The sequence below is a fragment of the Pseudomonas sp. MF6747 genome (genome assembly GCF_963890955.1).
Classification (GTDB): Bacteria; Pseudomonadota; Gammaproteobacteria; order Pseudomonadales; family Pseudomonadaceae; genus Aquipseudomonas.
The window spans coordinates 229,361-287,031 of sequence record NZ_CAWPSZ010000004.1; the positions used below are offsets into that span (position 1 = coordinate 229,361).

General features: G+C 61.3%; 40 protein-coding genes and 1 pseudogene (1 of these 41 cut by a window edge). 17 read left to right on the top strand and 24 right to left on the bottom strand.

Translation table 11 applies throughout. The features are described from left to right. Positions 1-1,167: 1,167 nt before the first annotated feature. Entirely contained in the window at positions 1,168-7,437 is a 6,270-nt protein-coding gene (locus AACW30_RS06100; protein ID WP_200624487.1) for a non-ribosomal peptide synthetase, read from the bottom strand. Between the two features lie 490 nt (positions 7,438-7,927). Between AACW30_RS06100 and AACW30_RS06105 the strand changes: the two genes are divergently transcribed. Then, a complete protein-coding gene (locus tag AACW30_RS06105) occupies positions 7,928-8,722 on the top strand; it encodes a helix-turn-helix transcriptional regulator (RefSeq protein ID WP_106578919.1) in 795 nt (264 codons plus the stop codon). Then, positions 8,722-10,146: an efflux transporter outer membrane subunit gene (locus AACW30_RS06110; protein ID WP_119742839.1), complete on the top strand. Its 1,425-nt coding sequence runs from the start codon at positions 8,722-8,724 to the stop codon at positions 10,144-10,146. Before AACW30_RS06105 ends, AACW30_RS06110 begins: the two co-directional genes overlap by 1 nt. Positions 10,147-10,188: 42 nt before the next feature. Here the strand turns inward: AACW30_RS06110 and AACW30_RS06115 are convergent, their stop codons facing one another. The 6 genes from AACW30_RS06115 to AACW30_RS06140 all read right to left on the bottom strand — a co-directional run bounded on the left by AACW30_RS06115 (position 10,189) and on the right by AACW30_RS06140 (position 16,140). Further along, positions 10,189-11,529, bottom strand: a complete 1,341-nt coding sequence (locus tag AACW30_RS06115) for a PQQ-dependent sugar dehydrogenase (protein ID WP_200624488.1) — start codon at positions 11,527-11,529, stop codon at positions 10,189-10,191. Positions 11,530-11,682: 153 nt separating this feature from the next. Beyond that, positions 11,683-12,618 carry a pyridoxamine 5'-phosphate oxidase family protein gene (locus tag AACW30_RS06120; RefSeq protein ID WP_200624489.1) on the bottom strand — a complete coding sequence of 312 codons (936 nt, stop codon included), beginning with the start codon at positions 12,616-12,618 and terminating at the stop codon, positions 11,683-11,685. Between the two features lie 79 nt (positions 12,619-12,697). Further along, complete coding sequence (locus AACW30_RS06125) at positions 12,698-13,582, bottom strand: LysR family transcriptional regulator (protein ID WP_200624490.1); 885 nt, start codon at positions 13,580-13,582, stop codon at positions 12,698-12,700. Next, the gene (locus tag AACW30_RS06130; protein ID WP_200624491.1) at positions 13,582-14,502 is read right to left on the bottom strand and encodes a LysR family transcriptional regulator; all 921 of its coding nucleotides are present in this window, start codon (positions 14,500-14,502) and stop codon (positions 13,582-13,584) included. The genes AACW30_RS06125 and AACW30_RS06130 overlap by 1 nt, the downstream gene beginning before the upstream one ends. 29 nt (positions 14,503-14,531) lie before the next feature. Beyond that, a complete protein-coding gene (locus AACW30_RS06135; RefSeq protein WP_200624492.1) occupies positions 14,532-15,164 on the bottom strand; it encodes a glutathione S-transferase family protein in 633 nt (210 codons plus the stop codon). Positions 15,165-15,267: 103 nt separating this feature from the next. Next, positions 15,268-16,140 (bottom strand): LysR family transcriptional regulator, encoded by an 873-nt coding sequence (locus AACW30_RS06140; RefSeq protein WP_179677079.1) that lies wholly within the window; start codon positions 16,138-16,140, stop codon positions 15,268-15,270. A gap of 141 nt (positions 16,141-16,281) precedes the next feature. Here AACW30_RS06140 and AACW30_RS06145 point away from each other — a divergent pair, with 141 nt between their 5' ends. From AACW30_RS06145 to AACW30_RS06155, 3 genes are read left to right on the top strand one after another with little or no spacing between them, the layout of a single operon-like run. Further along, entirely contained in the window at positions 16,282-17,634 is a 1,353-nt protein-coding gene (locus AACW30_RS06145; RefSeq protein ID WP_200624493.1) for a GntP family permease, read from the top strand. Positions 17,635-17,654: 20 nt separating this feature from the next. Beyond that, positions 17,655-18,428 (top strand): glucose 1-dehydrogenase, encoded by a 774-nt coding sequence (locus tag AACW30_RS06150; protein WP_200624494.1) that lies wholly within the window; start codon positions 17,655-17,657, stop codon positions 18,426-18,428. 14 nt (positions 18,429-18,442) lie between these two features. Further along, positions 18,443-19,495: an L-idonate 5-dehydrogenase gene (locus AACW30_RS06155; protein WP_200624495.1), complete on the top strand. Its 1,053-nt coding sequence runs from the start codon at positions 18,443-18,445 to the stop codon at positions 19,493-19,495. 256 nt (positions 19,496-19,751) lie between these two features. Here the strand turns inward: AACW30_RS06155 and AACW30_RS06160 are convergent, their stop codons facing one another. Next, positions 19,752-20,546 (bottom strand): ABC transporter permease, encoded by a 795-nt coding sequence (locus AACW30_RS06160; protein WP_179609009.1) that lies wholly within the window; start codon positions 20,544-20,546, stop codon positions 19,752-19,754. Beyond that, positions 20,543-21,220 (bottom strand): ABC transporter ATP-binding protein, encoded by a 678-nt coding sequence (locus AACW30_RS06165; protein WP_200624496.1) that lies wholly within the window; start codon positions 21,218-21,220, stop codon positions 20,543-20,545. The genes AACW30_RS06160 and AACW30_RS06165 overlap by 4 nt, the downstream gene beginning before the upstream one ends. Positions 21,221-21,352: 132 nt before the next feature. Here AACW30_RS06165 and AACW30_RS06170 point away from each other — a divergent pair, with 132 nt between their 5' ends. Both AACW30_RS06170 and AACW30_RS06175 read left to right on the top strand, forming a co-directional pair. Next, positions 21,353-22,429, top strand: a complete 1,077-nt coding sequence (locus AACW30_RS06170) for an aldo/keto reductase (RefSeq protein ID WP_119742743.1) — start codon at positions 21,353-21,355, stop codon at positions 22,427-22,429. A gap of 266 nt (positions 22,430-22,695) precedes the next feature. Then, entirely contained in the window at positions 22,696-23,901 is a 1,206-nt protein-coding gene (locus AACW30_RS06175) for a DUF1835 domain-containing protein (RefSeq protein ID WP_200624497.1), read from the top strand. Here AACW30_RS06175 and AACW30_RS06180 read toward each other — a convergent pair. Further along, positions 23,887-25,002 carry a catalase family protein gene (locus tag AACW30_RS06180; RefSeq protein WP_442793515.1) on the bottom strand — a complete coding sequence of 372 codons (1,116 nt, stop codon included), beginning with the start codon at positions 25,000-25,002 and terminating at the stop codon, positions 23,887-23,889. The genes AACW30_RS06175 and AACW30_RS06180 overlap by 15 nt on opposite strands. A 234-nt stretch (positions 25,003-25,236) precedes the next feature. Here AACW30_RS06180 and AACW30_RS06185 point away from each other — a divergent pair, with 234 nt between their 5' ends. Further along, on the top strand, positions 25,237-27,555 hold the full coding sequence (locus AACW30_RS06185) for an FdhF/YdeP family oxidoreductase (RefSeq protein WP_200624499.1): 2,319 nt from the start codon (positions 25,237-25,239) through the stop codon (positions 27,553-27,555). 199 nt (positions 27,556-27,754) lie between these two features. On the opposite strand, the gene AACW30_RS06190 is transcribed toward AACW30_RS06185, so the two are convergent. From AACW30_RS06190 to AACW30_RS06210, 5 genes are all read right to left on the bottom strand, one after another. Further along, complete coding sequence (locus tag AACW30_RS06190) at positions 27,755-28,519, bottom strand: fimbrial biogenesis chaperone (protein WP_200624500.1); 765 nt, start codon at positions 28,517-28,519, stop codon at positions 27,755-27,757. Further along, positions 28,516-29,829 (bottom strand): fimbrial protein, encoded by a 1,314-nt coding sequence (locus tag AACW30_RS06195; RefSeq protein ID WP_234452606.1) that lies wholly within the window; start codon positions 29,827-29,829, stop codon positions 28,516-28,518. The genes AACW30_RS06190 and AACW30_RS06195 overlap by 4 nt, the downstream gene beginning before the upstream one ends. 23 nt (positions 29,830-29,852) lie before the next feature. Next, positions 29,853-32,450, bottom strand: coding sequence for a fimbria/pilus outer membrane usher protein (locus AACW30_RS06200; protein WP_234452607.1), 2,598 nt, complete (start codon positions 32,448-32,450; stop codon positions 29,853-29,855). 61 nt (positions 32,451-32,511) lie between these two features. After that, the gene (locus AACW30_RS06205) at positions 32,512-33,237 is read right to left on the bottom strand and encodes a fimbrial biogenesis chaperone (protein WP_200624502.1); all 726 of its coding nucleotides are present in this window, start codon (positions 33,235-33,237) and stop codon (positions 32,512-32,514) included. An 89-nt stretch (positions 33,238-33,326) separates the two neighbouring features. Then, a complete protein-coding gene (locus tag AACW30_RS06210) occupies positions 33,327-33,854 on the bottom strand; it encodes a fimbrial protein (RefSeq protein WP_200624503.1) in 528 nt (175 codons plus the stop codon). A 247-nt stretch (positions 33,855-34,101) separates the two neighbouring features. On the opposite strand from AACW30_RS06210, the gene AACW30_RS06215 reads away from it, so the two are divergent. The 7 genes and pseudogenes from AACW30_RS06215 to AACW30_RS06245 all read left to right on the top strand — a co-directional run bounded on the left by AACW30_RS06215 (position 34,102) and on the right by AACW30_RS06245 (position 43,999). Then, positions 34,102-36,909: an ATP-binding protein gene (locus AACW30_RS06215; protein WP_200624504.1), complete on the top strand. Its 2,808-nt coding sequence runs from the start codon at positions 34,102-34,104 to the stop codon at positions 36,907-36,909. Next, positions 36,906-38,102, top strand: coding sequence for an EAL domain-containing response regulator (locus AACW30_RS06220; RefSeq protein ID WP_200624505.1), 1,197 nt, complete (start codon positions 36,906-36,908; stop codon positions 38,100-38,102). Before AACW30_RS06215 ends, AACW30_RS06220 begins: the two co-directional genes overlap by 4 nt. 7 nt (positions 38,103-38,109) lie before the next feature. Then, the gene (locus AACW30_RS06225) at positions 38,110-41,445 is read left to right on the top strand and encodes a hybrid sensor histidine kinase/response regulator (protein ID WP_234452608.1); all 3,336 of its coding nucleotides are present in this window, start codon (positions 38,110-38,112) and stop codon (positions 41,443-41,445) included. Beyond that, complete coding sequence (locus AACW30_RS06230) at positions 41,442-42,089, top strand: response regulator (RefSeq protein WP_200624506.1); 648 nt, start codon at positions 41,442-41,444, stop codon at positions 42,087-42,089. The genes AACW30_RS06225 and AACW30_RS06230 overlap by 4 nt, the downstream gene beginning before the upstream one ends. A gap of 86 nt (positions 42,090-42,175) precedes the next feature. Next, entirely contained in the window at positions 42,176-42,568 is a 393-nt protein-coding gene (locus AACW30_RS06235) for a hypothetical protein (protein ID WP_200624507.1), read from the top strand. 104 nt (positions 42,569-42,672) lie between these two features. Then, a pseudogene (locus tag AACW30_RS06240) lies at positions 42,673-42,951 on the top strand (FimD/PapC C-terminal domain-containing protein); the annotation flags it as partial. Positions 42,952-43,162: 211 nt separating this feature from the next. After that, positions 43,163-43,999 carry a 5'-nucleotidase, lipoprotein e(P4) family gene (locus AACW30_RS06245; protein ID WP_200624508.1) on the top strand — a complete coding sequence of 279 codons (837 nt, stop codon included), beginning with the start codon at positions 43,163-43,165 and terminating at the stop codon, positions 43,997-43,999. A 15-nt stretch (positions 44,000-44,014) separates the two neighbouring features. Here the strand turns inward: AACW30_RS06245 and AACW30_RS06250 are convergent, their stop codons facing one another. Then, complete coding sequence (locus AACW30_RS06250) at positions 44,015-44,503, bottom strand: Hcp family type VI secretion system effector (protein WP_200624509.1); 489 nt, start codon at positions 44,501-44,503, stop codon at positions 44,015-44,017. A gap of 185 nt (positions 44,504-44,688) precedes the next feature. Between AACW30_RS06250 and AACW30_RS06255 the strand changes: the two genes are divergently transcribed. Beyond that, positions 44,689-45,603, top strand: coding sequence for an NAD synthetase (locus AACW30_RS06255; RefSeq protein ID WP_200624510.1), 915 nt, complete (start codon positions 44,689-44,691; stop codon positions 45,601-45,603). Next, positions 45,600-46,169 carry a hypothetical protein gene (locus AACW30_RS06260; protein ID WP_325167564.1) on the top strand — a complete coding sequence of 190 codons (570 nt, stop codon included), beginning with the start codon at positions 45,600-45,602 and terminating at the stop codon, positions 46,167-46,169. The genes AACW30_RS06255 and AACW30_RS06260 overlap by 4 nt, the downstream gene beginning before the upstream one ends. 4 nt (positions 46,170-46,173) lie before the next feature. Here AACW30_RS06260 and AACW30_RS06265 read toward each other — a convergent pair whose 3' ends face one another. The 8 genes from AACW30_RS06265 to gspD form a co-directional block, all read right to left on the bottom strand. Beyond that, a complete protein-coding gene (locus AACW30_RS06265; RefSeq protein ID WP_200624511.1) occupies positions 46,174-47,532 on the bottom strand; it encodes an LLM class flavin-dependent oxidoreductase in 1,359 nt (452 codons plus the stop codon). Positions 47,533-47,750: 218 nt separating this feature from the next. Next, on the bottom strand, positions 47,751-48,185 hold the full coding sequence (locus AACW30_RS06270) for a RidA family protein (RefSeq protein WP_200624512.1): 435 nt from the start codon (positions 48,183-48,185) through the stop codon (positions 47,751-47,753). A gap of 11 nt (positions 48,186-48,196) precedes the next feature. Next, positions 48,197-49,780 carry a flavin monoamine oxidase family protein gene (locus AACW30_RS06275; protein WP_200624513.1) on the bottom strand — a complete coding sequence of 528 codons (1,584 nt, stop codon included), beginning with the start codon at positions 49,778-49,780 and terminating at the stop codon, positions 48,197-48,199. Between the two features lie 11 nt (positions 49,781-49,791). Continuing rightward, on the bottom strand, positions 49,792-50,715 hold the full coding sequence (locus AACW30_RS06280; RefSeq protein WP_169367199.1) for an ABC transporter substrate-binding protein: 924 nt from the start codon (positions 50,713-50,715) through the stop codon (positions 49,792-49,794). Between the two features lie 17 nt (positions 50,716-50,732). Beyond that, complete coding sequence (locus AACW30_RS06285; protein WP_106578951.1) at positions 50,733-51,506, bottom strand: amino acid ABC transporter ATP-binding protein; 774 nt, start codon at positions 51,504-51,506, stop codon at positions 50,733-50,735. After that, the gene (locus AACW30_RS06290) at positions 51,499-52,470 is read right to left on the bottom strand and encodes an amino acid ABC transporter permease (RefSeq protein WP_200624514.1); all 972 of its coding nucleotides are present in this window, start codon (positions 52,468-52,470) and stop codon (positions 51,499-51,501) included. The genes AACW30_RS06285 and AACW30_RS06290 overlap by 8 nt, the downstream gene beginning before the upstream one ends. A gap of 25 nt (positions 52,471-52,495) precedes the next feature. Further along, the gene (locus AACW30_RS06295) at positions 52,496-54,889 is read right to left on the bottom strand and encodes a TonB-dependent receptor plug domain-containing protein (RefSeq protein ID WP_200624515.1); all 2,394 of its coding nucleotides are present in this window, start codon (positions 54,887-54,889) and stop codon (positions 52,496-52,498) included. Between the two features lie 977 nt (positions 54,890-55,866). Continuing rightward, positions 55,867-57,671: the 3' portion of a type II secretion system secretin GspD gene (gene gspD, locus AACW30_RS06300; protein ID WP_200624516.1), read on the bottom strand. 319 nt of this gene lie beyond the right edge of the window; the window shows 1,805 of its 2,124 coding nt (coding positions 320-2,124); its start codon lies off the right edge, out of view; it ends in the stop codon at positions 55,867-55,869.

Consider the following 57,671-nt stretch of genomic DNA (forward strand, 5'->3'; position numbering starts at 1 on the left):
CGTTATTTGGGTGATGGCTGCTTTTGGTTCCGCCCTTACGGCGGGTCACTTTGGAAAAGCCCCAAAGTAACCAAAGGGCTCTTGCCCCACCACTCGGCACCTCGCCTAGGCTCGGTGTGCCCGAACGAAGGCTTGAATCCGTGGGCCGCCGTGACGGGCCATCCATGGCCCAACACGGCTAACCCGGCGTCCTGCCGGGTTACCCACGGATTCAAGCCTGCGTTCGGCCAGCGTGGTTTAACGGGGCGCCTAAGATCAAAGTCAAAGGCAGATCAAGATCAAAAGCAGAGCACGGCGGCCTAGTAGCCGACCTGAGTGGTAGAAGCAAAAGCAAAGCCGAGGCGGCCTGACAGCCGGCCTGATCTTGAAGGCTGAACCCAATTCAATGTGGGAGCTGGCTTGCCTGCGATGGCATCTACTGGTTATGCCTGATACACCGAGGTGTCTGCATCGCAGGCAAGCCAGCTCCCACAGAAAAACAAAGCAGTGCGGTGCTGGAGGCGGGACTCGGTCAAATTGTGGGAGCGGGCTTGCCTGCGGTGGTATCTACTGGTTATGCCTGACGCACCGAGGTGTCTGCATCGCAGGCAAGCCAGCTCCCACAGAAAAGCAAAAGCAGAGCGGTGCAGTGCTGGCGGCTGCACTCGGTCAACTTGTGGGAGCGGGCTTGCTCGCGAAGGCGGTGTGTCAGTGACACATGAGTTGACTGACCCACCGCATTCGCGAGCAAGCCCGCTCCCACATTTAGAACTCTGTGCATCAGATAGACGTGTGTTGCTGTGCTTTTGATCCGCTTTTGCTTCAACCACTCAGGTCGGCTACTAGGCCGCCGTGCTCTGCTCTTGATCTGCTTTTGACTTTGATCTGACAGGCCCCGTCAACCACGCTGGCCGAACGCAGGCTTGAATCCGTGGGTAACCCGGCAGGACGCCGGGTTAGCCGCGTTGGGCCATGGATGGCCCGTCGCGGCGGCCCACGGATTCAAGCCGGAGTGAGGGCACACCGAGCCTGGGCGAGGTGCCGAGTGGTGGGGCAAAGACCTTTTGGTTACTTTTGGCTGGGCCGGCATTCCGGGCGTTTGCCAAAAGTGACCCGCTGTAAGAGCGGAACCGCCAGCCGCCGTTACCGCAGCAACGGATATGTACTCCCCCCAAAAGCCCCCCCCACTCAAATCCGCCGACGCCGACCAAGCTGCGGAATAGCCGTCTGCACAACATCCACACCCTCCACCCGTGTCGCAGTGCAGGCTGCAAGCTGCGCCAAGGTCGGCTGACTGAACAACATCCGCGCATCCACATCCAACCCCGCCTTGCGCATACGCGCCACCAAACTCACCGCCAGCAACGAATGCCCGCCCAGCTCGAAGAAATGGTCATGCCGCCCTACCCGCTCCAACTTCAAGACCTGCGCCCAAATCCCCGCCATCAAGGTTTCCACCTCACCAACCGGCGCTTCATACGCACGGCTGACCACCGCCTCCAACCCCGGCTCAGGCAGCGCCTTGCGATCAAGCTTACCGGCAGGATTAAGCGGCAATACCTCAAGCTGCACAAAAGCCGCCGGCACCATGTACTCCGGCAATTGCTCCAGCACATACGCACGCAAGGCCTCCAGGCTCGGCGCCTGAGCGCGCAGGGTGAAGTAGGCCACCAGCCGCTCATCGCGAATCAGCACCGCCACTTCGCGCAACGCCGGATGCGCCGCCAGACGTGACTCGATCTCCCCCAGCTCCAGGCGCACCCCGCGCAGCTTGACCTGAAAGTCATTGCGCCCCAGAAATTCCAGATTACCGTCCGGCAAGTAACGCACCAGATCGCCCGTGCGGTACAGCCGGTCACCCGCCACGAACGGGCTGTCGATAAAGCGCTCGGCCGTCATCTGCTCCAGCCCCAGATAACCCCGCGCTACGCCAACGCCGCCGATATGCAACTGGCCGCTGACGCCCAACGGCACCGGCGCATCGTGTTCGTCGAGCACATACAGGCGCGTGTTGTTGATCGCACGGCCAATCGGCAACTGCAAGGCCGGCACCGGATCGCCGGGTTCCAACGTCCACGCGCTGCTGTCCACCGTGGCTTCGGTGGGCCCGTAGACGTTATGCAAACGCACCTTGGGCAAGCGCGCCTGCACGCCACGGGCCAGGGCTTCGGTGAGTTCGCCGCCGCCGCAGAGCACGTCGGTGAGGCTGGTGCACAACGCCGACTCTTCCAGCTCGAGAAACTGCTGCAACATTGCCGGCACGAACTTGATTACCGTGATCTGCTGCTCGCGGATCACTTGCGCCAGATAAGCCGGTTCACGGTGGCCGTCGGGCCGCGCAAGGACCAGGCGCATGCCGTTGGCCAGCGGCCAGAACAACTCCCACACCGAGCCGTCGAAACTGAACGGCGCACGTTGCAACAACGCGCCGCCTTCGGCATTCGGGCACAGCCGGGAGCCCCAGTGCATCAGGTTGCCCAGGCCGCGATGTTCGATCATCACGCCTTTGGGCGTGCCGGTGGAGCCCGAGGTGTACATCACGTAGGCCAGGTTGGCGACGCTCAAGCCGGGCACCGACGGATTGCCGATGGGCGCCTGGCTCCAGGCGTTCTGGTCAAAGTCGATCACCGGGACAGACACCGCGCCCGGCACGTCGCGGGTGGCGGCGTGCACTAGCAGGGCCACCGGTTGGCTGTCGTTGAGCATGTAGGCCAGGCGCTCGCGCGGATAGCCAGGGTCGAGCGGCACATAGGCGCCGCCCGCCTTGAGAATCGCCAGCAAACCCACCACCAGGTCCAGCCCGCGTTCGACACACAGCGCCACCCGCGAATCCGGCTCAACCCCGCGTTCACGCAGGTGAAAGGCCAGCTGATTCGCGCGCTCATTAAGCTCGCGGTAGGTCAGTTGCAGTTCGCCGGCCTGTACCGCAATGGCATGGGGAATGTGCCGCGCGTGGGCTTCAAACAGCGCCTGCACGGTAAGGGTTTCGGGGTAGTCGGTTTCAGTGGCGTTAAGGTCCACCAACAGCCGGTGCAGCTCGCTGGCAGGCAGCACCGGCACCGTGCGCAATGGCGTGGCCGGTGCGTGTTCAAGGGCATGGGCCAGGCCATGCAGGGTCGTGTCGAGGTACGCCAACAGTCGCTCGGCGCCAACCTTGCGCGGCGCCTTGGCCTTGAGCCGAAAGCCGCTGGCAACGTCGTCAACGGTGAGCATCAACGGGTAACTGACGATATCTTCACTGCTGAGCAACGCAATGCCCGGCACCAGGTTCAGGCGTGGGTCGGCGTCGGTGTGACGGTAGTTGAGCAGGCTGTTGAACAGCGGCGACGCACTGCTGCAACGCTGGGCCAATGCGAGCGAAGCCTGTTCATGGGCCAATAACGCGCTGAGCTGGGTGTGGGTGTCGTTGAGCGCATCGAGCACGGTTTGCCCGGCCAGGCGCACGCGCAACGGCAAGGTATTGATGAACATGCCCAGCGCGCGATCAGCGCCTTCGCCGGCTTGCAGACGGCCGAGCAGCACGGTGCCGAACACCACGTCATCGCGGCCCGCGACACGGCTGAGCACGTGCGCCCAGGCCAGATGAAACAGGCTGGCAGCGCTGACGCCAAGGGCACGCGCCTGGGCCCGCAGGCGTTGGTTGAGCACGTCGCCGAGGGGTTGTTCGGACTCCTCGATTTCAGCGCGGTCCGCCTGCCGCTCCTGCAAGCCGAACGCCAGGGTCGGCTCGTCGACATCCGCCAGGCGCTCGCGGAAGAACGCCTCGTGGGCGGCCTGTCGTTCCGGCGCCCGGGTCTGTGCGACCACATTGCGATACGGCACCGGCACCGGCAGTTGCGCCTGCTCCCCAAGCAGGTGCGCGCGAATTTCGTCCACCAGCACAGTGGTTGAGGTGGCGTCGTTGACCAGGTGATGGAAACGCAGTTTGGCAACCCAGCGCCGGTTGTGCGGTTCTTCGGCGTAATCCAGGGCCATCAGCGGCGCCTGGCGCAAGTCCAGTGGCTGATGTTGTTCGCGCAGGGGTTGAACCCGCAATTGTGCATCGCGCCACACCACTTGCATGGGCTGGTCCAGGGCATCCCAAACCAGGCTGGTACGCAGGATATCGTGACGGTTGATCACCTGTTGCAACGCCTGGGCAAACGCGTCGAGCTGCGCGCGACTGGCGAAACTGAACAGCGCATGTTGCTGGTAGGGGTCGCGCTCGTCGGTGAGGTGGTGGTAAAGCAAGCCCTCCTGCAACGGCGCCAGCGGGTAGATTTCCTGCACATTGGCCGCCCCTCCGGGAATGCCGGCGACGATGCGATCAATGCCGGGCTGATCCAGGTCGGCCAGTGCGAGCATGTCTGGCGTGATGTGCGTGCAACCCGACGGGATGCGGTTAGCCGGCACCTGTTTGTCGCTGCCGGCACTGGCCGCCGCCAACGCTGCCAGGGTGGGCTGGCCGAACAATACCTGCACGTCGGCGCGCAACCCGGCATCACGCATGCGTTGCACCAGTTGCACCGCCAGCAGCGAGTGCCCGCCCAACTCGAAGAAATGATCATGGCGCCCTACCTGCTGCACGTGCAGCAATTGCGTCCAGATCTGCGCCAGGGTGGTTTCCACGCCTTCGCGTGGCGCCTCAAACAACCGCGTCACGAAAGCCGCTTGTGTGGGCGCCGGCAAGGCCTTGCGGTCGAGCTTGCCGTTGGCGGTGAGCGGGAAAGCCGCCAGCTTCACGTAGGCCGCCGGCAGCATGTAGTCAGGCAACGAGGCTTGCAGATGGGCACGCAGCGATTCGACAGTGACGCTGGCGCGTTCGACATACCACGCCAGCAATTGCCCCTCACGAAACAGCACGGCGGCTTCCATGACGGCCGGGTGCGTGGCCAGCGCAGATTCGATTTCCCCCAGCTCGATACGCACGCCGCGGATTTTCACCTGATCGTCATTGCGGCCCAGGTACTCGAGATTGCCGTCGGGCAGCCAACGGGCCAGGTCGCCAGTGCGGTACATCCGGCCGTTGCTGAAGGGGTCATCGAGAAAGCGTTCGCCGGTCAGTTCCGGACGGTTGAGATACCCGCGCGCCACGCCCTTGCCGCCGACGTACAACTCCCCCGCCACACCGATGGGCACCGGGCGTTGCTGCTCATCAAGCAAGTAAACGCAGGCGTTGGCGATCGGTGCGCCGATATGCAGCGGCCCGCCCACTTCGACACGCCCGGAGGTGGCGACCACCGTGGCTTCGGTGGGGCCGTAGTTGTTGATCACGTCGAAGGTCTGCGTTCGGCTGAACGAGCGCAGACGGTCGCCGCCGATCAGCAATGTACGCAATGTAGGGTGTTCCAGGCGCTGACTGAAGGCGTACTCGGCCACCGGCGTCGGCAAAAAGCACACCTGCAACGGCTGCGCGCGCCACCAACTGAGCAATGCATCGACGTCCTGCGCGTCATCCTGTGCCGGCGGCAGGTGCAGCGTCGCGCCCACACACAGTGCCGGCCAGACTTCCCAGGCCATCGCATCAAACCCGAAGCCGGCCACGCTGGCCGTGTGGCTGCCGGCGCGCAGGTCGAACGCCCGGCAATGCCAGTCCACCAGGTTCGCCACCGTATGGTGCTCGACCATCACGCCCTTGGGCTGCCCGGTGGAGCCGGAGGTGTAGATCACATAGGCAAGGTTCGACGGCGTGACGGCGACCCGCGGACTCTCGCCCAGGTGCCCGGCCGGGTGCTCCAGGCGGATGACCGGCACGTCCAGCAAAGGCAGGCGATGCAGCAAATCCTGCTGGGTCAGCACCGCCACGGGCGCACTGTCGTGCAACAGGTAGTTCAGGCGTTCGGCAGGATGGGCCGGGTCCACGGGCACATAACAGGCGCCGGATTTGAGGATCGCCAACAATCCCACCAAGGTGTCCAGGCCACGCCGGGCCACAATCGCCACGCGATCGTCCAGCTGCACGCCGTGTTCGAGCAACTGCCAGGCCAGCGCATTGGCCTGTTGATCGAGCTGGGCGTAGGTCAGTTGCCGGCCCTGGTGCACCGCCGCGATGGCCTGCGGCGTGCGTGCGGCTTGCGCTTCTATGCGCGCGTGCAGGGTTTGCGGCTCGGTGGCGGGTTGTGCGGTGGCATTCCAACGCAGCAATTGGGCCTGTTCGGCGGGCGTGACCAGGGACAACTCACCCACGATCAGCGCGGTGTCTTCCAGGCCCTGCTCCAGCAGCCAGGTAAAGCGCTGCGCCATCGCTTTCACGTCGTCGTGCTGGAAATACGCCTCGTTGTACACGCAATGCAGGCACGCGGTGTCCTGGTAACGGTTGCTGCGCAGGTGGATAGCAATCGGCAGCGGCTCATGATGGTTGGAAACCTTGATCGCGCGGGCCTGGACCTGACCATAACGCAGGTCGTGGTCGTCCTGCTCGAAGGACACCGACAGGTCGAACAACTGACCGCGATCTGTACGCCGCAGGCCCAGCTCACGGTTCATCTCGCTCAACGGGAAGCGTTGATGACGGAAATCCTGCTTGAGCTGGTCACGTATGCCACGCACCAAGGCGCTGAAGGGCAAGTGCTGGCTGAACTGAAAACGCACCGCACTCACCTGGGTGAACAAACCCACGGTAGAACGAAAACGCGCGTTGGAGCGGTTGAGGATCGGCAACCCCACCACCCATTCATCGCGTTGGCTGGTGCGGGTGAAATACACGTACATCGCCGCCAGCAACACATGAAAGGCCGAGGCCTGATACCGGTTGGCCACTTGTTCCATGCGGTTGAGCAGCGCCACCGGGAACGCTTGCACCAGCGTATTGCTCGGCGCCTGCGCGTTGTGCCGAGGCGTCAACAGCGGCGCGGGCAGCACCTGGTATTTGTCCAGCCAATAGGCGCGGTCACGGGCGTAACGCGCCGATTGCAAGTAGCGCTGGTCGGTGTCGATGAAGTCGATATAGGACGGCGCCAGTGGCTCCGGTTGCCGACCTTGCTCCAGGTCGCTGTACAGCCGAGCCAGGGATTGCAGCATCTGGCCAAAGCCCCAGCCGTCGAGGATCAGGTGGTGAGCCTGGGTACCGAGACGGTAGTGGTCATCGTCGAGTTTGACCAGGAAAAACCGAAACAGCGGTTCACCGCTCATGGCGTACGGGCGGGCCATTTGCGCCTGCATCAATGCCTGGGTCGCGACCTGCGGGTCGGGCAGCGCAGAGAAATCGTACTGCCCCACTTCCACCGCCATGGCAGGGACGAAGGTTTGCCGAGGCAGACCCTGGTCGTCGCTATGCAGCTGGGTGCGCAACGCATCGTGTTTGGCCACCAGCCGCTCGACCGCGCGCTGGATCAAATCGGGGACCACCGGCCCGGCAAAATCGACATAGCCGCCGATGTTGTACAGCGGTGAGTCGCCCACACGCAGTTGGTCGAGCCAGATGTCCTGTTGGGCAGCGGTGAGGGGGAAGCTGGCCGGCTGGCGGGTGAGATGCGTCATAAGATCCTTCTCATGGGAGGTCAGGCACTGGCCGCGCGAGGGCCCATTTCGCCGAAATTGCCGGATTTGAGCATGGGGGTTCGGGGCTGTCTGTCACCCGAAACCCGGACATCAGAAAGGCGCAAAACGGCCTTGGCTGAGGGTTCATTGCTGAATCGATTAAACGTTTGTAGGAAATTGGCTATTTGTGGCCGCTACCAATGCTTAAAGGGTTCGTTTAAAAAATTATATTTTCCATATAAATCAATAATTTAATTAAATCTAAAGACGATAGGCAGTTTTTCGTGGGCGGAATAAGCCGTCAGAAACGTCGAATTAATGACGTGGTTTTTATGGCAGGTTGTGTCCCTCGTTTCCGCTGCATACGTAGGACAAATCCCTATGGCTAAATAAAATCTCGAACGCCGAATTACGTTCAAGGAGCACGGACCGCGCCTCACAAACCCAGGGCGCCCCGTCGACGGTTTTCGACATCAAGGATGAGATGGCTATGAGTCTGACCCGCAGTATTGGCGACACACAGAGCCCGCATTTCTACGCCGAAATGGGTGAGTTGATTTCAAGCAGTGGCCACCAGCACTTCGCCGCCAACATGTTGCACCTCGTGGACAAGTGGGTGCCGATTCATCTGGTGGACCTCAGTGAATGGACGCTCGACGAGCTGCGCGACAGCGTGCGCGAGATCAAGCTCCTGGGCAGCGCCGGCGTTAAAAATGACCTGTCTGCGCCGCAGACCCTGCACCCCATCAAGGATCACCCGCTGCTGCGGCAAATGCTGCGCATGCAGGACCCGCTGCTGATTCAGATGAAGGCCAAGGCCAACAGTGCGCACCCGCGCGGCAGCTCACACCAGTGCAACCTGGTGTCGCGCCAGGGCAATCGACGCTGCGTGATTTCGTTCTATCGCCCGCCAACCCAGCCAGGGTTTTCGCTGGCGCAGTTGTCGTTTCTCAAGTGCCTGTCGGACACCCTGCTGCCGTTGATGGAACGGCACGCGCAGATCCTGCGCCAGGCACCGCACACCGAGATCGAGCCGGCGCACAACCCGCTGGAGCAATCGCAGCTGCAGCGCGAGTTCTACAAGCGTTTGTCGTTAAGCGATATCACCCTCTCGGCGCGTGAGCAGGAAGTGTGCCTGGGCCTGTTGACCGGCGGCACCGTGCCGCAAATGGCGGAAAAACTCAGCGTGAAAAACAGCTCGATTGAAACCTACCTCAAACGCGCCGCTGCCAAGTTGGGCGTCAGTGGCCGACATGGCCTGGCCAAATGGATGGTTGGCGCCTGATGAACAAAGCGATGCTCACAACGGTAGGCATGGCCTGGATGCTCGGCGGTTGCTCGCTGATCCCCGAGTACCAGCGGCCAGCGCCGCCTGTGCCTGCGCAGTACCCGCAAAGCGGGGTTTACCGCCTGGCGCAATCGGGCACCGTGGCGATAACACAGGACTGGCAGCATGTGTTCCACGACCCTGCCTTGCAGCAGTTGATCGCCAATGCGCTGCTCAACAACCGCGACCTGCGCGTTGCGGCGCTGAATGTGCAGGCGTTCCAGGCGCAGTACCGCATCCAGCGTGCGGACCTGTTCCCGGCCCTGTCCGCCACAGGCGCCGGCAAACGCCAAAAGTTGCCAGGCGATGTGACCGGCACCGGCAAGTCTGCGATTACTTCCAATTATTCCGCCACGTTGGGGCTCAGCGCTTATGAACTGGATTTGTTCGGCCGTGTGCGCAGCCTCAGCGAACAGGCGATGCTCACGTACCTGGGCACCGAAGAGGCACGACGCAGCGCGCAGTTGAGCCTGGTGGCCAACGTCGCCAATGCGTACCTGACCTGGCGCGCCGACCAGGAACTGCTGGCCCTGGCCCAGCAAACCCTGGAAGCCGACGACCACAGCTGGCAGCTCACCAGCCGCAGCAAAAGCGCGGGCAAGGCCTCGGCGCTGGACGTGGTGCAAGCGCGCACCGCAGTGGAAAGCACGCGTGCGAGCGTGGCCCGTTATGAACGCCAGGTCGCCCAGGACCTGAACAACCTCGCCCTGCTGGTGGGCGCGCCGGTGGATGAGCGTTTGCCCGCGCGACCGCTCGCCGATGAACTGGTGGCGCGCGTGCCCGCAGGGCTGCCGTCCGACGTGCTGCAACGGCGCCCGGATATTCTCCAGGCCGAATATCAGTTACAGGCCGCCAACGCCAATATCGGCGCGGCGCGCGCGGCGTTCTTTCCATCCGTGACCCTCACGGCCAACGCCGGCAGCACCAGCACGCAGCTGTCGGGGTTGTTCAAGGGCGGCTCGGGCACCTGGACTTTCCAGCCGCAGATCAACCTGCCGATTTTCAACGCCGGCAGCCTGCGCGCGAGTCTCGACTACGCAAAACTGCAAAAGGACATCACCGTGGCCCAGTATGAAAAGTCGATCCAGACGGCTTTTCAGGAAGTCGCCGACGGCCTCGCCGCCCGCCAGACCTTTAATGACCAGCTGGATGCACAACGCGATTTCGTCGCGGCCAACCAGGCCTATTACGACCTGGCCCAACACCGTTACCGCAGCGGCGTGGACAGCAACCTGACGTTTCTTGATGCACAGCGCTCGTTGTTCAGTTCGCAACAAGCGCTGATTGTCGACCGGCTGGCACAGTTGGTGGCGGAGGTGAATCTGTATACCGCGCTGGGGGGCGCGTGGGGGGATACGCCAGTGCTGGCGACGGCAAAATAAAGCGGGTTTGGATGTGGGCTAGCCACATCCTTTGTGCAGCGTTCAAGGATTGCGCTGTGCCACCCGCCACACCTTGTTGCCCACATCGTCTGCCACCAGTAACGCGCCTTGCGCGTCGAGGGTCACACCCACCGGCCGGCCCTGGGCCTGGCCCGCGGCATTCAGAAAACCGGTCAGGAAGTCGACCGGCGTGCCAGCGGGTTTGCCGTCCTTGAAGGCAATGAACACCACCTTGTAACCGGCCTGCGGGTTGCGGTTCCACGAACCGTGCTCACCGACAAACACGCCATCGGCGAACGCCGTCGGCATGCCGCGCGCATCCGAGAAGGTCAGGCCCAGCGGCGCGACGTGCGTGCCAAGGGCGTAGTCGGGGGCAATGGCCTGGGCCACTTTGTCCGGACGCGGCGGTTGCACGCGCACATCGACGTGGGCGCCGTAGTAGCTCCACGGCCAGCCGTAGAACGCGCCGTCCTGCACCGAGGTGAGGTAATCGGGGACCAGGTCGCTGCCGATTTCGTCACGCTCGTTGACCACTGTCCACAGTTGTGTGGAGCCGGGCTTCCAGGCCAGGCCATTGGGGTTGCGCAAGCCGCTGGCGAACACGCGCTTCTTACCGCTGGCGAGGTCCAGTTCCCAAATGGCGGCGCGGCCTTCTTCGGCGTCGAGGCCGTTTTCACCGACATTGCTGTTGGAACCCACGGTCACATAGAGCCGCGTGCCGTCCGGGTTGGCCAGCAGGTTTTTGGTCCAGTGATGGTTGATCCCGGCCGGCAGCTCGGTGACCTTTACCGGCGTGGCGTCTATATGGGTCTGGCCCGAGGTATACGGCACCTTGACCACCGCGTCGGCGTTGCCGATGTACAGCTCATCGCCCACCAGCGCCATGCCGAAAGGCGATGTCAGGCCGGCAAGGAACTCGGTGCGTACTTCGGCGTGACCATCGTGATCGGCGTCGCGCAGCAAGGTGATGCGGTTAGCGCTGGGCGTATCGGCGCCAACCCTGCCCATCACAAACCCCATCGCGGTACGGCGTGCCCAGGCGATCAAGCCCGTGCCGCCGTCAGTGGCGCCTTCGGGCATCGGGGGGTGATTGCTTTCGGCGACCAGCACATCGCCATTGGGCAAGGTGTAGACCCAGCGCGGGTGGTCGAGATTGTCGGCCAGCGCCGTCACGGTGAAACCTTCAGGCGCCGTGGGCTGGGCGTTGCCGGGCCAACCGACGGCCTTTGAGACGTTGAGTGTGGGGATCAGCGACGTGCTGGGTTCCGGTAATTGCGGGGTGGGGCCAACGCTGGCCTGGAACGGCAACTTGGACGATTCACCACAGGCGGTGAGAGCAGTGGCAGCGCAGATCAGGAGCGCAAGGCGGCTCGGTACATTCATGGTTGAAACCTCGGGGCAAAATCCCGACGGAGTATTGCGTGATGGAGCGCGGGTAAACACCGGCAGTGGCGCAATTGAATATTAACCGGCGGGCACGAATGCCAAGGGATGCGCCTGGCCGGCTTGCGGCAACCACTCCGGCCGCGCTGCAAGTCACAGCCAACGGCCCATCGCCAGGCTGAACGGCGAGAACTCGGCAAACTGCCAACGCAATGCCAACGCTGCCGGGCGCCGTACCGCATGCTCCACGGTCAGCGTCCATAGCCGCTGGGCACCGTCGAACATGGCCACCTCTGGGCCGCTGAGGATCAGCGCGGTGCGCCCGGCAATCTGCAGCACATCGCCCGATTCGAAGTCGATAAACAACAGCCCCGCCACCGGATTGGCCGACAGGTTGCCCAGGGTGTTGAAGAACAGATTGCCGGCGAAGTCGGGAATGGTCAGCACATTGCCGTCGACGCGCACGAAGCCGGTGTTGCCGCCGCGATGGGAGACGTCTACCGAGCGTGCGCCCTCCTCGTCAACGTAGCTTGCGACAAAGAAGGTGTCAGCGTTGCGGATCAAGTCTTGCGCGGCGTCATCCAGTCCGTTCAAGGGCTCGACCAAGGTGCCGGGTTTGCGCGCGATCCCCTCGACCGGGCGCCGTTGAATGTACTTGGGGCAGTTGCCGAACGTGTGCACCACATCAACCGAAAAGCCAGCGCGACCAAGGCTGCCCACGCGCCCGTTCATGCGGTTGCGGCGGCGGGTAGTGAGGTCGATGCCCAGCAGGCCCACGGACGCACCGCGGTGTAACGCAGCCAGCGCCGGATCGCCTTTGGACGGCAAGCTGTCGATCTGCAACGTGTGCGGGTCGGGTGAATGGGCAAACCCCGGCGCGCCTTCTAGCAGCGTCGCCCAAGGGATGCCCTGCGCATCCACCACCGCGAGCATCAAGTAGGGCAACAGCGGATAGAAATCCCGATGCTGCTCCGGTAAATGGTCGCGGATCACCTTGGGCCCCACGACTGCCATGCGCTCGGCAACGCCGGCGCTTTGCTGCATCTGCCGTTCGCCGGCATGCCAGGGGGAGGGTTCGATCTGGTTCATGGCGCACTCCTCAGGTTCGATGAGTGAATGCTGCGCCCTGTCACCCATCAAGAGAATGCCCACGCTTGGCAATCCAGCATTACGCCAACTGAAACGCCGGATGATCCCGCAGCGCTGCCACGCAGTGATCGACAAAACTGCGCACGCGCATCGGCGCGTTGCGGCCTTCGCGGTACACCACGTGCACCGCCAGCGCCGGCAGTTCAAAGGCCGGTAGCAGGCGACGCAACTGGCCGCTCGCCAACTGTTCATGCACCGGGTAGCTGAGGCAGCGAATCAGCCCCGCACCGTGCACAGCGGCATTGATCGCGCCCTGCACCGTGGTGCAACTCAAGCGTGCGCGCGCCTTTAATGAGCCGCCTTTGAAGCCCCAGTCAACCTGATCGGCACTGGCGATCAGGCGATGCTGCTTGAGGTCGTCGGGATGCGCCGGCTCGCCGTGAGCGGCCAGGTAATCGGGGCTGGCGCAGAGAATCGGGCACACCTGCCCCACCCTTCGGGCGATCAGTGACGAACTGGGCAGTTCACCAACCAGGATTGCCACGTCCAACCCCTCTTCATGCAGGTTGGGGTAATAGTCGTGATAGCGGGCGACGAGACGCACGTCGGGGTAGCGCTCCATATAGCCAGCCAACACCGGCGCCATGACGTAGCGGCTGAACAGAAACGGCAGAAAGACTTGCAGGTTGCCCTGAGGCTGCGCGTGCAAACCCTGGGCCGAGGCTTCGGCGGCGTCCACCGCGGCCAGCAGGCGTAGGCAGTCGGCCAGGTAGACGCTGCCCGCGTCGGTCAGGCTCACACCTCGCGTACTGCGTTGCAGCAACTGCGCGTGCAGGCGCGCCTCCACACGCGCAATCGCACGCATCAGGGTCGGGCTGGAGACGTGTGCGTGACGGGCCGCCGAGGCCAGGCTCGGTTGCCCGGCGAGCGCCGCAAACAGCTGCATGTCGCGATAACGTTCCATCAACTGCGCCGCTTCAACGCCGGGTTCAGGGCCGCGTCCTGCCCGAGGCGGTGGGTGAGAAAGTCGACAAAGGTATGGATTTTGGCCGGTACCCGGCCGCTCTTCTGGAACACCACCTGGATCGGCAGTGGCGCCGGCTCGAATTCCTCCAGCACAATCTCCAGCTCGCCCGCCGCCACCGCCCCTGCGACTTGATAGGACAGCACCCGCGTCATGCCCCAACCCAACCGCGCCAGGTGGATCGCCGCGTTATTGGCCGTGACCACCAGACGCGGCTCGATAGGCACGGTCAGCGGCTGGCCGCCGTCGACAAACCGCCACTCGCTCACCAACTGGCTGGAGGACGACGTGACAATCTTCGCTTCATGCAGTTGCTCTGGCCGCGCCGGCCTTGCGTGCTGGTCGAGATACCCTGGCGCAGCACACACTACGCGGCGCACTTCACCCACCTTGATCGCCTGCTGCCCCGGCTCTTGCAGATGGCCGATGCGCACGGCCACCTCCACGCCTTCATCGACCATGTTCACCACGCGATCGACCAGCAAGGCGTTGATGCTCACCCGCGGAAAACGGTCCAGGTAATCGCCCAGCACCGGCGCCACATACAACTCGCCAAACAGCACGGGCGCGGTCAGCGTCAGCTGACCGCTCGGGATGGAATAACTGCCTGCCGCCGCTGCCTCGGCCTCGTTCAGTTCGGCGAGGATGCGTCGGCAATCTTCCAGGTAACGCTGGCCGGCTTCGGTCAGGTGCAGGCTGCGCGTGGTGCGCGACAGCAGTTGCGTGCCGATGCGTTGCTCCATGGCGGCAATGGCCCGGGTCACGCTGGGCGGCGAGGTTTTCAGGCGGCGTGCGGCAGCAGCGAAGCCCGCCTCCTCGGCGACCGCGAGAAATACCTGCATTTCATGAAATCGGTCCATCGGCGCTCACTCTTCTAGCCACAGATCATTTACTGCGCTTGCAGCCCCACTGCCGTGCGCGGCATGCCGACAAAGCCCGGCAAGGCCTCGATGCTGGCAAGCCAGGCCCGCACCTGAGGGTAGTCGGCCAGCGACACATTGCCTTCCGGCGCGTGGGCGACGTAGGTGTAGAAGGCAATATCGGCAATACTCGGCTGTTCGCTGGCCAGGAAGCGGCTTTGGGCCAGTTGCTGCTCCACCAGCGTCAGCAGCGCGTGCGAGCGACTGATGGCGGTGACGGTATCGACCTCGGCGCCAAACACCACGGCCAGTCGCGCGGCCGCCGGCCCGGCGTGAAGTTGACCGGCCGCGGCCGACAGCCAGCGCTGCACGCGCGCCTGGCCGACAGGATCACTCGGCAGCCAGCGGCCGTCGCCGTAGGTGTTCGCGAGGTAGACCAGGATCGCATTGGAATCGGCCAACACCGTGCCGTTGTCATCGATCACCGGCACCTGGCCGAAGGGGTTGAGGCGGGCCATAAAGTCCGGGGCTTTCTGCGCGCCGTGCTTGAGGTCAACCAGAATAAATTCGCGGGGCAGCCCCAACAGCGACAACATCAGCTCCACGCGGTGGGAGTGGCCAGACAGTGGGAAACCATACAGTTTGATCGCAGACTGAGACATGAAAGGCTCCAAGGATGGGGGATCGACGCCCGCATCTTCCGCCGCTGCACTGATCGAGAGAATCATCAGGATTTACAATCGAGCATTTCACCGGACGAAACAATCACTGCGCGAATAATTCCATGATCAGGCTGAACAGGGTGATCTTCACCGCGCTGTCCAGCTCGGTCCAGGCCAGTCCGGTACTGGCCTCATACGCCCCCAGCTCGAGGTGACGCGACACGCAATTGGCCGGCAGCGCGCGCGCCGCCTGTTGCGGCAACACCCCGACGCCCAACCCGGCAGACACCAGCGCGAGCATGGTGGTGAACTCACCCAGTTCCGAGGCGATGTCCAGCGTGATGCCCAGGGCATTGATGAACTCGTCGTAGAACCCCGGCGCATAACGACGCGCGAGGATGTACACCGGCACGTTGAGCAAGTCCTGGGGCTGGAGGGTGGTCTGGGCCGCCAAAGGATGATCGACCGGCAATGCCACGCAAAAACTTTCATGCAATACCGCGCGGGTCTGCACGCCGGGATGGGCGGCCGGCAGGCGCATCAGGCCGAAATCCAACAGGCCGTTTTTCAAGGCGGCGGCTTGATCGGGGCCGGGCATGTCCTTGAGTTCCAGCTCGATACGCGGGTAGCGCAGGTGTACGGCGCGGATCAGCTGCGGCAACAATTGCGGCAATACCGACGACACAAATCCCAGACGCACTCGGCCGATTTCGCCACGATGAGACGCCCGCGCGGCGTCTGCGGCGCGCGCGGCCTGGTGCAAGGTGGCCTGGGCTTCGGGCAAAAATGCGCGCCCTGCTTCGGTCAGCGTCACCGAGTGGCGATTGCGATCCAGCAGGCGCACACCCAGGCCGCTTTCCAGCAACTTGATCTGCATGCTCAGCGCCGGCTGCACAATCGATAACTGCGCCGCCGCCCGGCCGAAGTGCAGTTGCTGGGCAAGCACCACGAAGGCGCGCAAGTGTTTTAACTCCACGAAATCTCCCGGTTATCAAAAACCATGATCACCCGATCACAAATGAAAATTGGACGCTGACCCGCGCCTGCGGTGAAGTAACGCACCGTCATACACGATATGACAGGGCTTGGCCTATAACAATGAGAACAAGGAGGCACCATGCTCGGCATGGCTAACGACACTTATCTGCTGGTGGATGCGCTGGTCACGATTATCGGATTGATATTGTTGATCACCCATTTGAAGGTCCATCCGTTTGTCGCGCTCACCGTCGCCGCAGGCTTTCTTGGCCTGACCTCCGGCATGCCGGTGGACAAGGTGATGAAGTCTTTCCAGGACGGTTTTGGCGGCGTACTCGGGTTTGTCGGCATCATCCTTGGCCTGGGCACCATGCTCGGCAAACTGATGGCCGACTCCGGCGGCGCCGATCAGATCGCGCGCACGTTGATTCGCGCATTTGGCAAACAGCGCGTGCACTGGGCAATGATGTTCTCGGCGTTCCTGGTGGGCATTCCGCTGTTTTTCGAGATCGGGTTTGTGCTGCTGATCCCTCTGGTGTTCATCGTGGCACGCCGTACCGGGCTGTCGCTGATCAAGGTCGGCATGCCGCTGCTCGCCGGGTTGTCGGTGGTGCACGGGCTGGTGCCGCCGCACCCTGGGCCGCTGCTGGCCATCGGGATTTTTGGCGCGGACATCGGCAAAACGATTTTCTACGGGCTGATTGTCGGCCTGCCCACGGCGGTGATCGCAGGCCCGCTGTTCGGCAACCTGATTTCACGCTACGTCCCCGGCCACGCATCGCCGGAACTGATGGAGCAACTGGCGAAAGAGTCCACGGGGGAAAACCTGCCGGGCTTTGGCATCACCGTCACCACCATCCTGTTGCCGGTGGTGCTGATGTTGCTCAAGACCTTCGCCGACGTAGCCTTCGCTGCCGACAGCGTGTTCCGCGTGTGGATGGACTTTATCGGCCACCCGATCACCGCGTTGCTCGCGGCGCTGCTGCTGGCGTTCTATACCTTTGGGGCGGCCCGCGGTTTCTCGCGTGAACAGCTGAGCAAGCTATTGGATTCAAGCTTGGCCCCGACTGCCGCGATTGTGCTGATCGTCGGCGCGGGCGGCGGCTTCAAGCAGATGCTGGTGGCCAGCGGCGTCGGCGACGTGATCGGGCACATGGCGGTGCGCGCCGAGATCTCGCCGATCCTGCTGGCGTGGTTGGTGGCGGCGGTGATTCGCGTGGCCACCGGTTCCGCCACCGTGGCGACGATCACCGGTGCGGGAATTGTCGCGCCAGTGATCGGGCTGATGCCCGGCGTGAACCGTGAGCTGCTGGTGCTCGCCACCGGTGCCGGTTCGCTGGTGCTGTCACATGTCAACGATGCCGGGTTCTGGTTGGTGAAGCAGTATTTCAACATGACCGTCGTCGAAACTTTCAAGACCTGGACGCTGATGGAGACCCTGCTCTCCTTCGCCGCCCTGGGATTCATCATGCTGCTGTCGTTGGTGGTGTGAAGCGTTAGGAGAGGTAGCCCATGCAAAGCGTTTTAGACAACTTCCGCCTCGATGGCCGGCTCGCGCTGGTCACCGGTTCCAGCGCCGGTATCGGCCTGGCGATTGCCCGTGGTCTGGCCCAGGCCGGTGCGCGGGTGGTGCTCAACGGGCGCAACCGCGCCACCTTGCGCGATGCGGCCGCACTGCTGGCGCTCGAGGGCCTGGAGGTGCACACCCAGGCATTCGACGTGACCGACAGCGCGGCGATCCAGGCCGCCGTGACCGACATCGAGGCGCGCCTGGGGCCACTGGAAATCCTCGTCAACAACGCCGGCATGCAACGCCGTGGCCCGTTGGAAGACTACAGCGAGCAACACTGGCGCGAGCTGATCAGCACCAACCTCGACAGCGCCTTCCTGGTCGGCCAGGCCGTGGCCCGGGCAATGATCCCGCGCAAGCGTGGGCGCATCATCAATATCTGCTCGGTACAAAGCGAGCTGGGCCGCCCTGGCATCGCGCCGTACGCGGCGAGCAAGGGCGCGTTGAAAATGCTCACCAAGGGCATGGCCATCGACTGGGGCCCGCACGGGCTGACCGTCAACGGCATCGGGCCCGGCTACTTCAAGACCGAACTGAACGCCAACCTGGTGGCCAACCCCGACTTCAGCGACTGGCTGGTGCAGCGCACGCCGAGCCGCCGTTGGGGCGACGTGGCCGAGCTGGCCGGTGCCGCGGTATTCCTTGCCAGTGACGCGGCCAGCTTCGTCAACGGCCATATCCTCTACGTCGACGGTGGCATCACCGCGTCGCTGTAATCCTGGAGAATTTTATGCACGCTATCGTCTGTCACGCTTCAAAGGACCTGCGGGTCGATCCCCAGGATGAACCGCAACCCCTCGCCCCCGACCAGCTGCGCGTGCGCATCGCGCGGGGCGGTATCTGCGGTTCGGATTTGCACTACTACCAGCACGGCGGCTTCGGCACCGTGCGCCTGCGCGAGCCGATGGTGCTCGGCCACGAAGTGTCGGCGGTGATCGACGCGGTAGGCAGCGACGCCGGGGTATTCAAGGTTGGCGAGCGCATTGCGGTGTCGCCATCGCGCCCCTGCGGCGGCTGCCGCTATTGCCATCAGGGCTTGCCCAATCACTGCCTGAACATGCGCTTCTACGGCAGCGCAATGCCCTTTCCCCACATCCAGGGTGCGTTTCGCCAGAGCCTGGTGATCGAGGCCCATCAGGCGCATCGCCTGGCCGACCACGTCAGCCTCGCCGAGGGCGCACTGGCCGAGCCGTTGTCAGTAGGCTTGCACGCGATTCAGCGCGCTGGCGCGGTGTTCGGTAAACGCGTGCTGGTGACCGGCTGCGGCCCAATTGGCAACTTGCTGATCGGCAGCCTGCGTGCTGCCGGTGCCGGTGAAATCGTGGCCGTGGACGTGTCCGCCAGCGCCCTCGCCTGCGCCGAAAAGATGGGCGCCACACGCACCCACAACATCGCCGACGGTGCCGATGCGCTCAAGCGCTACACCGCCGAAAAGGGCTATTTCGAGGTGATGTTCGAAGTCTCCGGCAGCGCCCAGGCCCTGCGCAGCGGCCTGGAATGCATCGCCCCGCGTGGTGTGCTGGTGACGGTGGGGTTGGGTGGCGATGTGTCGTTGCCGTTGAATTTGCTGGTGAGTCGCGAGATCGATTTGCGCGGCACATTCCGCTTTCACAGCGAGTTCGCCCAGGCGGTGGATTTGCTCAATCGCCAGATCGTCGACGTACGCCCAGTGATCTCCCACACCGTGCCGTTTGGCGAGGCGGTGCAGGCGTTTGAGTTGGCGGCGGACAAGACCCAGGCGATGAAAGTGGTGTTGGATTTTGGTGTGCCGGATCTGGATTGACGCCTGGCCTGGAATGCAATCCCCCCAGCAAAGTTGATCCCTGTGGGAGCTGGCTTACCTGCGAAAGCGGTGGCTCAGTTACACATGAGCTGGCTGCCCCACCGCATTCGCGAGCAAGCCCGCTCCCACATTTGATCGACATCAGTGCTGAAGGCTGCGCAGGTCGCTGGGCCGACTGGACCAGTGCCGAGTGTCTGTCTACGCTCACCACCGAGTGGAACCCTCCATCGCCAAGGGTTGCAACAACACGTAAGGCTCAGGCGCGCTCTTCAAGCCTGAAGCGCAAAAAACGATGGCTCTTGGAAAACAACCGCTGGTAGGTGAGCAGTACCGCACCTACCGTGCCCAACGCCGACGAGGCGGCGATCAGAAACATGATCACGATCTGGTAGCGCACCGCGTCCACCGGGCTCTCTCCCGCCAGCACCTGGCCGGTCATCATGCCGGGCAGGCTGACGATGCCAACCACGGTCATCTGGTTCAGCGTCGGGATCATCCCGGCGCGCACGGCCTGGCGGATGGCTTCCTGCGCGGCTTCCCAGCGCGAACCGCCCAACGCCAGGATCATCTCGATGGTATTGCGCCCCGAGGTCAATTCCTGGGTCATGCGCTCGATGCCCAGTGACACGCCGGTCAGGGTATTGCCAAGGATCATCCCCAGAATCGGAATCGCATACTGCGGCTCGTACCACGGGTGGATGCGGATCACCGCAAACAAACCCACCGCCGTGACCAGCCAGGAGCTGCCCCACACCGACAGGATGCTGTCGACCCGTTGCCCGCGATAGGTCCTGCGCCCACGTCCGGCCGCCGACAGGCCGGCGATCAAAGTCATCGCGCACATCAGCGGCAGCACCACGTACCAGTAGGCAAACTCGAACACCCAGCCCAGCAGATAACCAATGGCCAACAATTGCACCACCGTGCGCACCGCCGCCCACAGCAACTGGCGACCCAGGCCCAGGCGCAAGAGCAACGACAGCGCGCCGTTGATCAGGATCAGCGAGGCGGCGATGCCCATGTCCAGCGCGGTAAGGTTTTGATAATTCATGGTTGGGCCACTGCGCTCAGCACGCCGGCGCTCATCTGCAGGTGGATGGCGCTCATGCGTTGGGCCTGGTCGAGGTCGTGGGACACCCAGATGAAAGCACGCGAGTTGTCGCCGGCAAACCAGGCGTCGATCAGCGCTTCCACATCACGGGAGGACGTGGGATCGAGGGCCGCTGTGGGTTCGTCGAGCAACAGCACTTCGGGGTTGAGTTGCAGCGTGCGGATCAGCGCGACCACCTGGGCTTCACCGCCCGACAGGTCACCGGCATTTTTGTGCAGAAAGTCCGCAGTTTTCCCGGCATGCCCCAGCAGCGTGGTGACCGCCTGCAGGTCAAAGCGGCGCTTGCGCAACGTCTTGAGGCTGAACGGAAAACGCAGGTTGTCCTGCACTGTGCCCTCAAGCAGCGCAGGGCGTTGCGACAGGTAGCTGATGTGGCTGCGGTAATGGGGAATTTCGGCATTGGCAACCGGCTGGCCGTTCCACAGAACCTGCCCCGAGGTGGGTGCATCCAGCAGCGCCAGCGCGCGCAGGAACACGCTTTTGCCGGAGCCGGAAGAGCCGGTGATCGACACGCGGTCGGCGCTGTTGAGGGTGAAGTCCGTCGGTTCAAGCAAGGCCACTTGGCGACGCTCGTCCACGCGCGTGAGGGCGCGGGTTTCTATCAGTGCGCTCATGGACGCGGTGTTCCTCTTAAATCCTGTTGGGCGCAATGGTGCGGCAGGTGCACGAAGATTTCATGAAAAAATTCAAACTATCGCCATTCATGTCGTTCACACCTTCACGTGCAACGTAAAACAGGAGGCGACATGCAATACCGACAACTGGGCCATTCAGGCCTGCTGGTATCCGAAATCATCCTGGGCACCGTGCCCTTCGGCGGTCGCGCCGAGTTTGAAAAGTGCGGCGCGGTGGATGTGCCGCAGGCCAGGCGCATGTTCGACATCGCGTTCGACGCCGGCGTGAATATGGTCGACACCGCCGACCTCTACTCCCACGGCCTGGCCGAAGAAGTGGTGGGCAAGGCGTTGGGCGACAAGCGTCACGACATCCTGTTGGCCACCAAGGGCCGCAGCCCGGTGGACAAGAACCCGAACAACTCCGGGTCCTCGCGCTACCACTTGATTCGCGCCTGCGAAGCCAGCTTGAAGCGCCTGGGCACCGACCACATCGACCTGTACCAATTGCACAATTGGGACGGCATGACGCCCATCGAGGAAACCCTCGAAGCGCTGCGACTGTTGGTCGGTTCGGGGAAGATCCGCTACTTCGGCACCAGCAACTTCACCGCCTGGCAAATGATGAAAACCCTGGGCAAGGCCGAGCTGCACGGCATGCTCAAGCCCATCACCCAGCAGATTTACTACACGCCGGAATCGCGCGAAGCCGAATATGAACTGCTGCCGCTGGCACTCGACCAGTCCGTCGGCACGCTGGTGTGGGGCCCGATGGGGGAAGGCCTGCTGACCGGTTCGACGCGGCGCGGGCACACACCACCGGCCACTACCCGCCAAGGCAGTGGCTGGCCGGAACCCTATGTGCATGACCAGGAACGCGCGCTGGATATCATCGAAACCCTCGCCGCCGTGGGCGACGAGCACGGTGTATCGGTGGCGCGCACGTGCCTGGCGTGGCTCAAGGATCGCCCGGGCATTACCTCGCTGATCGTCGGCGCCCGCACCGAAGCACACTTGCGCGACAACCTTGCGGCGACCGAACTCAAACTCACCGAAGAACAGTCTTCACGCATCGAGGCGGTGACACGGCGCCAGCCGTTGTACCCGTACTGGCATCGCTTCACTGCCGGGATTGACCGTTTTGATCCGGCGGAGCAGCCGTTCCTGGCCGAGCATCAAAAAACCATGGATGCGCGCAAGGACAAATAAGAGCAACACGACAAAAAGGTGGGAGCGGGCCTGCCCGCGAAGGCGATGGTTCCGTCAGCGCATTGGCTGACGGACACCGCGCCATCGCGGCCAGGCCCGTTCCCACACTGGCAGGGTTGCACTGAGCGCCAATGCTGCCTATATTTCCCGCCTGGCGCTCTCTACGCCACCTTCCGCGGAAAGGGCTGCGCCCAAGACACTCAAGCTGCATTTCATTTTTACGACTCCCAACCTTAAAGCGGAAAAGGTCTGTGCAAGGAGATCGTATGTCGCAACGCCCTTTATCCTCCAACACCGATGGCCGTCTTAACCTTGAGCAGCAGCGCAAGCGCGCCAAGGAACTGTTGCCGCGCCTGAAAAGCCAGGACCCTACCGCCACGTTGTCCCAGGCCCAATGGCACGTCGCCCGGCAACTGGGTTTCAGCAGTTGGCCCAAGCTCAAGGCGCACGTCGACGCCCTCGACTTCGCCGCCCGCCATCCCGCGTTTGAGGCCAGCGATGAAGCCCGTACCAGCCACTGGCGTTGCGGCAGCGACATTGCCCATAGCCTGCAGGTGGCTGGGTTCAAAGGCCGGTTCCAGATGCTCACCGATCCGCTGTGCATGGGGCCGGTGCGTGACCTTCCCGGCGACGCATTCCGCGCGATGCGCAGCGCGTTTATCAGCCAGGCCTTCGCCCTGGACCCCACCGAAGTCGCGCGGCGCATCAACGATGAATACCACCAGCTTGGAGCCTTGGCCGACGCCGATCACAGCGTGCTGTGGTGTGAGGCGGATGCCTACGACCAGCTGTTCCTGATCCGCGCGTTGGCCGGGCTTGAGCAGGCACCGCGCAAGCTTGAGCTGATCGAAGTGGACCGCATTCCCGGCGTCGAGCGGTTTATCGGCATTGGCCAACTGGCACCCGATGTCCTCGCGTGGTTATGGCCACAGCGCCGGTTGATCGACGATGAGGCCGTGGAACTGGCCAAGCAGGCCTGGTCGGCTTACTGCAACCCCTCACCGGTCAACTGGGCGCAACTGGCGCAGGGCAACCACCGCGCCCTGCCCTTGCTCGCGCCCGCACTGACGCGTCAATTGCAGGAATTGCCAGGCAGGCGCGATGGTTTGTCACTCACCGAACGCTTGTCCCTGCAGTACATCGCCGAAGCCGGGCCCGTGCCGTTTGGTCGAGTGTTCGCAGAACTGATGGGCAAGCGCGAGCCGCTGCCGTTTCTGGGCGACACGATGTTTCATGCGTTGTTGCGGCCGTTGATCGATGGTGACGAGCCGTTACTGGTCGAGACTGCAACCGAGCCCGAATGGCCACGTCGCTTACTCGCGCTGACCCCACTGGGGCAGGCGGTGCTGAACGCCGACGCTTATTGGCTGGACCACGCCAACCAGGTGCGTTGGGTTGGCGGGGTGTGCCTGGAACCCCGCCAACCCCACTGGACGCTGGATGACGACCACCAGCCTTTATGGCGTGATTGACGGCCGCGGTTCGTGGATCGGGCACCCGTTGTGCTCGGCCCTGAACCCCGACGACATCTCGTAAGCCGGTTTACGCACGCGCATTACCCCGCCCAACGGGCGATGCGCCACCAGCCCGTGCCACGGGCTGAAGGCCATGCCGTCGTCGATTTTCTGGACGTTTTCAGGGCTCCAGGCCGCTTGGGGCTCAAGGTCGATGCGCGCCACGGTCACGTACGGGCTGAGGTCCTCGGGCCATTGCACGGAAGCATCCTCGATGGGCATTTTTTCCAGATCAGTGGCCAATTGCACGCGCACCTCCCAAGTGCCGCCGCTCTGGGCAAAGTAAGCCTCAACGGCTGCGCGCAGGCCGTCGGGGTTATCGCCAAAGTCCACGTGCAAGTCGGTCAATGCCGTCAGGTTGGACGACACCGGCACCACAGCGATTTTGGCGTAGTAAGGGCCATAGAGCATCGGCACCACGCTGGAAAAGCTCTCGCCGAGGATATGGGTCTGCGGATGGCCGCCGAGGCTCTTCAGCGTGCCGCTTTCGCCGCCCATGGATTCGAGTGTGGCTTCCACGCCTCGCAACAGCGCCGAGAAGGCTTTTTTCATGCCCGGCGCCTTGTCAGTGGTCTTGGCCAACAATTTCAGCGTCTTCAAAAAAGCCTTGGGCGTTGCGGCCGTGAAGGCCTTGGCGTTTTGCATGACGAAATCCTGGGTGACCTCGCCCTCACTGCCCGGCAATCGCGGGCCGTCCACGCCGACGATCTTGATTGCCAACCCGCGGGGCGTGGACACCTTGTCATCGAGAATATCGCCTGGGTTGGTCGAAAAGCGCAGGTACACCGGCAAGCGCACCGGTTTGGCGAAGGCGCCCTGGGCCAGTGTGGCGGGCAGGTTTTCCAGCACGCTGATGTGCCCGCGCAGCAAGCCGTGGGCCTTGGCGTGGACACTGCGAGTGGCATGGCCATTGTCGCGAAAGGTAGTTTCCATGATGCCGTGCAGCGCTTCAGCCAGCTCCTTGCTGGTCTGCGCTTCATCATCGGGAATCTGTTCGAATGACGGCTCAAAAGCCAAAGGCTGAATCGCTGGGTTGACTGCAGGTAGGTCGTTCATCAGGCGTCTCTCCGCTCGGCAAGGTATTCACGGCAGGCTTTTTTCTAATAGGCAGCGACGACTGAATAAATGCGGCCGTCTTGATTGATAGGGCCGAGGCAGAGAAACGGATGTTCAACAAATCCGCACGGCGTCGGACGAGCGGTTAGCCTGCCGCCCGGAAGCCCGCTCGAACCTTTTGCCAAGCGTACTCGTCGTAACGTTATCCCTCACCGATAAAGCCCTCAGGTGCAGCCCATGCTCATCTATCCAAAAGCCCACTTTCACCCCTACACCCACGCGAGCGGCGGCTGGGGCTCGGCGCAGTCGGTGATGAAAATTCTCTGGCGCGAACAGGCCTTTGCCAAGGCCACCAAAGCGCTGCTCAAACAGAACAAGCCCGATGGCTTCGCCTGCGTCAGTTGCGCCTGGGCCAAACCCGGCAAGCCGCATGCCCTGGAGTTCTGCGAAAACGGCGCCAAGGCCACGGCCTGGGAACTGACCTCGCTCAAGACCTCACCTGCGTTCTTCGCCGAACATTCGCTCAGTGAACTGCGCCAATGGTCGGACTACGCACTGGAGCAACACGGGCGACTGACCCATCCGATGCGCTACGACGCGGCCACCGACCGCTACCGCGAAACGTCATGGGAGGAGGCTTACCGCGAGATCGGCGCGCAATTGCAAACGCTGCAACCCGACAGTGTGGTGTTTTACGCCTCGGGCCGCGCCTCGCTGGAAACCTCGTTCATGTACCAGCTGTTCGCTCGGGCCTATGGCACCAACAACCTGCCCGACAGTTCGAACATGTGCCACGAAAGCACCTCGGTCGGCTTGCAGGAGAGTATCGGCATCCCCGTCGGGAGCGTGACGCTGGAAGATTTCGAGCACACCGACTGCCTGTTTTTCTTCGGCCAGAATGTCGGCAGTAATGCCCCGCGCATGCTTCACCAGTTGCAGGATGCGCGCAAACGCGACGTGCCGATCATCACCTTCAACCCCTTGCGCGAACGTGGGTTGGAACGCTTCGTCAATCCGCAATCACCGGTGGAAATGCTCACCCCCGAATCCACCGTGATCAGTACCCAGTATCACCAGGTGGCAATCGGTGGCGACACGGCCGCCCTGCTCGGCCTGGCTAAAGTGCTGCTGGAGCTGGACGACCAGGCACTGCGCGACGGGCGTGCGCCGGTACTCGACTACGCCTTTATCGCCGAACACACCGAAGGCTTCGACGCGTTTGCGGCGATGGTTCGCGCCGCGCAGTGGCCGACCATCGAGCGCCGCTCCGGCCTGAGCCGCAGCGCCCTGGAGGCGGCCGCGCAGGTGTACGCGCGCAGTAACCGGGTCATGATGATCTACGGCATGGGCCTGACTCAGCATCGGCACGGGGTGCAAAACGTGCAAATGCTGGTGAACCTATTGCTGATGCGCGGCAATTTCGGCAAGCCGGGTGCAGGTATCTGCCCGGTCCGCGGCCACTCCAATGTGCAGGGCCAGCGCACGGTGGGCATTACCGAAGACCCGAAAAAAGTCCCGGTCGAACTGATCGAGCAGCAGTTCGGCTTCAAGGTGCCGGAGCAAATGGGCCTGTGCACGGTGGACGCCTGCGAAGGCATTCTGGCCGGGCGCGTGCGCGGCTTTATCGGCTTGGGCGGCAACTTCCTGCGCGCGATTCCCGACACGTCGCGCATGGAGCCGGCCTGGCAAACCTTGCAACTCAACGTGCAGATCGCGACCAAACTCAATCGCACGCACTTGCTGCCCGCGCAACACCAGTGGCTGCTGCCGTGCCTGGGGCGTATCGAAATCGACCGGCAGCAGGGTGTTGAGCAAACCTGGGCCACCGAGGACAGCACCGGCTGCATCCACGGCTGGCATGGCAGCGCCGAACCGGTCAGCGCCCACGTGCGCGCCGAGGCCAGCATCGTCGCCGGCCTGGCCCAGGCCACGTTGCCAGCGGGCGGCTCGATTGATTGGCAAGGCTGGAGCGCGGACTACTCAAAAGTGCGCAGCGCCATCAGCCTCATCTATCCGCAGATCTTCCACGACATGGAAACCCGCATGGCCGAACCGGGAGGATTTCACCGCCCCATCGCCGTTGCGCACCGCGAATGGCTGACCGACAGCGGCAAGGCACAGTTCGTGCTGCCCGCCACACTCAATGAAGACGATGACGTCAACACCCAGGTGCTGGCGCGTGATGTGCTGCAACTGATGACGCTGCGCAGCAACGACCAGTTCAACACCACGATCTACGGCTACGAGGATCGCTTTCGCGGCATCAGTGGCACGCGCGAAGTGATCTTCATGCACCGCAACGATATCGCGCGGCTGGGTTTCGAGAACGGTCAGGGGGTGATGTTGACCACCGCCATAGAGCCTGAGGTCAAGCGCCAGGTCGGCCCGCTGGAAATCGTTGCGTATGACATCCCCGAAGGCTGCGCCGCGGCGTATTACCCTGAATGCAACCCACTGGTGCCGCTCTGGCACCACGCCGAACGCAGCAAAGTGCCGGCGGCCAAATCGGTGCCGATACGCTTGAGCGTGCCGGTTGATGCGCTTGGGCGACAGTGACAGGTGCAGGTCTGGTGCTCTGACTGACACCACCAATCGCTAAGCGATTGGTGACCCAGTGGGTTGTAATGGCTGTGCATCAACGCGTTGACCTTCCACCGTGCGACAACGCAGCGTTGATGATCCACGGGGCGAAGGCAAGTCGCCCGCCCGGCCTATAGCAACGCTGAAGTGTTTGCGGCTTGATCAGCGATTGTCATTAAGGCGCCTGAAGCACCGACGCGCTCGCGTGGCCGTCCACATAGTGGCCGCCGTCATCAATCAGTGTGTAGCTGATCTGTACGCTGGTAACGGCGCTATAGGTGAAGTTTTCCAGCGGGTAGATTTTGTCGCTGAGCGGCGGCGCCATCATATCGAGTGACTTTGCAACGGGCTGTTCACGCCCTTGAACACCTACGCGCAGAGAAGAAAACGAGGCGTGATAAGGGCTGGGGTTATGGCACACAAGCACCCAGCTGCCGGCATGCGGCTCGATACGAAAGGTAAGGGTTTCTGCCATTTTCTCGGGAGCGCCAGGCAGGTGGGCGGGACGATAAAATATTTTCATCTGGGTGTTCATGGCCACGGCGACGCGCGTCGATAAGGCAGGCGCGTCGGCTTTGGCAGGAGGGATCTCGTACAAATTCAGCCAGCTCACGGACTCACGGTCCTTGGGCAGCGCGCTACCGTCATAAACAATGCGCAGGCCCTGCAACGCCTGAGGTTGCAGGCGAAATACCGAGGGCAGAGCAATCATTGCCGAGACTGAGTTTTCCGGCGCGCGGTTGCCCTCACCGTTGTCGACCCAGGTTTGTACGACTACGGGGTAAGAGTTGGTGTTGGCCAGCATCAGCGAGCGTTGGGTCTGGCCCTCGTGAAAAATCAATCGCGTCTGTTCGGGCATTAGCCCGGCGCGGGCAATTGAGGACGCACTCATTGCCGCGCACATCCACAACAGTGCCGAGTAGAACGCCAGCCTGATCATTGGACCTTCACCAGCACGTACGCGGTGGCGTTGACCTTGCCCGGCTTCGCTGTTGCGCCAGGCAGCGTGCTGAGGGTCGCGGTGATCGTCTGTAGGTAGCTGGTGTAACCGGACGCATTACTGCCGGCGCTACTGGCACCCGCCAGTACCGGATACCAGCCGCCGGTGGCGCCCGCGCCGGTGCCTGACCATCCCAGAAAATTCATGGCACTGCCGTTGCTGGCGTTACGCAGGCTGATACCCACCCCGGTGGCTACCGAAGGATCGGTGCCATAGCCATTGGACACTAGATAGGTCACCCCGCCTCCACTGGTCAGCAACCCCAGGGACTGGGCTTGGGTATAGGCGCTGTAGGCCACTTGAATACCCAGTGCGGTCTGGTTGCTGGCGGTTCCGGAACTGGCGGTGTTGCTGCATTCCAAACCAATGGTGAAGTCGCTGCTGCGCGTCATGCCCTGGTTCAACTCAGTCGCGGTGATCGGCAGGAAACTCACTACGGGCGTGACATTACGCGCCACGCAGGTAGCGGTGTAGCTGATTGACGCGGCGGAACGCATGCCAAATGCAATACCGTTACCCGCGCCCCAAAAATTGTAGTTGGTGTTAGAGTCCGACCCAACCGCGTCCGAAGCGATGCCACCCCCCCGAAACTGGACGTAGCCATTGGGCTGGGTGCAGGTATAGCTGTAGGTGCCACTGCCGCTGGAGGCTGCCAGCCCCCCGCAGTAGTTACTTCCCGAGCCAGACGATGGCGGGAGGCTGGAGACGCGAGTCAGTTCGCCTTGGATCATACTCAAGTGTTTGGCTTTGATCTGGATCTTGCTGCCGACCGTATCGTACTGGGTAATCTTGGCGTCCTGCCAATAGCGGGTGAACACTTTCCCTGAGTTCAGGTGCGTCAATTTAACCCCAACATAGGGAAACCAACTGGCGTAATAACCAGGCAGCCCATCGTTGATCGAGGCCCCGGAACCGTTGCCGATTTCCCAGTATCCACCCACGCGATCGTCACCATTGGTGGCGAATACCTCGTAGATGCTATCGGCGTCACTCAGGTCGCACTCCCACAATACGGTCTCGCTGGTGAGACCGGGCGCCGTTGCGGCCGAGACCACAACTGAACCTAGCTGGGTGCCTACCGGTTGCAGGTAGGTTGAAGTGAGGTTGACCCTGCCAAACGTCAGCTGTGCCGAGTTGCCATCGTACACCTGACTGCCGTTGTATACGCGTCTGCAGGTGGCTTCGGCGTCCATGACCACAGTGGCACCGAGGGCCACGAGCAGCATAAACAGAGGGCGAAAAAGAGTCATCGTTAGCTCCAGTAACAAATAGTTCAGGGGCGGCGGCAATCGCTATTGAGTTTGATCAGGGTCTGGCTGACATCCTGGTGCGCCAGATCAAACTGCATCCGGCACTGCTCGCTTGCGCCGTCACCCCATCGAACGGTCAGGCGGCCTTTGAGTTTTTCGGTGCGCAGGTATGCCTGGCTGCCTTGGCCGACCATGCCGACGAGGCTGCCGTTTTCGTCCAACACATCAGCTCCCATAGGCACGGCCTCACCACCGGGGCGCACGGCTTTAACCAGAATTGCGTTACCAACGCGGGTCTTGAACTCCACTTTCACCGCAGCGCCTGCATAGGGTGCGACGCGACGCTGACCGTCATTGAGTTCGGCTTTTTCACTCATGCCCTCAGGGTTGATGGCCACCGTGTTGTAACGGTACGGGGTCAGCGACGGCACCAGCGCGTAACCGTCGCTGTTGATGGTTGCCCCCATGCCGTTCATGACTTTCGCACCGCTGGCACCCTTGGCTTCGATCAAGGCGAAGGTGTCGCCCAGGTAAGGCCCGAAGGTCACCCCGCCGCTGTGCACCGCCAAGGCACCGCGAGCGCTGCCGGAGGCTTGCCAGTAATCCTGCCCTTTGGACGCGCTGGCGCTGACTGAGGCGTTGGGCAGATATTTCTGAACGTTGGCGCTCCACACGTTCTGTTTTTGATCGGCATCGCGGGACACATCTACGCTGTAGCTCAAGCTCTGATCGGCACCCTGGGTGCCCGACAATGAGGTTTGATAGAGGTCGCCAGAGGTAGAGCTGTGTGTCACCGAGCTGCTCAGCGACGGTACATTCGAGCGAGCCGGGCTGCCCAGTGGGAAGGACACCGAGAGCAGCGTGACGGTCTCTTGGGTACCGGCACTGCGGGTGGTGCCCACCCCGTTGTCCGGGACGGTGTTACCCAGTTGGTCGTTGTAGTTGCCGCTTCTGCGGTTCAGGTAACTGCCGGTGCTCTGGCGCGACACCGAGAGGTTGACGCTGACGTTGTTGCGCAACGTGTTGGACCAGCCAAACTGCAGTTGCGTGTCGCGTTCGCGGCCGCTGCGGTAGTCCTGGGTCGAACCGGACAAAAACACACTGCCGTAGTCATTGAGGTTTTGATTGATCGACACCTCAAAGCGTGAGCGTTGCATATAACTTGTCGACTCCCACGTTTGCTGGTTGCGGGTCGACTCGCGCACACCGAGCACGTCGCCGAGGTCCCGATAGCCTTCGGTTGAATAACGGTAGCCGGCAATCGACAGCGTGGTATTAGTCGGCTGGAAAGTGCGGCTGTAGGACAGACGCGCCATCCAGCCATCGAGCTGACCTTCGTTCGGCAGGTCAGCGCGCGAGTAAGTAGTGTCCAACCCGAATGCGCCCAGGGTGCTGGCGTAGACGCCGCCGAGCACCAGCGCCTGGTAGCCGTCGGCTACCCGCAAGCCGCTGTTGGCGGTCACGCTGTTGGTCAGGCCACGCTGGTAAGTTATTTCACCGAACGGGTCGTTGTCGCCGAGATCGCGGCTTCGGCCCACCGCCATGCTGTAGCGTGAAAGGCCAGGTCGCAACGATTCGGGTACCGCAGAAAAAGGTACTGTAAAGCGGCTGACGCTGCCGTCGGCCTCGACCACCGACACTTCAAGGTCGCCATTGTAGCTGGTGGAATACAGGTCGCTGATTTCGAAAGGACCGGGCGCGACGGTGGTCTGGTAGATGTCATTGCCATTCTGGCGCACGATGACCTGCGCGTTGGTTTTGGCAATCCCACGCACTGTAGGTGCATAGCCGCGCACTGACTCCGGGAGCATGCGGTCGTCCGACGCAATCTCCAGCCCGGTGTAGCTCATGCCCGAAAAAAAGCGACCTGAAGTAAAACCCTGGCCAACGGTCATTTCGCCTTGTAATCCGGGCAAGGCGCGTTGGGCATAAGTACGGGTAGTGTTCCAGTGGCTGCCATTGTCGTTGTCGTATCGTAAGTTGCCTTGTTGGCGCAGGCGCCACAGCCCCATGTTCAAGCCGCTGTTAAGAGCTAGGTAGCTGGAATCGGAACTGCCGCTGTAGTTGCCTGTGCGTGTGACGTGGTATTGGCTGGCGCTGTAGTTCACGAAACCGATGGTATTGCCATCGTCCAGGTTTTGCGCCGAGACGTAGCCACGCGGGGTCTTCTGCATCAGGCTTTGTGGCACATTAAGGTCCAGCCGCAACTGCCCGAAATCGAATGCCGTCGACGCACCCGGAACGGATTGGCCCAACACCAGGCACCGGTCGGCGCCGGGGGGCTGAATCGCACTTTTGAGGACCCCACTGCTTTCCAGCAACGCAACGGGCAGACAGGGCTGCACATCCCCTTCACCCTGGTCGGCGAAGCGCAGGTCGACGCGATTGACAAAGCGCCCGTTAATGAACAAATCCACCCGGTATTGCCCAGGCTCAATGGCATTGACCTTGTTGAAGCGCGTGAGTGAACCGCTGCCAAACAGCATGTTGTCGTCGAATACATAAGCGTCGGTGGAAGCTGGGGCGGTGCTTTGCGCAAAGGCGATGCCTGGACTCATAAAGCTGACGGTGCTGAACAGGCTTGACTGCACGAAATTGCGTAACCAGCGGTTACGTTCCAATACAAGATCCATCTTGAATGCTGATACGCGACAGGTAGGCATGACTATCACCCCAGGCCGATCAAAGAAGCGGCAGATCAGTGACTACATCAGCACCGAAATCGTTGACCAATGTCAGCCGCACGGTGTCACCCGCAGCGGCGCAAGCGCCGGCAGGCAGCGCCCAGACGGCTTGGCTCAACGGAGCGACCATCGACTCTTGGGCAATCGCGTAAGACTTGCCCCGGCTGACCACGTCGGCCCGGCGCACGGTGGCAAAATAGCCGCTGTCATTACTCGCGGTCACCGCCCTGCCCTGAAGCTTGAAATGCAGGGACTGGCTTAGCGCATCGGGGTTTCCGGCCAATGCTTGCGGGCGGTAAAACAACTTCATGCGGCTACTGACGCTGAGCAGCAACTTGTTGGCGTGCAACTCGCTGGCCTTCATCGCCGGCATCTGCACGAAATTGAGGTAGAACAGCGATTCGCGGTCCTTCGCCAAGTCGCTGCCGGTGAAGACCAGACGCACGACCTGACCGGCGTTGGGGTTCATGCGAAAGACCTGCGGGCTGGCGAGGAATGGCGCGTCAGCGGTTTGTGCCGTGAGGTTCGGATTGCCCGTGTCGAGCCACACTTGGACCAGGTAAGGATGGGTGTCCTGATTGGTCAGTTGCACCATCTTTTCCTGGGCTTGAGCCGGGTAGATCACACGGGTACCGGTCATTACAACGCTGGCATGTGCATAGGAAGTAATGGCCGTGCCAAAGGTCAGCGCCAGTGCCATTGCGGTTTTCTTCAGGCGAGTCATGGTGTTCTCCGTCCAACACGTGCAGAGCGGGTGAAGAATGAGGGCGTGGGTAAAAGTGCCGGGCACAGGGCCCGGCAGGGTGACTGGGATTACAGGTAATCCAAGGCGTATTGCGCGGTGGCCGAAACAGTACCGGCTGTAGCGGCGCCTTCTTCGCTGATGTAGCGAACCGCAAAATCATGGCTAGCGCTGGTGGCGCCGGAGCTCAGGGTCAGGCCTGGAACAGAGGTAATCCCGTTGAGCACAACGGCGGACCCACCCGTTTCGCCGAGCAGTTGCACTTGTACGTTAGTGGCCGTACCCGCGTTGGCCAGGTTGCCTGCGCTGGTCACGTTGCTACCCAGGAAAGCCGTCTTGATGGCAAGGTTCGAAGAAGGTGCAGTGCAGCCGCTCACGCTGATGGTGAATGGTGTCTCGCCTGCCGTGCTACCCACCGCATTCAGGGCCGCAGCGCTGACAGTAGGCATCAGGATGACCGGGTTCGCCGCGTTGCCATTGACTGCTACAGCGCAGGTCTGAGCCGACACCTGGCCGGTAAACGTGATGGTGTTCTGGGCAGCTGCGAAGGTCAGTGCTGGAGCGGCGGTCATGGCCAGGATCAAGGCGATGCGTTTCATTGTGGAACTCCTCATTAAAATCGATTTGGGCTGTGCGTGGATGCTGTCCGGTATTCGCCAAGGGGCGTAATGGAGCCGATCCAGGCACCGCAATTTTAAGGAAAGGAGGGGCTGGGTTTAATCAGGCGATTCTTAAAAAGCACACCTGGCCATGCCTGGCACCCGCTAGCCCAACCAGGCCGAAAACGCTAGGGAATTTAAGGATCGTCTTATTCCGACGTCTTGGCCGTTGCATTAACGTTGCCTGATGAAACTACGCCAACCCCTACCTCCGTTCGATACGTCGTTCTCAACTCCCACGGCCGCGAGAAAGTTGCTGCGCCTGTTGGTCATCGCTCTGGTGTTGGGGTTTTACGCGGGCGTCTATAGCTATGTGAGCGGTACCTTGAGCCAGGAGATATCCCAACGACGCAGTTACATGAACGCGGCGATATCCAATGCGCAGAGTTTTTTCGTCAGCCGCCAGACACTGCTCAAGACGCTACGGTTGGCAGCCGTGCGCCGCATCACCGCGCCGGTAGCCAATGCGAACGTGGTGGAAGGTGAGGAAGTCCATCTGGGCCTGGGATCGGGCAAACAGGCCTGGAGCCTGTGGTTGACCCACCGCATGATTGACTACCTGCGGTTCAATAACGTGAATCTGTTGTACGTCGCGACCGGCACCAAAGCCGAGGTGATGCGCCTGATTCCCGCACGCGAACCGGTCCAGTTGATTGCTCCGCACTTGCTGACGCGGCTCAACGCTGAATATGACAGCACCGCCGACGAGCTATGGCTCACGGACCCTGAGCGTGACGATTCGCCCCTGTATATATTCACCCGCCTCGATGACCGTAATCCTCACTCGGGTTGGCTGGGGTTAGAAGTCGAGTCGCCAGACCTGCTCAACGCCCTGCGAAACGAAAACGCCGGCCAGTTCACCTTGCTCGATGCGAGCGGCCAGTTGATCTTTGATAGCGTGCAGGGGCATGCATTACGCCTGGAATTAGCCCAAATGCCAGCGCATCAATCGTTCGGCTTTGTAGGCGGCCACTGGCTACCCGACCATCTGGCGATTCGCAAACAGCTGGGCTTTTCGAATTGGCAGCTGGTCTACGCGCTCGACATGCACTCATTGCTCCCGGCGTTGATAACGCCCGTGCTGATCAGCGTATTGCTCTGCGTGCTTGTCACCTGGCTGATGATCTGGCTGATGCGGCGTGTCGATCAGCGCCTGATCATACCCGCCGGCAATCGCATTGAGGCGCTGGTGGAAAGTGAGGCTTTCAGCCGCGCAGTCATCCGCATTGCGCCAGTGGCGCTGTGCGTGCTGCGCCGCCAGGACGGCGAGGTGGTGCTTGATAACCCGCTCTATACCCAGTGGATAGGCGACAGCCAAGAGCGCCAGCAGCGCAGTGCGGAATGGATCCGTCGCGGCTTTGATGATGCCGAACACAACACCGTCGATGAGTTGCAACTGGCGGATGGTCGGCACCTATATCTGAGCTTCGCGCGTACTCGCTACAAACGCGAAGACGTATTGATTTGTGCGTTTAGCGACATCAGCGCACGGATGCAAGTAGAAGTCGCCCTGGATCGGGCGCGGCGCATGGCTGACGCCGCCAACGAAGCCAAGACGTTGTTCCTAGCAACCATGAGCCATGAAATACGTACGCCGCTGTACGGGGTGCTGGGCACACTGGAGTTGTTGGCGCGCACAGAGTTGAGCGATCAGCAAAAAGGCTATCTGCAGGCTATCGAGGGGTCTTCCGCCAACCTTCTGCAACTGATCAGCGACGTGTTGGACGTATCGCGTATCGAAGCGGGGCAGTTGCAACTGGAGTGCAGCCGATTCTCGCCGCTGGACTTGATTGAGGAAGTGATTCACGGCTATGCCGCCGCGGCTCAACGCAAAGGCCTGCAATTGTTCGCCTGTGTCGATCCGCAATTGCCGGATTGGTTGAACGGCGACGTCAGCCGTATTCGGCAGATTCTCAGCAACCTGCTCAACAATGCGCTGAAATTTACCGACAGCGGCCGGATCATTCTGCGCGTCAGGCTGGACAGCTGTGACGGTGAGCGTGTGATGTTGCACTGGCAGGTGTCCGATACCGGCAAAGGTATCTCCCACGAAGAACAGCAACACCTGTTCGAGCCGTTTTACCAGGCCGATGGGAACACCCATGTGGTGGCGGGCACCGGCCTGGGCCTGTCCATCTGCAAGCGCTTGATGCACCTGATGAACGGCAGCATGCGTGTGGTGAGTGAACCGGGCCTGGGCAGCAGCTTTACCCTGCACTTGCCTCTTGAGCAACTGTCGGCGCTGGCACCGTCACTGGGCGCTGACGATCTGTTGCCAGAGTTGGTCTGCGTGCTCTCGCCGGTACGCGAGTTGGCCGTCAGCATCTGTGGCTGGTTGTGTCGATGGGGCGCGCGCGCCCAAGTCGGCTTGCCTAAGGCCTATGACCACACGGAGGGTGCGGTGCTGCTTGAATTGCACCCAGGACGGCTTGGCGAAACGTTGGCCCCGAAGTGGGAAGGCCCGCGCGTACTGGCTGCCAGTGACCTGCATGATGATGCAGTGAATAACCCGGTTGGCACGGTCAGTTTCAACAGTTTAAAAGCCCTGCGCATGGCGATAGGGGCCGCTCAAGGGCAACTCATGCGTGGCACGAAGGCATCTGCGCAAAGCTATCCGGTCTTCAATCTGGGTATCCACGTGCTGGTGGCCGAAGATAACGTCATCAACCAGTTGATTTTGCGCGATCAGCTCGAAGAGCTTGGCTGCACGGTCGAATTGGCCGGTGACGGGCTCATCGCCCTGGAGATGTGGCGCCATTCGGCGTTCGACCTGATCCTCACCGACATCAATATGCCGCGCATGAACGGCTACGAACTGACCGCAAAGTTGCGTAGCCTCGACTGCCACTTGCCGATCATCGGGGCTACCGCGAATGCAATGAGCGAAGAAGGTGAGCGTTGCCTGGAAGCGGGCATGAACCGCTGCCTGGTCAAGCCTTTTGCATTGCGCACGCTTTACGCCTGCCTGGAACCTTACCAAAGGAGTGGCAATTGAAACCCTATCGGGTGCTGATTGTTGAAGACCACCCCTTTCAGCATGAACTTTTGCGCAATCTGTTCAGTACTCTCGGTGGGTTTCACGTAGAGGCCGTATGGGATGGCGTTACGGCGCTGCAGCGCCTGAACATTCAGACTTACGATCTGGTCGTGACTGACTTATTCATGCCCGTAATGGATGGTGTGCAACTGATCCAGAACATTGGCAGACTCGGCAAAGCGCCTGCACTGGCGCTGATGAGTGTGGCCTCGCGACGCATGTTGGTTAGCGCCGGGCTCGCGGCGAACAATCTGGGCCTGGAAGTGCTGAGTCTTATTTCAAAACCGGTGGATGCGTACGACATCACGCGCTTGCGCGATTGCCTCGATAAGCGCCGCAGTGACTTGGATGCTTCCCGTGCCCATGCGGCGCCCCCAGCTCGCCAGTGCCTGCTGGCGGCCATGGAAAGCGGTGAAATACAGGCTTGGTTTCAACCGAAAAAATCGTTGCGTGACGGCCGAGTATGCAGCGCGGAAGCGTTGGTGCGTTGGCGACACCCACAGCAGGGAATGTTGCTGCCAAGAGATTTTCTTCCAACACTTCAACGTTTCGGGCTGGAAGAAAGACTGCTCTGGCTGATGCTGGAACAGACTATCGAGGCGCAGTCATTGTGGCGCCGACGTGGCTGCGAAGTGCCCGTGTCGATCAACTTGCCGACCCATCTGCTCGACAGCCATGACCTTGCCGATCGTTTGCATGATCGCGTCTTGGCCCTGGGCGCGGAGCCTGCCTCGATTGGTTTCGAGCTGATGGAGACCTCCACCACCGAGTCGCTCAGCCACTACTACGCCGGCGCCTGTCGCTTGCGCATGAAAGGTTTCGGACTGGCGCAGGACGACTTCGGCAAAGGTTTCAGTTCCTATTTCAACCTCGTGTCCACCCCCTTCAGCGAACTGAAAATTGATCGTTCATTGGTACACGGGTGCGTCGACAACGAAAACCTCGCCACCGCGTTGCAGAGCATTGTCGAACTGAGCCGCAAGCTGGGCTTGACGGTGACGGCCGAAGGTGTGGAAACCCAGGATGAACTAGAGTTCCTGCGCAAGATCCAGTGTGATCAGGCGCAAGGCTTCCTGATCTGCTGCGCCGTACCGCCCGAGCGTTTTTTTGAACTGCTGCGCGAAGATGGCCTGAAGCCAGCACTAAAGTGAAGTCAGATTGTCTACCTGTAACGCGCCATGGAATGGCAACAGTGGCGGAGAAAATCCCCTCTGTCTTATTCCAAGACCCGGGGCGTCAGCGATGAAAAATGCAAGCCTCAAGTTCGGCGTCTTCGCCTTGAGTTCTCAACGAATCAACAAGCTATTACTGGTGCTCGCCGGCCTCACGGTGCTGCTGGTCAGTATGTGTTACTGGGCAGTTGAACGGGTGCTGGATGAAGAACGGATCAAGGTCGAATTCCATTTTTCGGGCTTGATCGAAAGTATTCATGAATACGACACGTTTTTACGCAGTGCCGCCAGCGCTTATGACCGCAGCAACCAGAACACCCTGACCGACATACGCCCGGTTTCGCGCGTCGAAATTTTGCAGAAAGGCCAGGAGCGTGTATTCCAGAGTCACGGGTTGGCCCTGTCCCAGGCTTTCACCCTCAGCGAGCGTAAGCACTATAGCCCGGAGCAGTTGCAGGGCAGCTATTCGCTGGCCGTGCAACTGACCGATTATTACAGCGCGTTCTGGGCCAGCTCCTTCTACTCGGCGCCACAAATATTCCTGTTTTCGCCGACTGACCAATTCAACATCGCAATTCCAGGCGTCGATGGCATGCGCAAGCAATCGTTATTGCTCAAGAGCAACTTCTTCGACGTGACATCTCGCTTATACCAAGGGCTGCTTGCCCGCCACGAGCAGCTCAATAACCGGCGCGTGAGCTGGATGCGTGCGCCACAGGGACTGTTGCAGGGTACCGAGACGATTGTGGCATTCATTGGCGTAGACGTGAATCCATCGATCATGCCTGAACGCCGCAGTGATGGTTTGCTGACGATTGCAGCGTTACTGGACGCTGGGCAAATCAACGATCTGGACAGGCTGCTGACACGGCCCATCGACCATCGCGTCACGCTGATCTCTCCGGCAGGGGATGTGCTGCTGGGTGATGCTCAGGGTTCAGCGTCACTGCCGGTTGGCATGAGCCTGGCCGCCGACGGCTTACGCTTCAAGGTCGTTTCGACCGGCAAAGACCAGTGGGTTGGCTTGTACACCATCAGCTATGAAAACTTCTTTCGCTTCGCCAAGTGGTCATTGCTGGGCACGGCTGGCGCGTTTCTACTTGCGGTGATTCTGGGCTGGCGGATCAACCGTTGGTATCGCGCTGGCATCGTGGAGCCTGCGTTAAGAGCGACACGATTGCTGACCGAAAGCGAAGAGTTCAACCGAGCCATGTTGCAAAGTGCCCCGATTGGCCTTTGCGTGGTGCAACGGAACAACAATAAGGTATTGCTGGAAAATCAGCGCGCGCAGGAATGGCAAGGCACCGCTGAGCTGATCGGCTTGCTCAACCGCGACTATCGAGACGAAGACCCTCGCGAAATGCAGATTGAAGTAGCCGGACGGCATTTGCTGGTTTCGTTCAGGTTCAGTCGCTATCAGGATGAGGATGTGGTGCTTTGCGGGTTCAATGACATCACCCGCCACGTTGATGACGCCCTGCTGATGGAGCAGGCCAAACGCTCCGCAGACGAGGCCAGTGCTGCCAAGACGCTGTTCCTGGCAACCATGAGCCATGAAATTCGCACGCCCCTGTATGGCGTATTGGGCAACTTGGAGCTGCTGGGGCTGACCCACCTTGATGCCCGCCAACAGGACTATCTACAGACCATCGAACGTTCGTCGGCGGTGTTGTTTCAGTTGATCAGCGATGTGCTGGATGTGTCGAAAATTGAATCGGGGCAGATGGCGCTCGAGAACGTGACCTTTTGCCCCCTGGATGTCTTCGAAGATGCGGTCAACAGCTATGCTGCTGCGGGCCTCAACAAGGGATTACAGATCTTCGCCTGTGCGGATGCAAACTTACCGGCGTTGATGAGCGGCGACCCTAGCCGCATTCGGCAAATCCTGAATAATTTGCTCAGTAATGCCATCAAGTTCACCGATTCCGGGCGAGTCATCGTGCGCCTCAATGTGACGGAACTGGAACTGACTCACGCAACGCTGCAATGGCAGGTTTCCGACACGGGAGCCGGCATCAGCGAAAAGCAAATGGGGCAATTATTCAAGCCGTTTTCGCAACTGGCCGGCAGCCAACAGGCCGGCGGCGCGGGCCTTGGCTTGTCGATCTGCTCACGATTGAGCGAACTGATGGACGCTCAACTGCGCGTGGTCAGTGAGCCGGGGCTTGGCAGCAGTTTCTCTCTTCATCTGCGTCTGCCTATCGTTCCTGGCTCCTTACCTGACCGCTCGGACATTGAGCTGCAAGGGTTGGCGGTATACGTGCGAGCACCGTTTAAGGAGCTTGAGCAATCGCTGATTGACTGGCTCAACCGCTGGGGAGCGCGTGCGGTAGCACTGCCACCGGGCTACCAGGGCGGTGAACATGAGTTGCTGCTGGACAGGGTGACCGGGGCGGGCCAGCAGATCGTTTGGAATGGCCGGCGTATTTACGCGACCGAACTCGGCGCACCTCAGAGCGACGCGACAGAGCACGCTTGGACGGTTAACGCCTACGATATTCGCGGCATCGTGCGGGCCCTGTCGCAGGCGCACCCGGGCAGCGTCAAACCGCTTGAATCAAACGAACGCGTTGTTGGCCAGAGGTTGAGGTTGAGGGTGTTAGTGGCAGAGGACAACCCGATCAATCGCGCCATTTTGCAGGAGCAGCTCGAAGCGCTAGGTGCATCGGTGGTCGCAGCTGAAGACGGTGAGGAAGCGCTACAACGCTGGTCGCCCGGCACCTTTGATCTGGTCATCACCGACATCAATATGCCTAGGCTTGACGGCTATGACCTGGCCCGCGCTTTGCGCGAGCGTGACAGGCACATACCGATCATTGGCGTCACTGCAAACGCCCTGCTTGAGGAGGGTGAGCAATGCCTGGCGGCGGGAATGGACGCATGGGTGGTTAAACCCTTGAGCCTGGACGCGCTGCGCAAAACTTTGCTGCGTTATTGCAGCGATCGCGTGGAAAAACGGCACTCTGGCGCTCACCTGCAGCAGGGCGATATGGACGGTTGGATCACGCTGTCCGCTACCATGCACCGGTTGTTCATCACCACCATGCTGGACGATATTCGCCTGACAAGGCAAGGCCTTGATGCCAATGACAAAGAACAAGTAGTGCGCTATTTACACCGCATGAATGGATCCCTCGCATCGCTTCGTGCTTCGCGCTTGAGCGCTGCATGCAACGCTCTGGAAGGGGCTCTCTACAAAGGCTCACTGAGCCCGAGCCTGGTGGCTCAGGTGCGTGACCTGCTGCAGCGCCTCGAAGAAGTAATGGACGCCATAGCGCTCAACCCAAGCTCTCAAGGCCAACCATCAAACAGGTACATATGAAAAAAATAAAGGTAGTGATTGCTGACGACCACCCTATCGTGCTGCTTGGCGTGCGTGAGGTCATCCAGCGCGACCGCCGTTTTGAAGTGGTGGGCGAAGCGACCAGTTCCAGTCAATTGATCGACAGGCTACAGAGTGAAAAACCGGACGTGGTCATTACCGACTTTCACATGCCCGGCGATTCGACGTTTGGTGACGGCCTCAAATTGATCGAGTACCTCACCCGAAGGTTTGTCGACGCGCAGATCCTGGTGCTGACGATGATGTCCAACAACTTGATCGTGTCCCGTCTGCATGAACTGGGGGTGATGGGGGTTATTCAAAAAAACCATTTGCACGAAGAAATTGAACACGCACTGAACGCCCTTGCCTCGCGCCGTAATTACCAGAGCCCTGTGCAGGAAGCACTCTCGGTTACCCACAATCAGCAACAAGTCGACGAACGCTTTGCAAGTTTATCCCTGCGTGAAATGGAAGTACTGCGGCTCTTCGTGGCTGGCCACAGTGTTACGGATATTGCACGCATGGTTAATCGCAGCAGTAAGACAGTGAGTTCACAAAAGGTCTCAGCGATGCGCAAACTGGTGGTCAGTACCGACCAGGCACTGGTGACTTACTGTGTGAACGCAGGGAAGTTTCAATGACGCCTGGAAATTTAAGAACTGTCTGATGGGCCGCTGCCAGCGCACAGCCGATAATGCGCGGACCTCTGTGTACGGATCGTTAAAAAATGAGCGGCAAGTACGTAAAGCAGAAAACCATCATGGTGCTGTGCCGCCACGCCGGTGTTCTGCTTAATTACAGTGCCTTGTTAAATGAAGCAGGGTATTTCCACATCATCCTCTGTTCCAACATGAAAGAAGCGACGAGCAACGTTGCTAAATCCAGAAAAATCGACTGCTTCATAATGGACAATTTTCGAGTATCCAATACTGATAAACACTGCATCCGACACTTGAATCGGTCCTGCTTGATAAAGCATTTTCTGTTACTGGGTGATTTTGGTTTTGACGATCAGCCGCGCGTATTTAGTTGGGCCAAGAAACATTGCATCCCCTTATTAGGGATGGCCAGGCAACCTGTGAAAGCATCCGATTTGGGGCGATATCTGGAAATCTTATAATGAGGCACCTCGGTGCTGAACCACAGTTGAACCTGTCGACTGCCTCGCCACTGGACATCAAGGCCCAGGGCCACAACTTCCAGAACTTCAACCTCGCCGGTTCCGTGGTGGCGCACTACAGCGGCACCACCGGGCGCCGGGTGTTGTTCGAGTTGTTTGATGCGCAGCACAAGCCTCTGTCGTTCGGCGCTTCGCTGGAAGACTCGGCCGGCAAGCAACTGGCGATTGCAGACCCGAATGGCAATGCGCTGGCGTTGGTGGAAGAGGATCAAGACACGCTGGTCATCAAGTGGGGCGATCAGCAATGCAGCGCAAGCTATGCGTTGGCGCCGCAGAACAAGACGCTGAACTATGAGCGCCAGGCGTTGGTGTGTAGGCCTTGAAGGGGCAATCCACATCCTTGCTGTCTGATTCACGAAGATCCAAATGTGGGAGCGGGCTTGCGCGCGAACGCAGTGTGTCAGTCACCAGATACATCAACTGACACTCCGCCTTCGCGGGCAAGCGCGCTCCCACATTTGGGTTGAGGTACAGCTTAAGGTCAGTGTTTAGGCTAAGGTGCTGCCGATGCGCCCTCCTCTTCGAGACTTGCCCATGCGTAACCTGATTTTCGCCGGCGTTTGCCTGCTGACCACCGCCCTCGCGGGCTGCCAGCAAACCCCACCGGCCAACGACCAACTCGACGCCGTGCTCTGGACCCAGACCTCCATCGAGCACGAGTTGATCTACCGCCAGCTGTTCGCCAACGCCACCCGCCAGCTCGACGTGGCCCTTGCCGACCCTACCTGGGACGCCCTGCCGTTCACGCCGCGCAACCTGACTGGCCTGCCCCCGGCCGTGGTCGTCGATATCGACGAAACCCTGCTCGACAACGTGCCACTCAACGCCCGCGACATCATCAATAATCAGGTCTACTCCTACGACCGCTGGAACACCTGGGTCGACCAGGCCAAGGCCCAGGCATTGCCGGGCGCAGTGGCGTTCCTGCAAGCGGCCGAGCAAAAAGGCGTCAAGGTTTACTACCTCACCAACCGCGAACACAGCCAGGTCGCGGCCACGGTCGCCAACCTGCGCCTGCGCGGCTTCCCGGTGGACAGCGACGAGCAAGTGCTGGCCGCCAGCACGCCGACCGGCCATTGCGAAAGCGCCGGTTATGGCAAAAATTGCCGCCGCCAATGGGTCGCCAACCACGCCCGCGTTTTATTGATGGCGGGCGATTCGCTGGGGGACTTCGTGCAGGCCGAGCACAACACCCTCGCGGACCAGCGCAAGGCCGTCGCACCGTATGTGAATTGGCTGGGGCAGCGCTGGTTTTTGCTGCCGAACCCGAGCTATGGCAACTGGTACAGCGCGCCGTATGGCGATGATGAGAAGTTGCCGTTTGAACGTAAACGCCAACTTAAGCAGCAGGCGTTGCAGTTGCAGGAATAAAGGGCTGGCTGGGGCTCAGGCTTTCACGTTCTGCCGGATGTTCCAGCCAAACTTCACCGGCCCACCGTCCTTGCCGCCATCGGCTTTCTGCGGTTGGTAACTGACGTCGACGGTGGCGAAATTCAAGGCGAAACTGTCGTGCAGTACATCGGCGCCGTTTTCAGCACTCGTGCTGTAGGACACCACCATGACCTCCTTCAGGGTGATCACCAGATACGCCACCGGGCTCGCGCCTCCCGCCTTGCGCACCACCAGTTCCGCCTCCGGATAATGCTTGCCGCTGGCGCAGGCCATCATCAGGTTAGGGCTGGATTTATCCAGCGGCTTTGTCAGGTTCAAGTTGGCAATAGTGACCTTGCCCGCACCGCCGCCCGTACCGCTGTGCATCGAACCTGACTGCGACATTCCCCACGCCCAGTGGGTGATATCGATCTCGTCGCGATGGGCTTGATCCCTTGACTCACCCTTGATGTCGCCCAGCTTCAAAAACATATCGACGGCCATGTTTGCTCCCTGCCTTGGTGTGCGTTGGTAGTGACGTGGGCGCACTTTTTCTTAGCCACCACGCTGCACGCAAGACGCCAAAGCGGGATAGAGACGCACCCCACTTGAATTGGCGAACCTTCCGACATTCATAGGTGCCTGCTGGTCTTTACGCTCTCGACTCCCACAAAAACCAGGCGTTCAGGATGACTGCGTCCCTGTTGAAAGACGGTTTCCCCTCGGCTCACCGCACCACGCGTCAGCGGATTGAAAGCAGTATTGATTTGCGTCGGCTGTTTTTTGCCATTGATACCGACCCGGGACTGATTGGCGCGGGCGTGGTGTACATCGATGAGGCGTTCAACGTGGTGATACTGCGTGAGTTTCAGGCGGTATGCAGCGTGGTGCCGAAGAAGCTGGTGTTGCGCGAGGCGCCTCGCTATGTCGGGCCTGCGGAGTTCAAGCGGATGTTGGAGCATGAACCTCGGGAGTCGAGGTTGGTGGCGCAGGCGCTGAATACGGCAGTCACTTGTACGGGTGCGTTGTTGAGCTGGATGGTAGTTTCGAGTGGAATTGCGTTAATACCGTTTTCAGCGGGAGCGAGTACGGCTATTACGTTTATTGGCCAGGCTGCCTTGGCAGCCAGTCTTGCCCAATGTTTTATCGGCGTTGGTAGAACCGGCGCTGAGTTGATTGCTCCGCAAATTCTTGATCGTCTCGACAACGAGGTTTGGTATGAGGCCGCTACCTCTGTGCTGGATGGCGTCGCTTTACTTGGAATTGGAATATCAGCCCTGACGACAGTCAAAGCCATTAATGTGAGTATCAGGGTAACGGGTAAACCCCTCAGACAAATACTCAAAGGGCTTACGCGACAAGAGCGGGTAAAACTCAACGATGAATTGCTCAGAATCAACGACCCGCGATTGACGACGAAACTACTCAAGTTGAAACAAGCTGCTGGCACCGCTTCTAAGCGCATCAGTGCGACACACATGCAACGTGCCACAGCCACTCACATAAGGGATGCATGCGCGGGAATACTGGGGATAACCAGCAGCGCAATGTCAGGGAACGTCAAGACCCTCGCTATTGGTATCTACGAGGAAGTCAGACCGTGAAAAAGCAGCGAGCTCAAAAAGCCCTGGAAAAAATGGGTTACAGCAATCAACCCGCTCTTGACTGGAAAAACATGAGCGCAGAAAACTTCTATTGTTCAGTTTTCTACTTAGAAGACCCTCGTTTACTGCGCAAACGCTACACACCCGTCATTGCTGGATGGATGCTTGCCGGCGGATTCTCAATTGCACTGACCGGTTTGCTGGTATTGGTCACCTATCTTTCCGGTGCACCGGACGATACAACGTTGCGAAATTGGTTTTTTTCCTGGCTGGCAATCACTGTAGTGTTTGGTATCGCCAAAGCTCGAGTGTTGTACGGTCACATTCATTGGATCTGGATTCATGTCGGCGTATACAGCATCTGTTTTATGGTCTCACTGGCCTCAATCATCTACGCCCCCAATATTTACCTCTACTCCACAGCCCTCCTCTGCCCCTTGATCGGCCTACTGATCCTCAACAGCCACCGCTGCCGCGAACTCCGTCACAAGATGGTAGAACTCCGCCATAAACGCGAAGCCATCATCGCGACCCTGAAACAACAGGGTCGCTGGAAATGGTGGTAATCCCCTATCCGACTGCCTGCAACACCTCAGGCGCAGGCCCGGCGCGCGCCGCGGTGTGCCGATTTACCGGCACCGGCAAGCCCAAGTGCCCGCGCAAGGTGCTGTGGCTGTACTCAGTGCGAAACAACCCGCGATCACGCAACAACGGCAACACTTGATCGGTGAAGCGCGCAAAGTCGTCCGGCGCGCCCACGTGGATATTAAAACCGTCCACCGCCTCTTCGACAAACCAGCGTTCGATCTCGTCCGCCACGGTTTTGGGTGAACCGACAAAACTGGAGAACGGCTTGGCGAAGCGCAGCGCCGCCTGGCGCAAGGTCAGCCCTTGATCGCGGGCGACTTGCTTGATGTTCTCGGCATGCCCGCGATAGCCATTGCTGCCCAGGTCACCCAGGTCAGGGAACGGCTCATCCAGTGCGTACTGCGTGAAGTCGTGGTAGTTGAACGGCCGACCCAGTTGCACCAGCGCCTTGTACAAGTCCAGCTCGCCGTTGCGCTCACGGTCGATGGCCTGGGCCTGTTCGTCGGTGTCGGCAATGATCGGCGAGATACCGGGCAGGATGGTCACGTAGTCGGGGTTGCGCCCGGCGGCGGCAGTGCGTTGTTTGATGTCGCGGTAGTAGGCCTGGGCGTCTTCAAAATTGCCCACGCCGGCGAAAACCCCATCGGCGTAGTTCGCCGCCAGGCTGCGCCCGGACTCGGAGATCCCGGCCTGGAAGATCACCGGTTGGCCTTGGGCCGAACGAGCAATATTCAGCGGCCCGGTGACTGAGAAAAACTCACCGTGGTGGTCCAGGCGATGCTGACGTTGGGGGTCGAGGAACACCTTGCTGGTTTTGTCGCGCACGAAGGCGTCGTCCTCGTAGGAATCCCACAGCCCTTGCACCACTTCCAAGTGCTCAGCCGCACGGCGATAGCGCTCGGTGTGGTCGATATGCTGCTCGCGGCCAAAGTTACCGGCAGCGCCTTCCAGGCCGGTGGTCACCACGTTCCAGCCGGCGCGGCCGCCACTGATCAAGTCCAGGGAGGCGAACTGCCGCGCCACGTTGAAAGGTTCGGTGTAGGACGTGGTCAGTGTGGCGACCAAGCCGATTTTCGAGGTGGCGCCGGCCACCGCCGAAAGCAGGGTCAGCGGCTCCAGGCGGTTGAGAAAGTGCGGCGCCGAATCCGCGGTGATGTAGGGGCTGTCGACGATGAACACCAGATCGAACTTCGCCGCTTCGGCCTGCTGCGCCTGGGCGCGATACCAGTCGATGTCGACACTGGCATCGCCGGGGATTTGCGGGTGCAGCCATTCGTTTTGCGCCGTGCCGACGCCCGTGAGAATGGCGCCGAACTTGAGTTGCCGGGGGGATGTGGACATTTTGATGCTCCTCCGTGGATAAATATGAATCACTGTGGCGAGCGCGCTTGTTGTGGCGAGCAGGCTTGTTGTGGCGAGCGGGCTTGCCCCGCGTTGGGCTGCGAAGCGGCCCCAACACCTCACGCCCCAGTTCTTTCTGGATGAACTCGGTGCCTGTAGTGGGCCGCCACGCACGCGCGCAACCCCGCTCGCCACGACACCCCCGCAGACCCCAAAAATCAGGTCGTACGGGCGGCAATGGCTTCAACTTCCACCAGTGCCCCCGGCAGCGGCAACGCCACCACTTGCAACGCGGTGCGCGCCGGCTTGTTCGGCTGTTCGGTCGTGCCAAAGAACTGCGTATAACCACGCTGCAACCCGGCAAAGTCGAGCTTGCCACCGGTTTCTTCAGCACCGACCAGAAAAACCCGCAACTGCACGATATCGCCCAGGTCCAGGTCTTGTTGCTGAAGGATCTTGCGCAGTTTGTTGAACACCGACACCGTCTGCACTTCGGTGCTGCCGTACGCGGCTGGCGTGCCCGCAGGGGCCTGGGCGTCGGCAAGATCCGGCAAGGTGCCGCTGACGAAAATCAGGCTGGCAGACGCCGGCACAGTCACGGTTTGCGAGATCGGAAAATCACCGACGCTGGTACGTTGGATGCTGTCGCTCATGAGGATGCTCCTTAAGACGCGGCCAATGCCGCACGCTGTGTTTGTTGCGTCACGCGGTCCGCCAGTTGCGCAACCACATGGCGCGCCGAGTTGGCCGCCGATTCCTGCCAGATGCCCACGCCGCTTTGCACCAGACCGTCCCCGGCGAAATACACGCGACCATGGGCCTGTTCGAGCAAGGCGCTGGCGTCGGCGGGGAAGTGTTCGCGTTGCAGCCACGGGCCTTCGCTGTAGGGGATCTGTTCCCAGGACACGGCCAGCGGGTTGCGCAGGTATTTTGAGTAACCCGGATGCAACAGCTCCACGGCCTCCCTGGAGGTGGCGTACTGCTGATCGAACGGCTGCGCACCAAACACGTCGGCGCCCTCCCCGGTCACGTAACCGGCCACCAGCAACCCTTCGCGGGTGTTGAGGTCGTTGCTCGGGTACCAGAGCAGGCGCGCCGGGTGTTCGATCCAGGACAGGCCGCCGTAGGTGCGGTAGTCGGTTTCCCAGAAGCGCGGCGATTGCCACGCCACTTTGGTGGCCTGATCGCTGCGGGTGCTGAGCAACGCGGCCTTGATCGGGTCGCTGAAATCAGTATCGAGTTTGGCCAGCAGCGGCAGCGGCAACGTCGAGACCAGATAGTCGGCGCGCACCACCTGTTCGCGGCCACTGTGCTGGTCGTGATAAGTCACTGCCACGCCGTGTTCCAGCTGGCGGATCTGCCTGACCTGCGCGCCCAATTGCACGTGTTCGCTGACGCGCTGGTAAAAGGCATCGGTGATGCGGTCCATGCCGCCCACCGGTTGGAACATGGTCGCCGAAAACTCAGGGAACTCCGTGTGCAATAACGCGCCCCACAGCTCGGGATGCAGCAGCCGATCCAGTGCCAGCGGGCTTCGCGTGGCGGGCAATGCGCCGGGGTGCGCAGGCGATTCCAGGTGACCGGCGCGCAGGCTGCCTTCATAGGCCAGCGCTTGCGACAGGTCGCCGTACACCTGCAAAAACGCCAGCAAGCGCGTGCGCTCTTCGCTGCTCAACACATCATCAAGCGCATCGCGCTGCACGGCCTTGGCCAGCAAGCCGGACAAGTGCCCGCGCGTATCGTTGATCGCCTGGCCAACGGTGAATGCCGGCTGTTGCAGGTCCGGGCGCACCTGGGCGCCATGGCTGCTGTTGACCAGCACTTCGAGCGGTACGCCCAGCTCGCTGCAGTAATCCAGAATCGTGCGGTGCTGGCTGGGAATCCTGGCCGGGCCGGCGTTGAAATACAGGCCCTGATCGAATGCCACGGTTTGCGTGCGGCCGTCCTTGTAGTCCACGCGGTCGCCATGGCGCAGGGTCCAGGTGCGCCCGCCGACGCGATCGCGCGCCTCCAGCACTTGCACACTGAACCCGGCGCGGGTCAGTTCCAACGCAGTGACCAGCCCGGCAATGCCAGCGCCCAGCACCAGCACGCGGGTGCCCTGCCCCAGGCCGGGCTTGAGTTTCAGCGGCTGTGGGCGCCGGTGCGACGACGGCCCCAGGCCCAATGCTGCGAGTGCATCCTTGACGGCCGGCTCGCCGCCGACTGCGGCGATGCTCGACAGCGCTTCACGTCGTGTCAGTCCCATGATCGATGCTCCTAGTCCGGCAGGCCCGGTGGGTTGATCAGCGACGTGTCGACGCGCTCGATGTCCAGGCCCCAACGTTGCAACACCTGTTCGTATTGGCCACCGGCAATCGCACCTTCAAGTGCCGTGTGAATCGGCTGGACCAGGCCGTTGTCCTTGCGCGTGGTCACGGCGATATCCGCTTTCAGCGGCCAGCCACCATTGACCGTGCCGACACGCTTGATGCCGCCGGTGATGGCCGCCGAATAGGCGTACACCGAGTTGGGCCCGAACAGCGCATCGCTGCGCCCCGATTGCACCGCCAGCTGCGCGGCGGCCTGGTCGTCGAAGTACTGCAGCAGCGCAGGCTTGATACCAGCCTTTTCATTCGCCTCATTCCACGCCAGCAGGACCTTTTCCTGGTTGGTGCCGGAGCCGACGATGATCTTCAGCCCGGCAATGTCGGAGGCTTGTTTGATCTCGGTGATCTTGCTGGTGCTCTTGACGTAAAACCCCAGCACATCCTGGCGATACGTGGCGAAGTCAAAACGCTTCTTGCGTGCTTCGGTCACGGTGACGTTGCTGATCACCGCGTCGTATTTGCCCGAGCTGACACCCAGCGGCCAATCTTCCCAGCTGGTCTGCACCACATTGAGTTGCAGGCCAAGACTGTCGGCGACCAGCTGTGCGGTGTCGGCCTCGCTGCCGATGGTGGTCTTGTCGTCATTGGCCAGCAGGGCCAGCGGTGGCCCGGCCACGCCGGACACGGCCACGGTGAACTTGCCCGGCTGGGCAAACTTGAAGCCCGGCGGAATCTGCGCGATGGCCGCTTCGTTGCGCGGCACATGAATGCGCACGCGGTCGGGGCTGAGGTCGACCTGTTGCACGGCGAAAGCGGTTTGCGCGGTGCTGACGGCTAGCGCCAGCAAGGCCACGCGAGCGGTATGGATGAACATGGCAGTCACTCCTTGAACTAAAGCACCTTGCCGAGAAAGGCCACGGTGCGGGGATGTCGGGGTTGGCGGAAAATCTGTTCGGGCGGGCCCTCTTCGATCAATTGGCCGTCGCACAGAAACACCACGTGGTCGGCCACCTCGCGGGCGAAACCGATCTCGTGGGTGACGATCACCAGGGTCACGCCCAGTTGGGTCAGGCCCTTGATCACATCGAGCACCTCGCCCACCAGTTCCGGGTCGAGGGCTGAAGTGGGTTCGTCAAACAGCAGCACCTTGGGGTCCAGCGCCAGGGCACGGGCGATGGCCACGCGCTGTTGCTGGCCGCCGGAGAGCTGGCGTGGGTAGGCATCGACCTTGTCTGCCAGGCCGACCTTGGCCAGCAGTTCGGACGCCTTGGCCTGCGCCTCGGCCCTGCTCCAGCGCTTGTGCGCCAGCGGCGCTTCGGCGATGTTTTCCCAGGCGGTGAGGTGCGGGAACAGGTTGAAGTTCTGGAACACGAAGCCCACGTCGATGCGGCGTTTGAGAATCTCGCGTTCTTTCAATTCGTAGAGCAGGTCACCCTTGCGGCGGTAACCGACGTATTCACCGTCGATGGTGATGTGCCCGCTGTCGATCTTCTCCAGGTGGTTGATGGTGCGCAGCAAGGTGGATTTGCCCGAGCCGGACGGCCCGAGAATCACCGTGACCTTGCCCGGGTCAATGGTCAGGTCAATGTCTTTGAGCACCTGCTGGTTGCCAAAGCGCTTGCCCACGCCCTGGATCTGGATGCGCCCGGCGCGTGCGTCACTCATGGGTTTTCTCCTTGAGCCAGCGGCGGATGCGTTGCAGCGGCGTCGGCGGCAACACGCGTGCGGTGCCACGCGCGAAGTGGCGCTCGACGTAGTACTGGGCGCTGGTCAGCACGGTGGTGATGATCAGGTACCACACGGTGGCCACAATCAGCAGCGGGATCACCGCCTGGGTGCGGTTGTAGATGACCTGCACGGTGTAGAACAGCTCCGGCAAGGCCAGCACGTAGACGATGGAGGTGCCCTTGACGAGGCCGATGACTTCGTTGAAACCCGAGGGCAGAATCGAGCGCAAGGCCTGGGGCAGAATGATGCGCAAGATACGGCGCGAGGCCGGCAAGCCCAAGGCCGCCGCCGCTTCATGCTGGCCGGCATCCACACCGATCAGGCCGCCGCGAATGATCTCTGCCGCGTAGGCCGCTTGCATCAGGCTCAGGCCCAACACCGCCACGGTGAATTGACTGAGCACATCCACCGTCGACCATTCGGCGAACACCACGCCGGTGAACGGCACGCCGAGCACGATGTGGTCATACAGGTAGGCAAAGTTGTAGAGGATGATCAGCACCAGCAGCGCCGGCATCGAGCGGAAGAACCAGATATAGCCCCAGGCCAACGCCGCCAGCAGCGGCGAGCCCGACAGCCGCGCCAGGGCCAAGGCAGTGCCGAGGATGATGCTGAACACGGTGCTGAGCAATGTCAGCAACAGCGTCTGGCCCAGGCCACGCAGCACCGACGGCGAGAAGAACCACTGGCCGAATACGCCCCACTCCCAACGCGGGTTGGTGGCCAGCGAATGCACGATGGCGAGCAGCACCAGCGCGGCGAAAATCGACCCGGCCCAACGCCACGGGTGTCGGGCCGGTACTACGTGCAAGGCTTTGATCGGCGTTGCGACACGCGCCTGGCCAACCGGGTAGTCGGTGACCTCATCGATCAGGTCATAGGTTTTGGCGACAATGGGCATGGTCTATTCCTCGCGAGTTGCGGCCTTAGAAGGCGTAAGTCAGCCGGGTGTAGTAGTACCCGCCGGTAAAACCGTAGGGCGAATACGTGCCGTAGCTGGCGAGCATGGTGCTGCTCGGCACGCCTTGTTTTTTGGGGTATTGGTCGAACAGGTTCTTGGCGCCGACGGCGACGTTCAGGTCTTTGGTGAGGTTGTAGCCAAGGTCGAGGTCGGTGATCCACTTGGCGCTGTAGACCCGGTCGAGGCTGCGGTCGGCGGAGACGTTGACCTCTTTGTACGAGCCGTAACGGGTCAGGGCCAGGTTGAGGTTGAAGCGGTCGATGCTCCAGTCACCGCCCAGGATCAGCTTGGTCTTGGGCTGCACATCGGTGATCAGGCCGCGGGCCTGGCGGTCCATCAGGTCATAGGAGGTGCCAAGGATGTCGGTGGACGCCTTGTAGTTGAGGATCTTGGTCTGGTTCCAGTTGAACGCCGCCGTCCACTTCAGCGAGCCGTACGGGCCGATGTCCTGGTTGTAGTTGCTGACCAGGTCCACACCTTTGGTGCGGGTGTCGGCGCCGTTGATGAAGTATTGGCCGCCGGAGGTGGAGTTGATGCCGTTGTTCTGCAAGACCTGGGTGACTTCCGGGCCCAGCAAGGTGCCGGTCAGGGTGATGCGGTCACGCAGGTTGATCACGTAGGCGTCGGCGGTGAAGTTCAAGCGGTCGGTGGGCGTGAGGGTGAAACCGAGGCTGAAGTTGGTCGAGCGCTCGGGTTTCAAGCCCTCGGCGCCCAAGGCCTTGGCCGCCGCCGACCCCACGGGCAACACGCCGTAGTTGATCGATTGATACACGCCGTCGACCACGCCATAGGTCGTGGAGCGCGCGCTGAACAGGCTGTTGGCCAGGGACGGCGCGCGAAAACCATTGCTGACCGTAGCGCGCACGGCAAACTGCGGGGTGAAATCGTAGCGCGTGGTCAGCTTGCCGCTGCGGGTCGCGCCGACGCCTTCGTTGTAATGCTCATAGCGAAACGCGGTGCCCACGTACCAGTCCGGCAGCGGGTTGAACCCAACATCCACATAGCTGGCGAGGCTGTTGCGCGAGGCACTGCTTTCTTCAGCCGGTGAAATGCCGTTGGTGACCTGCGCCCCGGAAGACGCGCAATTGCCCGGCGCCACGCAGTAACCGCCATTGGCATATGAGGCGTAGTCACCGGCCTGCACCTCATAGGTGTCGCGCCGATGCTCAAAGCCATAAGACAGGTCCAGCGGCTTTTGCAGGCCAATGTCGAAGCCGCGCTTGAAGTCGAGGTTGGTGGTCAGCTCGGTGGAAATCCAGGTGCCGGAGGTGAAGCTGTTGGGCGTGTACTCGCCCAGCGACGGGTTCTGGTTGTGGGTGGTGCCCTGCTCCGCTTCGTTGCGCCCGTAGGTGGTGGACAAATCCCAGTCCCACGCGCCGACCGTGCCCTTGGCGCCGAACGCGGCCTGGAAATCATCCTCGTCGATGTACCAGGTCGGCGTGTAGCCGGCCGGGTAACCATTGGGCCCGGTGGTGATGGTGTTGGTGATGGTCGGCAAGCGGAAGTTCTGGCCTTGCTCGGCCTTGCGTCGCGAGTAAGTGGTGAAGGAATACAGGCTCAAACTGTCATCAATCGGCAGCTCGGCGTTGTAGCCCAGGGTCAGCAGGTTGGTCTTGGGCGTGCCGTAGCCGCCATAAGTGGACGTGCCCGCCAGGCCATAGGCTTGCTCGTAGGTGTAACCGTTGGCGCTGGCCTTGTTGTCGTCATTCTGGCTGCGTGCATCCAGGGCCAACTGCACGATGCCGCCGTCGCCGATTTCGAAACCCTTGTTGAGGCTTTGCTGCACGGTCTGTTTTTTGCCGTCGTAGCCCTGGCCGATGTTGGTCACAGCGGTGCCGCTGGTGTCGGCCTTGAGGATCACGTTGATCACCCCGGCGATGGCGTCCGAGCCGTATTGGGCGGCAGCGCCGTCGCGCAGCACTTCAACGTGGTCGATGGCGCTGATCGGGATCAGGTCGAGGTCGGCCGGTGCGGCGCCGGTGTTGATGCCGTTGATGTTCAAGGTGGCGCTGGTGTGACGGCGTTTGCCGTTGACCAGCACCAGCACTTCGGCGGCACTCAGGCCGCGCAGGTTCGGAGCGCGGGCAATGCCGCTGGCGTCCCAACCGGTTTTTTCCGGCAGGGTCAGCGACGGGATCACCGCGCTCAGGGCTTCCATCAAACCGGGCTTGCCGGTGCTTTGCAGTTGCTTGGCGCTGACGACATCGATTGGCACCGGGCTGCTAGTGACGGTGCGCTGCTCGGCGCCACGGTTGCCGGTGACCACCACGGTGGACAGGGTGCTGTCGTCCTGGGCCTGGGCCGTGTGTGTCAGTAAGGCCAGCGCCAATGCAGCGGTGGGGTGTAAAACGTGCTTCATGGCCACTCCAGACTTTCCAGATCGCGAAGTCGGGCGCTCGCGCGGTCGTGCGCGGTGCTCGGATTTTTCGAGGGTGTTTCGGCGATTGGAAACTAGGTGTGGGGCGAGCGAGGGGTTTGAATGGGCAACATACGTTGAACTCCGTTCCAACGATTCTGCCGCAGGGTCTTTACCCGGTTATGGCGCGCAGAATCTGAATCACGCTGGGTACCATCCGAGGTCAGGGGTAGGCTGTTGCGATCAAACATAACGGAATGGATTTCAAAAATATAATGCTATTTGGGTATAAGCTAATATTCTCTACTTTCATTATTTATCAATAATTTTATTCGTATTGGTAATGTCTTATAGAGATCAGGCGCGGGTTGCCAGCGTGGTTTAACGGAGCGCCCAAGATCAAAATCTACAGCACGGCAGGCTGACAGCCGACCTGATGCGGGAGGCTGCCCTCGATCAAATGTGGGAGCTGGCTTGCCTGCGATGCAGACAACCCGGTGTATCAGCCATACCCGGTTGATGCCATCGCAGGCAAGCCAGCTCCCACACTTGGATCTCTGTGCATCAGACAAAGATGGGTTGCTGTGCTTTTGCTTCTACCACTCAGGTCGGCTACCAAGCCGCCGTGCTCTGCTTTTGATCTTGATCTGCTTTTGATCTTAGGCGCCCCGTTAAACCACGCTGGCCGAACGCAGGTTTTGGAGCGTGGGTAAACCGGCAGGACGCCGGTTTAGCCGTGTTGGGCCATGGATGGCCCATCGCGGCGGCCCACGCTCCAAAGCCTGCGTGAGGGCACACCGAGCCCAGGCGAGGTGCCGAGTGGTGGGGCGAGGACCTTTTGGTTACTTTTGGGTCCCTCCAAAAGTGACCCGCTGTAAGAGCGGAACCAATAGCAGCCGTTACCACAGCAACGGATATGTACACGAGCTACCACCATCGCAGGCGACCCTGCTCCCACATTCTCTACCGCCTCCCTCACTTCATCTCGCCGGCCGCAGCAACTGCATCTGCTGGCGATAATCATCCGTCACCTGCCGCGCCTGGCTGCTGCTGGTAATCACCCGAGGCGTAATCAACACAATCAACTCCGTGCGATCCTTGGACTTGCTGGTGTTACCAAACAACCACCGCAACCCAGGAATCTTGCCCAAATACGGCACAGCACTGACACTCTGCGCGTTGTCCTGCTTGATCAACCCGCCCAGCAACACCGTCTGCCCACTTTGCACCGCCACCTGCGTCGACACCGACCGCGTCGATATCCGCGGATTCACCGGCGTATCACTGGTACCACTCTGAGTCTGGGCATCACTGACCTGCTGCTGAATATCCATGTACACCAACCCGCCCGGATTAATACGCGGCACCACATCCAGAATCACCCCGGTCTGCACGTATTCGACGCTGCTCAAAGTGGAATCGGCGTTGCCGGTATTCACCGTGGTCTGACTGATAGGAATGTTATCCCCCACCTGAATCTGCGCCGGCTGGTTATTCATCACCACCAACGACGGCGCCGACAGCACCTGAGTGCGCCCATTGGTCTCCAATGCATGCAACGCCACCTGCAAATTGGCGCTGACAAACGAGTAAAACAACGAATCCGACGCTCCCAGGCCTGCGCCGCCGCCCCCTAGCGCCCCCTGGCTACCCGAGGCATTTGCCACCGTCTTACTCCCCGAGTTCCCCGCCAGGCGTCCCAGATACCACTGCACCCCAAGGTCCAGCTCCCCGGTCAACTTGACCTCAAGAATGCGCGTCTCGATCTGCACCTGAAGCGGCGGATTATCAAGGCGTTTGATCGCCGCTTCGATCTCCTTCCACTGCGCCGGACGCGTGCGCACCAGCAGCTGATTACTGCTCTTCTGCGCCGTAATCCGAGTACCGGCTTCAAGACTTTTATCCGGCGCAGGCGCAGCAACGTCCGGTGCCTGCTCAGGCTCGTCAGCGGGCGGCGGCGCATCTTGCAACCCGCCGGCATTGCTGTTGAGCGACGACAACGTAGCCGTGCGCAAGCCCGGCGCAACCTTCGCCGGCGCGTCGTCCTTGATCGCGTCATTGCCATAGATCTGGCGCAGGTACTTGGCCAGGTCCGACGCCTTCATATTGCGCACATCGTAGACATACATCTGCGGCTCGTTACCGCCGCCCTCATCGATGGTGCGGATCCAGTCACCCACCTCGCTGAGGTACTGCGGCTGTGAAGAAATCGCCACCACCGAATTGGTGCGCTCAATCGGCAAAAACCGCAGCATGCCCGCCAACGGCATGCCACTGTCCGGGCCGAACATGGCTTGCAGCTCGGGCATCAACTCGGCGACTGACGCGCGTTGCAGGCCGAACACGCCCACCGACATGCCCTTGAGCCAGTCCACATCAAAGGTGTCGATGGTCTCCTGATAGTTGGCCAGCTCCTCCGGGGTGCCGGCCAGGCTGAGGATATTGCGCGCCGGGTCCACCAGCAAAAACGCGTTCTCGCGCGCAAACGGCTTGAGCAGTTTCTGCATCTCGGTGGCGGAGATATACCGCAGTGGGAACAACCGCGCAGAGAGGCCGCTGGACGGCGCCGCCACGTGCATTTGCGGCACCAGCTTGCCGGCCACGGCCTGGTCGGCGGGCAGGATCACATAGCGCTGGCCCTGGCGGATCATCGCGTTGTCGGTCCAGGACAGCAGGGTTTCCAGAATCGACAACGCCTGCTGCTTGTCCACCGGCTTGGAGGTGGAGAAGCTGACGTTGCCCTTCACGCCCTGGGCGATGCTGTAGTTTTCGTGCAGCAGGTCGC

Bases quoted from the DNA above. Each gene is read 5' to 3' on its own strand.
- AACW30_RS06165 (WP_200624496.1), bottom strand. From the start codon at position 21,220: ATGAGCGCACTGATAGAAACCCGCGCCCTCACGCGCGTGGACGAGCGT.
- AACW30_RS06115 (WP_200624488.1), bottom strand. From the start codon at position 11,529: ATGAATGTACCGAGCCGCCTTGCGCTCCTGATCTGCGCTGCCACTGCT.
- AACW30_RS06185 (WP_200624499.1), top strand. From the start codon at position 25,237: ATGCTCATCTATCCAAAAGCCCACTTTCACCCCTACACCCACGCGAGC.
- AACW30_RS06155 (WP_200624495.1), top strand. From the start codon at position 18,443: ATGCACGCTATCGTCTGTCACGCTTCAAAGGACCTGCGGGTCGATCCC.
- AACW30_RS06120 (WP_200624489.1), bottom strand. From the start codon at position 12,618: ATGAACCAGATCGAACCCTCCCCCTGGCATGCCGGCGAACGGCAGATG.
- AACW30_RS06175 (WP_200624497.1), top strand. From the start codon at position 22,696: ATGTCGCAACGCCCTTTATCCTCCAACACCGATGGCCGTCTTAACCTT.
- AACW30_RS06290 (WP_200624514.1), bottom strand. From the start codon at position 52,470: ATGCCCATTGTCGCCAAAACCTATGACCTGATCGATGAGGTCACCGAC.
- AACW30_RS06130 (WP_200624491.1), bottom strand. From the start codon at position 14,502: ATGGACCGATTTCATGAAATGCAGGTATTTCTCGCGGTCGCCGAGGAG.
- AACW30_RS06235 (WP_200624507.1), top strand. From the start codon at position 42,176: ATGAGCGGCAAGTACGTAAAGCAGAAAACCATCATGGTGCTGTGCCGC.
- AACW30_RS06295 (WP_200624515.1), bottom strand. From the start codon at position 54,889: ATGAAGCACGTTTTACACCCCACCGCTGCATTGGCGCTGGCCTTACTG.
- AACW30_RS06280 (WP_169367199.1), bottom strand. From the start codon at position 50,715: ATGTTCATCCATACCGCTCGCGTGGCCTTGCTGGCGCTAGCCGTCAGC.
- AACW30_RS06105 (WP_106578919.1), top strand. From the start codon at position 7,928: ATGAGTCTGACCCGCAGTATTGGCGACACACAGAGCCCGCATTTCTAC.
- AACW30_RS06255 (WP_200624510.1), top strand. From the start codon at position 44,689: ATGACTGCGTCCCTGTTGAAAGACGGTTTCCCCTCGGCTCACCGCACC.
- AACW30_RS06190 (WP_200624500.1), bottom strand. From the start codon at position 28,519: ATGATCAGGCTGGCGTTCTACTCGGCACTGTTGTGGATGTGCGCGGCA.
- AACW30_RS06210 (WP_200624503.1), bottom strand. From the start codon at position 33,854: ATGAAACGCATCGCCTTGATCCTGGCCATGACCGCCGCTCCAGCACTG.
- AACW30_RS06100 (WP_200624487.1), bottom strand. From the start codon at position 7,437: ATGACGCATCTCACCCGCCAGCCGGCCAGCTTCCCCCTCACCGCTGCC.
- AACW30_RS06285 (WP_106578951.1), bottom strand. From the start codon at position 51,506: ATGAGTGACGCACGCGCCGGGCGCATCCAGATCCAGGGCGTGGGCAAG.
- AACW30_RS06170 (WP_119742743.1), top strand. From the start codon at position 21,353: ATGCAATACCGACAACTGGGCCATTCAGGCCTGCTGGTATCCGAAATC.
- AACW30_RS06265 (WP_200624511.1), bottom strand. From the start codon at position 47,532: ATGTCCACATCCCCCCGGCAACTCAAGTTCGGCGCCATTCTCACGGGC.
- AACW30_RS06205 (WP_200624502.1), bottom strand. From the start codon at position 33,237: ATGACTCGCCTGAAGAAAACCGCAATGGCACTGGCGCTGACCTTTGGC.
- AACW30_RS06245 (WP_200624508.1), top strand. From the start codon at position 43,163: ATGCGTAACCTGATTTTCGCCGGCGTTTGCCTGCTGACCACCGCCCTC.
- AACW30_RS06230 (WP_200624506.1), top strand. From the start codon at position 41,442: ATGAAAAAAATAAAGGTAGTGATTGCTGACGACCACCCTATCGTGCTG.
- AACW30_RS06145 (WP_200624493.1), top strand. From the start codon at position 16,282: ATGCTCGGCATGGCTAACGACACTTATCTGCTGGTGGATGCGCTGGTC.
- AACW30_RS06270 (WP_200624512.1), bottom strand. From the start codon at position 48,185: ATGAGCGACAGCATCCAACGTACCAGCGTCGGTGATTTTCCGATCTCG.
- AACW30_RS06150 (WP_200624494.1), top strand. From the start codon at position 17,655: ATGCAAAGCGTTTTAGACAACTTCCGCCTCGATGGCCGGCTCGCGCTG.
- AACW30_RS06110 (WP_119742839.1), top strand. From the start codon at position 8,722: ATGAACAAAGCGATGCTCACAACGGTAGGCATGGCCTGGATGCTCGGC.
- AACW30_RS06250 (WP_200624509.1), bottom strand. From the start codon at position 44,503: ATGGCCGTCGATATGTTTTTGAAGCTGGGCGACATCAAGGGTGAGTCA.
- AACW30_RS06275 (WP_200624513.1), bottom strand. From the start codon at position 49,780: ATGGGACTGACACGACGTGAAGCGCTGTCGAGCATCGCCGCAGTCGGC.
- AACW30_RS06195 (WP_234452606.1), bottom strand. From the start codon at position 29,829: ATGACTCTTTTTCGCCCTCTGTTTATGCTGCTCGTGGCCCTCGGTGCC.
- AACW30_RS06160 (WP_179609009.1), bottom strand. From the start codon at position 20,546: ATGAATTATCAAAACCTTACCGCGCTGGACATGGGCATCGCCGCCTCG.
- AACW30_RS06135 (WP_200624492.1), bottom strand. From the start codon at position 15,164: ATGTCTCAGTCTGCGATCAAACTGTATGGTTTCCCACTGTCTGGCCAC.
- AACW30_RS06125 (WP_200624490.1), bottom strand. From the start codon at position 13,582: ATGGAACGTTATCGCGACATGCAGCTGTTTGCGGCGCTCGCCGGGCAA.
- AACW30_RS06215 (WP_200624504.1), top strand. From the start codon at position 34,102: ATGAAACTACGCCAACCCCTACCTCCGTTCGATACGTCGTTCTCAACT.